Here is a 55,679-nt window from a genome sequence, read left to right on the forward strand (position 1 = left end):
AGAACGACCCACCCCCACCACCACCCCCACACAAAAAACGACCCGCCGCGAGCCATCCGCAGCGGGCCGTTCTTCAACCTCCCTCAGCCGCGATGCGACCGAACTCCCAACAGCACGTCCTCCCACGACGGCACGATGGGATGTGTCTTCTTCCCCCTCTTCGGCGGCTCTTTCCGCACCGGAGGGGCAACAGGCGTCTCCGCGACCGGAGCCTCGACCACCGGCTCTGGCTCGGCGACAGGCTGCTCCGGTACCACCGGCGCTGGAGCGGGCTCCTCCTTGGCGAGGATCTCCGTCTCCACCTCCTCCCGGACCGGCGTCTGGGCTTCCAGTGCCTGCCTGGCGAGTTGCGTCACCGGTCGTACGGTCCGCAGTGTCCGGTTCGGGTTGGGGTCCATCAGGTCCACCGCCGCCTCGTCCAGCGCGGTCACCGTGCCGCCGTGCGCGCCGGGGTGGAAGGCCCAGTGCGCGATGTTGTCCGAGCGGCCCGCGGTCCAGTGCATCTGCACGACCCACTTGCCGTCCTCGCCTCGCCACGAGTCCCAGCCGACGTCGGTGTAGTCCTGCCCGCGCAGCCCGAAGGAGTGCGCGACCACCTCGCCGAGCGTCTGCACGTCCGGGCCGTCCTCGCGGACGGGGTGGGCGCGCTGGGCCAGGTCGGCGGTGCGGGACCGCTCCAGGAGCACGGGGTAGGCGTACCGCTCGACGCGGTGCGACGGCAGACCGGACGCGGCCGCCACCTGCTCGACCGACTCACCGGCGCGGATGCGGGCCTGGATCTCCCGCGGCCGCATCTGGCTCTCGACCTCGATCTGGATCTGGCCGAGCCGGGTCAGGTCGCCGCGCGCGGCGGCTCGGAGGCGCTCGTCCGCCGGAAGCAGAAAGCGCTCGCCGCCGGACGGGTCCTCGCAGATGACGGACTTGCCGTCCTCGTCGAGCCCGATGACTCGCAGCGCTCGCATCCTGGCCTCCCCTATTTTCTTCCACCTCGCCAAGCAAAGACGTTAAACCGGCGAGCCTCCTTGACGACGGAGACTCGCCGTGCCCATAGGTCTACTTCACCCGATCTTGCCGTACATCGGTGCCGCGCGCACGTCTGTTACCGGAAGGTTCACCTCGAGCACGAGCCCTCCGGCGGTGTTGGGGCGTGCGCTGACGGACCCCTCGTGGGCTGCGGCGATGGACCGGACCAGGGAGAGGCCTAGACCTGTGCCCTCGCTGGCCAACCGTTCGGTGCGGTACCGCCGAAAGGGTTCGAACAGGCCGGGGACCACCTCGGCCGGGATCGGTTCACCGGTGTTGACCACCCGCAACGCGGGTTCGGAGCCGGTCTCGACGTGGACGGTCCCGCCGGGTTCGTTGTAGAGGACCGCGTTCCGGATCAGGTTCGAGACCAGGTGGGACAGCAGCACCGGGTCGCCGACGACGATCCGCCGCGACGTCGACACGTGGAACCGCACCTGGCGTGAATCGGCCAGGTCGGAGCACGAGGCGACGACGTCGGCGACCACCTCGTGCAGCCGGATCCGCTCCCGGCTGCTGAGGCCGCGGTCGCTGCGGGCGAGCAGCAGCAGGCCGTCGATGAGCTTCTCGCTGCGCGTGTTCGTGTCGAGGAGGTGGTTCCCCAGCCTCGTCAGGTCCGGCCCGGCGTCCGGCGCGCCCATCGCGACCTCGATCAGCGTCCGCTGGATGGCCAGCGGGGTGCGCAGCTCGTGCGAGGCGTTCGCGACGAACCGCTTCTGGCTGTCGAACGCCCCCGTGAGCCGGTCGAGCATCCCGTCGAACGTGTCGGCGAGGTCCTTCAGCTCGTCGTCGGGGCCCTCGTGGTTGATCCGCCTGCCGAGGTTGTCGGCGCCGAGCTGGTGGGCGGTGTTGGTGATCGAGTGCAGCGGCTGGAGCACCCGGCTCGCCATCAGCCAGCCCATCCAGACCGCGAGGACGACCGTGATCACCAAGGCCACCGCCGACTGGAGGAGCAGGGTGCTCAACGCCGACTCGCGGTAGTCCTCGACCGTGCTGAGCGCCGCGGTCGACACCGTCTCCGAGGGGAGCACCCCGACCGCGGGGTAGGCGGGGTAGGCGGAGACGGAGTCGGCCCGGCGCACGGCGAGGAAGTTGTCCGGGTCCGGCAGGGTCGCGGCGACCAGCACGTAGTTGGTGATCAGCAGCGCGGTGCCCGCCAGCGCGAACAGCCCGCCGTACCAGGCCGTGAGCCGGGTGCGGATCGACAGCCGCAGCTCTTTCACGACGTGAACCGGTAGCCGGCGCCGGGCACGGTCTCGATCACCTGGGGTGTGCCGAGCTTGCGGCGGAGCGTCATCATCGCCACCCGGACCGCGTTGGTGAACGGGTCCGCGTGCTCGTCCCACGCCTTCTCCAGCAGCGACTCGGGGCTCACCACCGCGCCCTCGGCCCGCATCAGCACCTCCAGCACGGCGAACTCCTTCGGCGACAGCGCCACGAACCGGCCGTCGCGCGACACCTGGTGGCGCGGCAGGTCCAGCACGACCCCGGCGCGCTTCAGCACCGGCGGCAGCGCGGGGCGGGCGCGGCGGGCCAGCGCCCGCACTCGTGCGACCAGTTCGGCGAACGCGAACGGCTTGGTCAGGTAGTCGTCGGCGCCGACGCCGAGGCCCGCGACCCGGTCGTCCACGTCGGCGGCCGCGGTGAGCATCAGCACCCGCGCCTCGCCGCCCGCGGCCAGCACCGCCTCGCACACCTGGTCGCCGTGCACCACCGGCAGGTCCCGGTCCAGCACGACCACGTCGTAGTCGTGCACCCCGACGCGTTCCAGCGCCTCCCCGCCGTCGTAGCAGACGTCGACCGCCATGGAGAGCCTGCGAAGGCCCTCCGCGATCGAGTCCGCGAGCAGACGTTCGTCCTCCACCACCAGCACGCGCATGCGCCCAGTTTCGCCGAACCGGGCATAAGCGCTGGATAAGGCACTTCGCTTAACGCCCCGAAATCCGCTGATCCGTAGAACTTCAACCGCGGCGGGGCCGAGCTCGGGGGAGCGGCCCCGCCGACCACACACAAGGAGGAGCGCATGAAGGTGAAGTTGGCCGCAGGCCTGCTCGTGCCCGTGCTGTTCGTGCTGGTCACCGGCTGCGGAGGAGGCGACGGAGGCAGCAAGGTGGCATCGGTCAGCTCCGGCTCCCCGTCGTCCGGGCAGGACAAGCCGAAGGGCGCGAACCTCGATCCCGCCGACGCGGACAAGCTCCGCGAGTTCGCCAAGTGCATGCGGGACAACGGCGTCGACATGCCTGACCCGCAGGGCGGGGTGATGAGGGGCATCCCGGCTGGCGAGGGCGCCGACCTGGACAAGATGAACAAGGCCAACGACGCGTGCAAGAAGTTCCTCCCGAACGGCGGCGAGTACAAGGAGCCGAGCCAGGAGGAGAAGGACAAGATGCGCGAGCAGGCCAAGTGCATGCGCGAGCACGGCATCGACATGCCGGACCCCGACTTCACCGGGAGCGGCAAGGGCCAGACCCTCGACCTCGGCGACGACACCAAGAAGTTCGAGGAGGCCGCGAAGGCGTGCGGCATGGGTGACGGCGGCATGGTGTCGATCCCGGGGGTTCCCGCGAATGGCTGACCAGACCGGACCGACCGCACCGCGGCGGCGCAGGAGAGGTCGTTGGCTGGTCGTGGTGCTCGTCGCCGTGGCCGTGCTGGGCACCGGGGGCGTGGTCGTGCTGACCAGGATCGCGGCGAACACCGCCAACGCCGCACCGCCGAAGGCCGAGGCGCCGGACACCGCCGAGGTCCGCAAGGGCTCCCTCGCCGACCAGCAGACCGTGACGGGCGCGCTCGCCTACGGCGCGGAACGCCCGCTCGCGGGCCGCAAGCCGGGCACCGTGACCTGGCTGCCGGACGCGGGGGCGGTGGTCGAGCGCGGCCAGACCGCGTACTCCGTCGACGCCAAGCCGGTGCCGCTGTTCTACGGCTCGCTGCCCCTCTACCGGGACCTCACCGACGGCATGAGCAGCGGGCCGGACGTGAAGATCGTCGAGGAGAACCTCAAGGAGCTGGGCTTCGCCGACTTCGGCGAGCCGGACGAGAAGTTCACGGTCTGGACCGCCGCCGCGATCAAGAAGTGGCAGAAGGCGCTCGGCCTCGAGCAGAACGGCGTGCTGGCGGTGGGCGACGTCGTCGTCCAGCCCGGCCCGGTCCGGGTCTCCTCGGTCACCGCGCAGCTCGGCGCGCCGGGCACCGGCGACCTGGTGAAGGTCACCGGAACGTCCCGCGTCGTCACCGTGCAGCTCGACTCGTCGAAGCTGCGGATCGCGAAGGTCGGCGAGAAGGTCGGACTGACGATCACCGGCGGCGGCACGACCACCGGCACCATCGCCTCGATCGGCAAACCGACCGAGGCCAACGACCAGAACCCCGGCGGCCAGGCCAAGTCCACCGTCACGATCACCCTGGACGACCCGGCCGCGGCGGGCGGGCTCGACGCGGTGTCCGTGAGCGTCGAGTTCACCACCGGCAGGAAGGAGGGCGTGCTGGTCGTGCCGGTCGGCGCGCTGCTGGCGCTGGCGGAGGGCGGCTACGCCGTCGAGACCGCGAGCGACCGCAAGCTCATCGCGGTGAAGACCGGGCTGTTCGCCAAGGGCGAGGTGGAGGTCAGCGGTGAGGGCCTCACCGAGGGCCTGAAGGTGGTGACGACCTCGTGACGCCCGTCCTGGACGTGCGCCGCGCGGGTCGCACGTACCCCGGTGGCGTGCAGGCGCTGCGCGAGGTGTCGCTGAGCGTTCGCGACGGCGAGATGCTGGCCATCGTCGGCCCGTCCGGGTCGGGCAAGTCGACGCTGCTCCAGTTGATGGGCACGCTGGACCGGCCCACCACCGGTCACGTCCTGGTGCGCGGCCACGACGCCGCGCTGCTGGCGGACCGCAAGCTGTCCGCGCTGCGGTCGAGGTGGATCGGGTTCGTGTTCCAGCAGTTCTTCCTCACCGAGGGGCTGCCCGCGGTCGACAACGTGGCGTCCGGGCTGCTGTACGCCGGGGTGCCGCACCGGAAGCGGCGGCCGATGGCGCTGGAAGCGCTGGACCGCGTCGGCCTGTCGCACCGGGCGTGGCACCTGCCGAGCGAGATGTCCGGCGGGGAGCGCCAGCGGGTCGCCATCGCGCGGGCCGTGGTGAACCGGCCGTCGATCGTGCTGGCCGACGAGCCGACCGGGAACCTGGACAGCCGCAACGGCGTCGGGGTGCTCGACCTGCTCGGCGAGCTGAACGCCGAGGGCACGACGATCGTGATCATCACGCACGACCGGGAGATCGCCGCGCACGCGCCGCGCCGCGTCGAGATGCTGGACGGCGCGCTCCAACTCGACACGGGGGTGCTGGTGTGACCACCACCCTGCCCCCGCCGACCAGGCTCGGCCCGCGGGACGTCGGCAGGCTCGGCGCGCACGGGATGCGCACCAAGCCGATGCGGGCCGTGCTGTCCGCGCTCGGCATCGCCATCGGCATCGCGGCGGTCGTCGCGGTGATCGGCATCCCGGCGTCGAGCGCGAAGGCGTTGAGCGACCAGCTCGCCGCGCTGGGCACGAACCTGCTGCGGGCCGAACCGGGCGAGACGTTCGGCGGGGACCCGGCGAAGCTGCCGAAGACGGCCGTCGGGATGGCGCAGCGGATCGAGCCGGTGCAGTCCGCGAGCGGCATCGGCAAGACGCAGAAGACCGTGCGGCGCAACGACCACGTGCCCGAGGACGAGACGTCCGGGCTGTCCGTGTTCGCCGCGAGGCCGGACCTGCTGGCCACCATCGGCGGCAAGGTCCGCCTCGGCCGGTTCGTGGACGACTCCGCGTTCCCGTCGGTCGTGCTCGGCTCGGTCGCGGCGACCAGGCTCGGCATCACCGGCCTCGGCGGCCAGGTGTTCGTCGACGGCCAGTGGTTCACCGTCGCGGGCATCCTCGACCCGATGCCGCTCGCGCCGGAGGTCGAGCGGTCCGTGCTGGTCGGCTGGGACGTCGCGATCGAGCGGCTGGGTTTCGACGGCCACCCCGGCACGGTGTACGTGCGGGCCGACGACAACGCCGTCGAGGACGTGCGCAACGTGCTCGGCGCGACGCTGAACCCCCAGCGGCCCAACGAGGTCAAGGTCGCCCGCCCGTCGGACGCCCTGGCCGCGAAGCAGCTCACCGAGACCGCGTACAGCGGCCTGTTCCTCGGGCTGGGCGGGGTCGCGCTGCTGGTCGGCGGGGTCGGGGTCGCCAACACGATGGTGATCTCGGTGCTGGAGCGGCGCCGGGAGATCGGCCTGCGCCGCGCGCTCGGGGCGACGCGGCGCCAGGTGCGCGGGCAGTTCCTCGCCGAATCGGTGCTGCTGTCCGGGCTCGGGGGCCTGGTCGGCGTGCTGATCGGGGTGGCCGTCACCGCGGGGTACTCGGTGAGCCAGGGGTGGCCCGCCGAGATCCCGCTCCCCGCTGTCCTCGGCGGGGTCGCGGTGTCGATGCTGGTCGGGGCCATCGCCGGGGCGTACCCCGCGATGCGCGCCGCCCGGCTGTCACCGACCGAGGCGCTCGCGTAGCCCGCCGGGTGGGGGCTTCGCAGGGGGAGCCCTCACCCGGCCGAGAGGTTTGGCCATGAGGAGGCAGGGCGTTCCCGGCCAGAGGTCGGCGGTCTCCTCCAGCGGCAGGAAGCCCACGGCCCGGTAGAACGCCCTGGTGCGCGCGTAGCCCTCGTCGGGGTGGGCCGCGCCCAGGGTCTTCACCTGGAGCAACCGGCAGCCGTCCGCGCGCAGGCGCGATTCGACGGCCGTGACCAGCGCCCTGCCGATGCCGTGCCGGTGCAGGTGCGGGGCGATGGCCATCAGGTGGACCTCGGCCGACTCGGGGAAGTGCCTGCGGTGCAGCAGGACGCCGACGGGTTCGGCGTCGACCTCGGCGACCAGGCCGGGGAGGTGGTGCGCCGACGCGGTGTAGTCGGCGTTGGACTCGGGGATGCCGAACCACGACGGCAGCAGGGCGAGCAGGTGCGCGGTGACGGCCGCGAGTTCCGCCGAGCCCTCCAGAGCTGAAATCCGGTGCTCCACGGGGTCAGCGTGGCAGGTGCGCGCGTTCCGGCCCAGCGGGTTTCGAGCGGTGAGGACCAGGGGTCGCCCCGTCGTGAAGGCCCCCCGAACTGAACGCTACCCAAGGGGTCCGACAGTTCTGGGGCACGTGGTTCGCGGCAGTGGCGGCGACCGGGCGGGATGAAAGGAGAAGAGGGGCCTCCGGCGCGGGAGGCCCCTCTTCTCGTCCGTGGGTCAGCCGAGCTGGGAGACGACCCAGTCGACGGCCTTCGTGAGCGTGGTGACGTCGTCGGGCTCGATGGCCGAGAACATCGCGACGCGGAGCTGGTTCTTGCCGAGCTTGCGGTACGGCTCGACGTCGACGATGCCGTTGGCGCGCAACACCTTCGCCACGACGGCGGCGTCGACCTCGTCGGTGAAGTTGATCGTGCCGACCACGTTCGAGCGGTGGTCGGGGTTCTCCACGTACGGCGTGGTGTACGAGGTCTTCTCGGCCCAGGAGTACAGGCGCTGCGCGGAGTCCGCGGTGCGCTCGGCCGCCCAGGACAGGCCGCCGTTGCCGTTGATCCAGTCGATCTGGTTGGCCAGCAGGAAGAGCGTCGTCAGCGACGGCGTGTTGTAGGTCTGCTCCTTGGTGGAGTTGTCCAGCGCCGTCGGCAGCGACAGGAACTCCGGCACCCAGCGGCCGGTCGCGGCGATCTCGCCGACCCGCTCCAGCGCCGCCGGGCTCATCAGCGCGATCCACAGGCCGCCGTCGGAGGCGAAGTTCTTCTGCGGCGCGAAGTAGTAGACGTCCGTTTCGGACACGTCGACGGCGAGGCCGCCCGCGGCGGAGGTCGCGTCGATGGCGATCAGCGCGCCGTCCGAGCCCTCGGGCCGCTTCACGGGCGTCACGACACCGGTCGAGGTCTCGTTCTGCGCCCAGCCGACGAGGTCGGTGCCCGCCTCGTAGAAGATCTCCGGCGCGGAACCCGGCTCGGCCTTGGTGATGTGCGACGGCGCGAGGAACGGGGCCTCGTTGGTGACCTTCGCGAACTTCGAGGAGAACTCGCCGTTCGTGAAGTGCTGCGCCTTCTCGCGGACCAGGCCGAACGCCGCCGCGTCCCAGAACGCCGTGGTGCCGCCGTTGCCGAGCACGACCTCGTAGCCCTCGGGCAGCGAGAACAGCTCGCGCAGGCCGGATCGGACCTGGCCGACCAGCGACTTCACCGGCTTCTGGCGGTGCGAGGTGCCGAGCAGCGCGGCGCCCTCGGTCACCAGGGCCTGGAGGGCCTCGGGGCGCACCTTGGACGGGCCGCAGCCGAACCGGCCGTCGGACGGCTTCAGGTCGGCGGGCACGATCAACGTGGTCGGATCGGCGGTCTGGGTCATTGTCGACGCCTCCGGGGGCGGGTTCAGGGGACTGCCTGACCGGCGCCGTTGCCGGGGGTGCAAGTGTTGCAGCCGGGTGGCCGGGACGTGACGTCCGGGTGTCCCTGGTCACTCATCCGAGGACACCGAGCTCCATGGCGGTGGTCACGGCTGCGGTCCGGTCGGACACCCCCAGTTTGCCGAACGCGCGCAGCAGGTGGGTCTTCACCGTGGCCTCGGTGATGAACAGCTCACGCCCGATCCCGCTGTTGGACAAACCTCGTCCCACCAGCCGCAACACCTCGATCTCGCGGGCCGACAGCGCTGGTCGCGCGGGGGTGCGGACCCGTCCGACGAGCTTGCCGACGACGGACGGCGCGAGCACCGTCTCACCCCGCGCGGCACCGCGGATCGCGGCGACCAGTTCCACCAAAGGGGAGTCCTTCAACAGGTACCCGGCGGCCCCCGCCTCGACCGCCCGGAGGATGTCGGTGTCCGTTTCGTACGTCGTCAGCACCACCACGCGGCTCCGGGAACCCGAAGCGACGATCTCGGCCGTGGCGGTCGCGCCGTCCATGCCGGGCATCCGCAGGTCCATCAGCACGACGTCCGGCGGGTCGTTCGCGACGAACTCGACCGCCTCCGCGCCGGACGCCGCCTCGCCGACGACGGTCAGGTCGGCCTCGGCGTCGAGCATCGCGTGCAGCCCCTGCCGCACCACCGGGTGGTCGTCGACCAGCAGCACGCGGATCACCGGGGCACCCGCAGCGTCAGCGCCGTCCCGCCCCGGCCGTCCCGGCCCGCCACGTCCAGCGTGCCGCCGACCTGCTCGGCCCGCGCCCGCATCCCGCGCAGCCCGAACCCCTCCTGGCTGTCGCCGAGCCCGAGCCCGTCGTCGCACACCGACAGCCGCACGGACTCCTCCTCGAACGCCAACTCGACCTCCACCGCGCTCGCCCGCGCGTGCTTGCGGACGTTGTGGAACGCCTCCTGCGCCGCCCGCAGCAGCACCACCTCGACCGACGTCGGCAACGCCGCGGGCTCGCCGTCCGTCCGGTGCCGCACCACGATGCCCGACTCCTCGCCCAGCCGCTCCGCCTGCCTGCCGATCGCCTCCACCAGCGTCGACCCGCTCAGCGCGGCGGGCGCCAGCGCGGCCACCAGCGTCCGCGCCTCCGCCAGGTTCTCCCGCGCCGTCAGCAGCGCCAGGTCCAGCAGCTTCGGCGCCCCGGCCGGGTTGCCGCGCGCCGCCTGCACCAGCGTGACGATGCTGGTGAAGCCCTGCGCCAGCGTGTCGTGGATCTCGCCGGACAGCCGTTCCCGCTCGGCAGCCGCGCCCGCCGCGCGCGACAGCTCGGCGTTCTCCTCCTGCGACCGCCGCAGCTCCGCGACGAGCAGCTCCTGCTGCCGGTTCTTCTCCTGGATGGTGGTGATCACCCACGCGAACACCTGCGACAGCACGATGATCAGCAGCACGATCGGCAGGAACGCCACCAGCCCGCCGTCCCGGCCGAACAGCCCCAGCCACGGCAGGAACGAGATCACGGCGACCGGGGCGAGCGCCCAGCGCAGCGGCAGCGCCAGGTAGATCTGCGGGATCACCGCGAACAGCAGGAACGCGGCCGACGGCGCGAGCCACAGCGCCACCAGGAACAGCGCCACCACGACCGACAGGTAGAGCACGGCCCGCGTCGGCCGGTGCTCGTGCCGCCACGTCGTGATGCCCGGCCCGAACCGGAACTCCCAGGCCGCGCAGACGACCACCAGACCGGCCGCGCCCAGCCGGTTCGGCGTCGGCGAGGCGCTGATCAGCACCATGACCGCGGCGACCGAGTAGGCCGCCGCGGCCATCCGCCGCCACGGGTCGATCACTCGTCGGTCCACCGGAACGTCACCAGGCACAGCCCCAAGCCGACCACGCACCACGCCCCGAGCACCAGTGCCGTCATCCCGTGCTCCCAGGTCCCGGCCATCTCCAGCACGGCGGCCTCGTCCGGCAGGAACACCGACCGCATGCCCTGCGCGATCCACTTGAGCGGGAAGAACGACGCCACGGCCACCATCGCCGACGGCAGCACCACGATCGGGTTGATGAACACGCCGGAGATGAACTGGAGCCCGATGTAGGGCAGGTTCATCACGGCCGGAGCGCTGCGCGCCGACTTCGCCGCCGCGCTCGCCGCGATCCCCAGCAACGCGCACGACACCACCCCGAGCCCGAACACCCAGGCGAACGTCAGCCACCGCGCCGGATCTGCCGGCAACTCCACGCCGTACAGCCCGATGCCGACCGCGAGCAGCAGCGCCACCTCGGCGACGCTGGCCACCGCGACGAGCGCCAACTTGCCGAGGAAGTAGGCCGCCACGGGCATCGGCGTGCCGCGCAGGCGCTTGAGCGTCCCGTCCTCGCGGTCGCCCGCCACGCCGACGCCGAGCGTGATGAACGACGTCGAGATGATGCCCGCCCCCACCATGCTGGCCGTGAAGAGCTGGCTCATCGACATGTCGCCGAGGACCGTGCCGCTGAACACGCTCCCCAGCAGCACCAGGAGGAACGCGGGCAGCGCGAACGTGAACACGACCGCGTCCTTGCGCCGGAAGAACTCCCGCAGCTCCAGGCGTCCCCGTGCCGCTCCGACCGCCATGGTGCTCACGCGCGTTCTCCGATCAGGTCCAGGTAGACGTCTTCGAGGGTGGGGCGGGAGACCGTCAGCTCGGCCAGCTCCTCGTGCCGGGCGAGTTCGACGATGAGCCGCTGCGGGTCCGGGGTCCGCCGCACCTGCGGCCCGTCGGCGCCGCGCCACCGCACCGTCGCCTCGGCCGTGGCCCGCCCGCCCAACGTCGACGGCGTGCCCTCGGCGACGATCCGGCCGCGGGCGATCACCGCGACCCGGTCGGCCAACGCCTCGGCCTCGTCCAGGTAGTGCGTGGTCAGCAGGATCGTCGTGCCCTCGTCCGCCAGCAGCCGGATCAGCCGCCAGAACTGCCGCCGCGCCTCCGGGTCGAAGCCCGTCGTCGGCTCGTCCAGGAACAGCAGCTCCGGCCGTCCGACGATCCCCAGCGCCACGTCGAGCCGCCGCCGCTGCCCACCGGAGAGCTTGCCCGCCCGCGCGCCCGCCTTCTCGGTCAACCCCACCAGGTCGATCACCGCGTCGGCGTCGCGCGGGTTCGGGTAGTAGCCCGCGAAGTGCGCCACCGCTTCCCGCACCGTCAGCTCGGCGGCGTCCGACGTCGCCTGGAGCACGACCCCGATCCGCGCCCGCCAGTCCCCGGACGGCTTGCCGGGATCCCGCCCCAGCACCCGGACCTCACCGGAGTCCCGCTTCCGGTGCCCCTCCAGCACCTCCACGGTCGTGCTCTTCCCCGCCCCGTTGGGCCCCAACAACGCGAACACCTCACCCGCCGCGACGTCCAGGTCCACCCCGTCCACCGCAGTCACCCCGCCGTAGGCCTTCCGCAGGCCGCTGACCTCGATAGCGCTCATGTGGGCAATCCTGGCGATCACCGCGCCGACCGGGGACGACCTGCCGACGGACCGCCGGTGTCCGCCGATCGGTGGACAGGGGATGGGGAATTAGCCCACCTGGGGCACCGGGTCCTGCGGGACGATCGGGGTTTCGAAAGGTCAGGGGGCTGGCCGTGCACAACGTCCTCTTCACCATCAGCGCACTGGCGGGAGCCGCGGGTCTCGCGCTCCTGCGGTGGAGCACGCGCCGCGAAGCACCCCACCCACCCGAGCCCGCCGCCGAACGACCATCCCCGCCCGCTGAACGACCATTCCCTTCCGCCGCCGACCGACCATCCCCGCCCGCCGCCGAACGACCACCGGCCGCCGCCGAACAACCGCCCGCGCCCGCCGAGCGCTCCGCGCTGCCGAAACCGCTGCGCGTCACCGTCGTCGTCGAACCGCTGGACCAGCCGGACCCGTCGGCGACCACGATCACCCTCCCCGAGGCCTACCCGGCGGCGCTCGGGGACGACCACCGGCGGACGACGTCCACGACCTACCTGGTCGAGGCCGTGGAGGTCGAGCTGAACGACTTCTTCGACACCTTCACGACGACCTCGCAGCGCGGGTCACCGGACCTCCACCACTGCGACGTGGTGGTGCGGGGCGGCGGCAACCACGTCGGCGCCCACGCCAGGCACGTGATCACCAGGGCGGCCATGCCGCTGGCCGTGCTGATGAAGGACGATCCGACCCTGGCGAAGACCTGCGCGCAGGCGCTGGTGGACCCGACCCGCCGCGGGGTGTTCGGGGAACGGGTCGCCGCGCGGGAAGGCGTCGTGCTGGAGTGGTTGGAACGCCACGAACTCGCGCTCACCCAGCCGGTGGCGGAGCAGGGCGAAGCACCGCCGGAACCACCGGACCAACGCAGGTGGCCGTTCGTGTTCGAGGAGCAGCAGGTCGAGGATGAGGCGAGGCGGTCCTGACGGGCCGGTCGACCGGCCCGTCAGGACTCCTAGGCGATCGTCTCCCAGCCCTCGACGGACTCCGGGCCGCGGGGGGCGGGGCCGATGTACTTCGCGGACGGCCTCACGAGGCGGCCGGTGCGCTTCTGCTCCAGGATGTGCGCCGCCCACCCGGCGGTCCTGGCGCAGGTGAACATCGCGGGCATCATGTGCGGTGGTACCTGGGCGAAGTCGAGGATGACCGCGGCCCAGAACTCGACGTTGGTCTCGATGGCCCGGTCGCTGCGGCGTTCCCGCAGTTCGGCCAGCGCGGCCTGTTCCAGTGCCGCCGCGACCTCGTACCGCTTCGCGCCGAGTTCCTGGCAGGTCCGGCGCAGCACGCGGGCGCGGGGGTCCTCGGCGCGGTACACGCGGTGGCCGAAGCCCATGAGGCGGTCGCCCCGGTCGAGGATGGCGGAGACCACGGCCTTCGGGTCGCCGGTCTTCTCGACCTCGTCGATCATCGGCAGCACGCGGGCCGGGGCGCCGCCGTGCAGCGGGCCGGACATCGCGCCGATGGCGCCGGACATGGCGGCCGCCACGTCGGCGCCGGTGGAGGCGATCACCCTGGCCGTGAAGGTGGACGCGTTCAGGCCGTGCTCGGCCGCGGACACCCAGTAGGCGTCCAGCGCCCGGACGTGGTCGGGGTCGGGGTCGCCGCGCCAGCGGGTGAGGAACCGCTCCGTGACGGTCTTGCACTCGTCGATCCGCGACTGCGGGACGGCGGGCCGCCCGATGCCGCGCGCGGACTGGGCGGCGTAGGACAGCGCCATCACGGAGGCGCGGGCCAGTTGCTCGCGGGCCACGTCCTCGGTGATGTCGAGCAGCGGCTGGTAGCCCCAGATGGGCGCGACCATGGCCAGCGCGGCCTGGACGTCGACGCGCACGTCACCCGTGTGCACGGGGATGGGGAACGACTCGGCGGGTGGCAGGCCGGGGCCGAAGCGCCCGTCGACCAGCAGCGCCCAGACGTTGCCGAAGCTCACCCGGCCGACCAGGTCCTCGATGTCGACCCCGCGGTAGCGCAGCGCGCCGCCGTCGCGGTCCGGTTCGGCGATCTCGGTTCGGAAGGCGACCACGCCTTCGAGTCCCGGACGGAACCCGTCCGGGTCTTCCTTGGCTTCCTGCACCACCTTGTGCACGCCTCCTCCACAGACAAACGCGGTGCGGCAACACTGCTCCCGGATCCGGGGTGTGGCAATCGCGCCGGGCGGTGTCCTGGGTCACGATCCAGTCAACGATTCAGACCAGGTCGCCCGTTCGGGTTGGTTAACGGCCTGTTTCGGGAGCCCACTCCGAACGGGTCAGGTGATAGACCATGACCCATGCACCTCACACCCCACGAGCGGGACAAGCTCCTCGTCCACGTGGCGGCCGACGTGGCACGCCGGCGGCTCGAACGCGGGGTGCTGCTGAACTACCCGGAGTCGGTCGCCCTGATCACCGACCACGTGCTCGAGGGCGCGCGGGACGGGCGGACGGTCAGCGAGCTGATGCACAGCGGGCGGACGGTGCTCGGCCGCGCCCAGGTGCAGACCGGCATCCCGGAGATGATCGAGTCCGTCCAGGTGGAGGCGACCTTCCCGGACGGCACCAAGCTCGTGACCGTGCACGACCCGATCAGCTAGGGGGCTGCGGTGCGTCCAGGAGAGATCATCCCCGGCGAGGAGCCGGTGGAGCTGAACCCCGGCAGGCCGCGGACGACGCTGGTCGTGGTGAACACGGCGGACCGGCCGGTGCAGGTCGGGTCGCACTACCACTTCGCGGCGGTCAACCCCGGTCTGGAGTTCGACCGGGAAGCCGCGTGGGGTCAGCGGCTCGACGTGCCCGCGGGCACGGCCGTGCGCTTCGAACCGGGCATCGAGCGCGAGGTCGTGCTGGTGCCCATCACCGGCCGCCGCGTCGTGCCGGGTCTGCGACCGGAGTGGGCGGGAGAGCTGTGACGAACATCGACCGCGCCCGGTACGCCGAGCTGTTCGGGCCGACGACCGGCGACCGGATCCGCTTGGCGGACACCGATCTGCTCATCGAGGTGACCGAGGACCGCAGCCGCGGCGCGGGCGCCGGTGACGAGGTGATCTTCGGCGGCGGCAAGGTGATCCGCGAGTCGATGGGCCAGGGCATGGCGACCCGCGCCGAGGGCGCGCCGGACCTGGTCATCACCGGCGCCGTCATCCTGGACCACTGGGGCGTCGTCAAGGCCGACGTCGGCGTGCGTGACGGCCGGATCGTCGGCATCGGCAAGGCCGGGAACCCCGACGTCATGGACGGCGTCGACCCCGCGCTGGTGATCGGCCCGTCGACGGAAGTGCTGGCGGGCAACGGGAAGATCCTCACGGCGGGCGGCATCGACTGCCACGTGCACTTCATCTGCCCGCAGATCGTGGACCAGGCGCTGGCGTCCGGCCTCACGACGCTGGTCGGGGGCGGCACCGGCCCGGCCGAGGGCACGAAGGCCACGACGGTCACGCCCGGCGCGTGGAACCTCGGCCGGATGCTGACCGCGATGGACGGCATGCCCGTCAACGTCCTGTTGCTGGGCAAGGGGAACACGGTCCGCGACGACGCGCTGCGCGAGCAGTTGGTCGGCGGCGCGGGCGGGTTCAAGCTGCACGAGGACTGGGGCACGACACCCGCCGCGATCGACGCCGCGCTGCGCATCGCCGACGAGTCCGGCGTGCAGGTCGCGATCCACACGGACACGTTGAACGAGGCGGGTTTCGTCGAGTCCACCCTGGACGCCATCGGCGGCAGGTCGATCAACGCCTACCACTCCGAGGGCGCGGGCGGCGGGCACGCGCCGGACATCATCCAGGTGGTGTCCGAGCCGAACGTCCTGCCGTCGTCGACGAACCCGACCCGGCCGCACACCGTCAACACGCTCGAGGAGCACCTCGACATGCTGATGGTGTGCCACCACCTCAACCCGTCGGTGCCGGAGGACCTGGCGTTCGCCGAGAGCCGCATCCGGCCGACCACGATCGCCGCCGAGGACGTCCTGCACGACCTCGGCGCCATCTCGATGATCAGCTCGGACTCGCAGGCCATGGGCCGCGTCGGCGAGGTCATCATCCGGACGTGGCAGACCGCGCACGTGATGCACGGCCGCCGCGGCGAGCTGGAGACGAACCTGCGCGCCCGCCGGTACGTCGCCAAGTACACGATCAACCCGGCCATCGCGCACGGGATCGACCAGGAGGTCGGCTCGGTGGAGGTCGGCAAGCTGGCCGACCTCGTGCTGTGGGAGCCGAAGTTCTTCGGCGTGCGGCCGTCGGTCGTGCTCAAGGGCGGCTTCATCGCGTGGGCCGCGATGGGTGACGCGAACGCGTCGATCCCGACGCCGCAACCGGTGCTGGCCCGGCCGATGTTCGGCTCGTACCCGAGCGCCGCCGCCGCGAGCAGCTTCCACTTCGTGTCGCAGGAGGCGATCGACTCGGACCTGGCCGGTCGGTTGAACCTGATGCGGAAGATGTTGCCCGTCAAGAACACCCGCCGCGTCGGCAAGGCCGACATGCTGCTCAACGACGCCATGCCGCGGGTCCGCGTCGACCCGGACAGCTTCGCCGTGCACATCGACGGCGACCTGGTCGAGCCGCAACCGGTGAGCGAACTGCCCATGGCGCAGCGCTACTTCCTGTTCTGATGGACGTTTCCGGTCTGCTGCTGGCGGATTCGCGGTTCCCCGGTGGCGGTCACGTGCACTCGGGGGGCTTGGAGGAGGCCGCGGCGCGCAAGCTCGTGACGGGCGAGGCCGACCTGGCCTCGTTCCTGGTCGGCAGGCTGCGCACGGCGGGGGAGTTGGCCGCTGTGTTCGCCGCCGCGGCCACGAGCGCCGTGCAGCGCGGGAAGACGCACTGGCTCGAACTCGACGCCGAACTCGACGCGCGCACCCCTTCCCCGGCGCAGCGGAAGGCGTCGCGGGCGCAGGGGAGGGGCACCGCGCGGGCCGGGCAGCGCGCTTGGCCGTCCCCGGTGCTCGACCGGCTGCTCGCTGACACCCCGCGCCCGCACCACCCGGTCATCCTCGGCGCGCTGACCGCGCTGGCCGGTGGTGAACCCCAGGACGCCGCACTGGCCGTCTGCTACCTCGCGGTCAGCGGTCCGGCGAGCGCGGCGATCCGCCTGCTGGGCCTGGATCCCTTCGGGGTCAACGCCGTCCTCGCGCGGCTGGCCCCGGAGTTGCGCGACGTCGCCGCCACGGCGGCGAAAACGGCCGACCACGACCCGCGGGACCTGCCCGCGCCCGGCGCGCCCGGCCTCGACCTGCTGGCCGAGGCGCACGACCGGCATCACCGAGAAGAGGTGCGTCTCTTTGTCAGCTGACCACGAGCACCCGGTCAACTTCGACCCCACCGACGCGGGGCACGACCCGCACCACCACCACGCGCCGATGGGGCGCGCGGTGCGGATCGGCATCGGCGGTCCGGTGGGCAGCGGCAAGACCGCCCTCACCGCCGCGCTCTGCCGGGCGCTGGGCGACACCGTGAACCTCGCGGTGGTGACGAACGACATCTACACCACGGAGGACGCGGACTTCCTGCGCAAGGCGGGGGTCCTGGCGGTCGACCGGATCGAGGCCGTGCAGACGGGCTGCTGCCCGCACACCGCGATCCGCGACGACATCACCGCGAACCTGGACGCCGTGGAACTGCTGGAGGAGCGGATCCCCGGCCTGGAGCTGGTGATCATCGAGAGCGGCGGCGACAACCTCACCGCCGTGTTCAGCCGCGGGCTGGTCGACCGGCAGATCTTCGTGGTCGACGTGGCGGGCGGCGACAAGGTGCCGCGCAAGGGCGGTCCCGGTGTCACCACGGCGGACCTGCTGGTGATCAACAAGATCGACCTCGCGCCGCTGGTGGGGGCCGACCTGGTCGTGATGGCGGCCGACGCGCACCGCATGCGCGGCGACCTGCCGGTGATCAGCCAGTCGCTCGTCGCGACGCCGAACGCGCCGGACGTGGCGGGCTGGGTCCGCACCCAGCTCCACGACTGCACGGTGGCGGCGGTCGGTTGACCGCCGTGGCCGCGGGGCTCGAACCGGTGCGGCGGGCGGACTCGGGTCGTACCGCGGACTTCCGGGTCGTGGTCGCCCGCCGAGGAGCCGACGGCCGACCCCGCGGCGGCTCCGCGGAGCGGCGGGCCGACTGCCGGGCAACCGGAGTGGCACCGTGAAGGCGCAGGCCCGGCTGGTCGTGGAGCGGGACCAGGACGGCCGCAACGTCGTCCGCGACCTGCGGTCGATGGCGCCCATCACGTTGGTGCCGCACCGGAGCCGCGTGCGGTCCGCGAACGAGCCCGCGCTGGTGCACCTCGTCAGCTCGGTGACGGCGCCGCTCGGCGGTGACGACCTCGAACTCGTCGTGGAGGTCGGGGAGGGCGCGCACCTCGTCCTGCGCGGTGTCGCGGCCACCCTGGCGCTGCCCGGCCACCTCCCAGGGGGCAGCCGCGCCCGCGTCCGGATCGAGGTCGCGTCGAACGCGGGCGTCCAGTACGTGCCGGAGCCGACGGTCGTCACAGCGCGTGCACACCACGAGGCGGAGTTGGTCGTCGAGTTGGCCGCCGGCGCGCTGCTGCGGACGCGCGAGGTGTTGGTGCTCGGAAGGGCGGGTGAACGGCCGGGGTCGCTGACGAGCGCGGTGCGGGTGCGCCGCGACGGCGGTCCGCTGCTGAACCAGTCGCTGCGGATCGGCGCGCCCGAACTCGACGGCAGCGCGGCGCACCTGGCGGGCAGGCGGGTGCTCGGGACTGAAGTCCTTTGCTGGGGCGAAGATCCGGTCGAACCGTTTTCACACGATTGGTGGTCACTCGTTCCGTTGGCGCGTGGCGGAAGCCTCGCCACCTCGCTCGCAGGCGACGCGGTGACCGCTCAGACGTGGCTCGACGCGGCACTCGATGTTCACCCTGGATGGCGTTCGCGTGTCGTCTGATCATCTGACTCGATCACGTTCGCGATTCAGAAGAAATGATCACACGGACAGTGACCATCCAGGTGGGACGGATCACCAGCCAGGCGGTTCCGCACAGGGCCGCGAACCCGTACGGTCGCCACCCACGGGGTGCCACGAGTGCCTGCTCTCCCAGGGAGGTTTCGCCGATGTCGGAGACGAATATCGCACTGCCGTCCATGCGCGTGTCGTACGAACAGGGCTCGCTGACGGAGGACGATCTCGCCGCCACGTGGCACGAGCAGTTGCAGTTGTGGCTGGACCAGGCGACCGGTGCCGGTCTGCCCGAGCCCAACGCGATGGTGCTCGCCACGGCCGACACGGAGGGGCGCCCGTCGTCCCGCACCGTGCTGGCCAAGGGGCTCGACGTCCGGGGACTGGTCTTCTTCACCAACTACACCTCCTCCAAGAGCCACGACCTGATGGCGACCCGCTACGCCTCCGCGACGTTCCCGTGGTTCGCCATGCAGCGGCAGGCGCACGTGCGCGGCACCGTCGAGAAGGTCGGCCCGGTCGAGACGGCCGAGTACTGGAACAGCCGTCCGCGCGGCTCGCAGATGGGCGCCTGGGCGTCGCCGCAGTCGCGCGTCGTGTCGGGTCGTTCCACTTTGGAGAGTGCCCTCCACAAGATCGAGCGCCAGTTCGCCGATTCCGACCGGGTACCGGTACCCCCGCACTGGGGCGGCTGGCGCATCCGGCCGGAGGAGGTCGAGTTCTGGCAGGGCAGGCGTGACCGCATGCACGACCGGCTCCGCTTCCGCCTCGGGCGCGACGGCTGGGAGTTGCAGCGCGTGGCCCCGTGACGTCCGCGACTCCAGCCGCTCACGACTCGTTAGTTGTCCTAAGCTAACGAGTCGTGAGCGGACTGCTGCGCAAGGTCGCCATCGACACCAGACCACTGAAGATCGTCGCCTACCGCAGGCTGTGGGTCTCGACGGTCATCACCGCCGTGGGCAGCCAGCTCACCGCCGTCGCGGTCCCGAAGCAGGTCTACGACCTCACCGGCTCGTCGAGCTGGGTGGGCATCGCCGCCGCCGTCGCGCTCGTCCCGCTGCTGGTCTTCGGCCTGTACGGCGGCGCGGTCGCCGACGCGGTCGACCGCCGCAAGCTGCTGGTCGTCACCAACGCGGGCATCGCCGTCACGTCGGTCCTGCTGTGGCTCCAGGCCGCGTTCCACGTCGAGTCCGTGTGGCTCATCATCGCCCTGCTCGGCCTCCAGCAGGTCTTCTTCGCCCTGAACGCCCCCGCGCGCAGCGCCGTTGTCGCCAGGCTCGTGCCCGGTGAGCTGATGGCCTCGGCCGTGGCGCTGAACAGCACCGTCATGACGTTCGGCGCCGTGCTCGGCCCGATGCTCGCGGGCGCGCTGATGCCCCTGATCGGCCTGCCGACGCTCTACCTGGTCGACGCCGTCTTCCTGACCGTGACGATCTACGCGGTCTGGAAGCTCCCCTCGATGCCGCCGCTCAGCGGCACCTCGCGCCGCGCGGGCGTCCGCGACGTCCTGGACGGCTTCCGCTACCTCGGCGCGCAGAAGCTGCTCCTGGCGTCGTTCCTGCTCGACATCATCGCCATGGTCTTCGGCATGCCGCGCGCCCTCTTCCCGGAGATGGCCGAGAACACGTTCGGCGACCCGCCGGGCGGCGGCCTGGCGCTGGGCTGGCTGTTCGCCGCCGTGCCGCTGGGCGCGATGGCGTGCGGGCTCCTGTCCGGCTGGCTGACGAGGCTGAACCGGCACGGCGCGGGCGTCACCATCGCCGTCGTCGCCTGGGGCGTGGCCATCATCGGCTTCGGCCTGTCCAGGTCGCTGTGGGTCGCCGTGCTGTTCCTGGCGCTGGCGGGCGCGGCGGACATGGTGAGCATGGTGTTCCGCGGCGCGATCCTCCAGAACGCCGCCACGGACGAGATGCGCGGCCGGATGCAGGGCGTCTTCATCGTCGTCGTGGCCGGCGGGCCCCGGCTCGCGGACCTGCTGCACGGCACCACCGGTGCCATCGCCGGACCGGGCGCGGCCGTCGCGGGCGGCGGTGTGCTGGTGGTGGTCTTCACCGTCCTCGCGGTGCTCGCCCTGCCCGCGGTGTGGCGCTACCGGTACACGCCGGACGCGCCGCTGCCCGAGGTCGTTCACAAGACCGGGTAGACGAGCCGGACGCCGAAGGCGTCGGACCGGACGGCCAGCGACCGGCCCCCCGGCAGCGGGATGGCGCAGGGTTCGCCGGACAGCAGCGCCCCGGCGAGCCGTCCTGCCGATTCGTCGTCGAGTTCCAGCACCAGGCGGCGGGGAGCGGGCGGGAACGGGGAAGACAAGCGGGGGACCGTCCTGGTTCTGAGCGTCGTGGACCGGTGAAGCCGTTCGCCGAAATTGCCCGACCGGATTTCCCGAAGGCGCAGAATCGCCTTTATTCTCCGCAATTGAGCCTATCCGTGGACCATTGGTCCGACCATTCCCCGATCAGGTGCCCGCCGGTCCTGCACCCCTGGCACGAGGCTGCGGGACCGTAGCGGCGAGGAGTCGGGACAGGGCCGCCGGAGGCCGCTGACCGGCCCCGCGACCGCGACCAACCTCAAGGCTTGCCCAATCCGCACCGCGTCGACTACCGACCGTTGATGTGATCGGGCACACTCCTCAAGCATGGCGGACGCGACGAGCGCACCGGCGCAACCGGAACTGAAACGGGCCATCGGGCCCAAACTGCTGCTGTTCTTCGTGATCGGGGACATCCTCGGCACAGGTATCTACGCCCTCACGGGAAACGTGGCGGGCAAGATCGGCGGCGCACTGTGGCTGCCCTTCCTCCTCGCGTTCGTCGTCGCCTTCCTGACGGCGTTCAGCTACCTCGAACTCGTCGGCAAGTACCCGAAGGCCGCGGGTGCGGCGCTCTACACGAACCGGGCCTTCAAGATCCAGTTCCTGACGTTCATGGTCGCGTTCGCGGTGATGAGCTCGGGCATCACGTCCGCGGCGTCGGCCGCGCTCGCGTTCGGCAAGACCTACCTCCAGGCGGTGCTGCGGGAGTTCTTCTCGGACTCCATCGCGGTGCCCGCGACGCTGGTCGCGATCCTGTTCATCCTCGGCCTCGCCGCGGTCAACTTCCGCGGCGTCTCGGAGTCGGTCAAGGCGAACGTCGTCCTGACCTGCATCGAGCTGTCCGGCCTGCTGATCATCATCGCGATCGGCATCTGGGCGGTCGTGCAGGGCGACGGTGACGCGAGCCGCCTGACGCAGGTCGACCCCGCTCCCGGCCAGAGCGCGTTCCTGGCGATCACGTCGGCGACGGCGCTCGCGTTCTTCGCCATGGTCGGGTTCGAGGACTCGGTCAACATGGCGGAGGAGTGCCGCGAACCGGTGCGGATCTTCCCCAGGGCGATGCTCATGGGGATGGGCGTGGCGGCGGTGATCTACGTGCTGGTCGCGATCACGTCGTCGCTGCTGATCCCGGCGGACGAGCTGGCGAAGGCGGGCAGCGGCGCGCTGCTGAAGGTCGTGACGGTGGGGGCGCCGGGGTTCCCGCTGTGGCTCTTCTCGCTCATCGGCCTGTTCGCGGTCATCAACTCGGCACTGATCAACATGCTGATGGCGAGCCGCCTGCTCTACGGCATGTCCAACGAGAAGATCATCCCGCAGTTCTTCGCCGTGGTGCACCCGTTCCGGCGGACGCCGTGGATCTCGATCATCTTCACCAGCGGCATCGCGGTCATCCTGGTGTCCTTCGTGGACATCGCGGCGCTCGGCGGCACGACGTCGCTGCTCCTGCTGATCGTGTTCGCCATCGTCAACGTCGCCGTACTGGTGCTGCGCAAGGAGAAGGCGGACCACGAGCACTTCAGGGCCCCGACGTGGGTGCCGTGGCTCGGCGTGATCACCTGCACCTTCCTGGCCAGCCCGCTGTCCGGTCGACCGCTGGCCGACTACAAGATCGCGCTGTACCTGCTCGGCGCCGGTGTCGTGCTCTGGGCCATCAACTACTTCGTCCACGGCAAGACCGAGGAGTTCGACCCGGAGAAGCTCGCGAAGTAGGTCCGGCCAACCGCTGATCCCCCTCGGGGACCGTTTCGCAGTCGTGGAACGGTTCCCGAGCGGCGTCCGCGGAACCGGGGCGCGGTCTAGAGCTTCTTGCCCATCTGCACCGAGCGGACCTCGAACCCGGTCGACCGGTAGAGCGCCTGCGCCGTCGTGTTGTCGCCGAACACGTTCAGGGTCAGCTCGACGGCGCCGTGCGCGCGGGCGTCCTGCTCGGCCAGCCGCATCACGGCCTTGCCGTACCCGCGTCCGCGCACGGCCTCCTCGACCTCCACCAGGTAGATCCACTCCAGGCCCTCGCGCCTGGTCGGCCCCGGCCCGAGCCACAACGCCCCGACCCGCACGTCACCGTCGACCACGGCGTGCACCCGGTGACCGGGGGCGGGGAACACCGCGAACTGGGCGTCCGCGATCTCCCGCGCCACCGACGCGGTCTCGCCTGCCGACACGCGGGCCGCCAGGTAGGCGTCGAACTGCTCGGCCGCGAACGCGGTGAACTCGGCCTCGGTCATGGGCCGGAGCGACACGGTCATGGGGTGACCACCGATCATCTCGTCGGGGTGAGGTGATCGGTGGCCACCTCGCGCACGCCGGGAGTCTAGGCAGGGCGTTGACCGTCCACCGGGAGGTCCCGTCCGACTAGGCTCCGACCATGCTGGAGATCTCCTACGGCGCGTCACGAGCCGTGATCACGCGCACCGGTGCCGGGCTTCGATCCTTCGAGGTGGGTGGGGCGCCGTACGCCGAGACCTACGACGAGCGCCCGCCGATGAGCAGCGGGGCGGTGCTGATCCCGTGGCCGAACCGGACCGCGGACGGCGTGTGGCGGCTCGACGGCGAGGTCCAGCACCTGGAGATCACCGAACCCGCGCGCCACAACGCGATCCACGGGCTGGTGAAGACCGTCGACTGGTCCGTGCTGGAGCACACGGGGTCGCTCGTGTCGTTGGAGACGACGATCGAGGCGCGGCCGGGCTGGCCGGTGCCGCTGCACGTGACGACGAGCTACGCGCTGGACGAGAACGGCCTCACCGTGGCGCACGCCGTGCGCAACGTGGGCGACCGGCCGACGCCGTTCGGGGTCGGGACGCACCCGTACCCGCGGGCGGGGCTGTCGGAGACCGACGACTGCACGATGAAGCTGGCCGCGACGACCGTCCTGCCGCTCGACCCGGACAAGATGGTGCCCACCGAGCTGCCGCGGCACGTGGCGGGCACGGAGTTCGACTTCCGGGTGGCGCGGTCGCTCAAGGGCGTGAACCTGGACACGCCGTTCGGCGGGTGCGAGCCGGGGCCGGACGGGCTGGTGCACCACGAGCTGCGCGGGCCGGAGCAGAGCGTCGAGCTGTGGGCGGACGCGGTCTTCAAGTGGGTGCAGGTGTACACCTCCGACGCGTACCCCGGCCGGGGTCGGGCGGTGGCGATCGAGCCGATGACGTGCCCGCCGGAGGCGCTGAACTCCGGGGTGGACCTGATCGTGCTGGCGCCCGGTGAGGCGTGGGCGGCGCGGTGGGGGATCCGTCCGTTGGCGTAGCGGGCCGAACACCGTTAGCGTCGCTAAGTATGAACGTCGCTATCACTGGTGGATATGTCGTGCCCGTCGACGGGGATCCCATCGAGGGCGGGACCGTGCTGGTCCAGGACGGGAAGATCGTCGCCGTCGGGGCCGACGTGGAGGTGCCCGACGGCGTCGAGGTGGTGGACGCCGCCGGGTCGTGGGTGCTGCCGGGCTTCGTCGAAGCCCACGGCCACATGGGCGTCCACGAGGAGGGCGAGGGCTGGGCCGGGCAGGACACCAACGAGATGACCGATCCCAACGGCGCCCGCATGCGCGCGTTGGACGCGATCAACCCGGACGACCTCGGCTTCCGGGACGCGCTGTCGGGCGGGGTGACCACCGCCGTCGTGAAGCCCGGTTCCGGCAACCCCATCGGCGGCCGGACGGTCGCGGTCAAGATGTGGGGCCGCACCGTCGACGAGATGCTGATCCGCGAGCCGGTCAGCGTGAAGAGCGCGCTCGGGGAGAACCCGAAGCGCGTCTACGGCGACCAGAAGAAGATCCCGTCGACCCGCCAGGGCGTGGCAGCGGTCATCCGCGACGCGTTCACCAAAGCGCAGGACTACCGGGCGAAGCGCGAGCACGCTGCGGCGGAGAACAAGCCGTTCGACCGCGACAACACTCTCGAAGTCCTGGTGCGGGTGCTGGACCGCGAGATCCCGTGGAGCCAGCACTGCCACCGCGCCGACGACATCGCCACGGCGCTGCGCTTGGCCGACGAGTTCGGCTACCGGCTCGTCGTCCACCACGGCACCGAGGGCCACAAGATCGCGGACCTGTTGGCGGAGAAGGGGATCCCGGTCGTCATCGGGCCGCTGTTCACCACCCGCTCCAAGGTCGAGCTGCGCGAGCGGTCGCTGCGCAACCCCGGCATCCTGGAGCGCGCGGGCGTCGAGCTGGCGATCACCACCGACCACCCGGTGATCCCGATCCACTTCCTGGTGCACCAGGTGACCCTGGCCGTGAAGGAGGGCCTGGAGCGGTCGACCGCGCTGCGCACGATCACCACGAACCCGGCGCGGATCTCGGGCCTCGACGACCGCGTCGGCTCGCTCAAGCCCGGCCTCGACGGCGACGTGGTGATCTGGTCCGGCGACCCGCTCGACGTGCTCAGCCGCGCGCTGCGGGTGTTCGTGCAGGGCCGCGAGGTGTACACGTTCAACCACGCCACCGGCGTCGGTGACGTGGTCGACCCGTTCTACCAGGACGTGGTCTAGAGCTTGCGGAGCGCGCGGCCGATCACCAGGCGCTGGATCTGGTTCGTGCCCTCGAAGATCTGGAGCACCTTGGCCTCGCGCATGTACCGCTCGGCCGGGAAGTCGCGGGTGTAGCCCGCGCCGCCCAGCACCTGCACGGCGTCGGTCGTCACCCTCATCGCCATGTCCGTGGCGACGAGCTTGGCGATCGACGCCTGCCGCTGGAACGGCAGCCCGCGGTCCCGCCGCCGCGCGGCCTCCAGGTACGTCGCCCGCGCGGACTCCACGCCCGCAGCCATGTCGGCCAGCAGGAACTCCAGGCCCTGGAACTCGATGATCGGCTTGCCGAACTGGGTGCGCTGCTTGGCGTACGCGACGGCCTCGTCCAGCGCGGCCTGGCCGAGCCCGACGGCGCACGCCGCGATGCCGAGCCTGCCGGAGTTCAACGCGTCCAGCGCGATCTTCAGCCCGGCGCCCTCGCCGCCGACCAGCCGGTCCGCCGGCACCCGCGCGTCCTCGAACCGCAACTGGGCCGTGACGGATCCGGTCAGCCCCATCTTCCGCTCGGGTGCCGCGGCCGTGATGCCGGAACCGTTGTCCACCAAGAAGCAGGAGATGTCCTTTTCGGACGTCCGCGCCATCAGCGTGTAGAAGTCGGCCGCGCCCGCGTGGGTGATCCACGCCTTGGTGCCGTTGACGACGTAGTCGTCGCCGTCGCGCACCGCGCGGGTCGACAGCGCCCCCGCGTCTGACCCGGCGTGCGTCTCGGACAGCGCGTAACCGCCGAGCAGGTCGCCCTCCAGCAGCGTCGGCAGCCACCGGTCGCGCTGCTCGGGCGTGCCGAACGTGGCCAGCGGGTACGCCGACATCACGTGCACGGACACGCCGACCGCGACGGACATCCACGCGGACGCGATCTCCTCCAGCGCCTGGAGGTACACCTCGTACGGCTGCTCGCCACCGCCGAACCGCTCCGGGTACGGCAGGCCCAGCAGGCCGGACTTGCCGAGCAGGCGGAACACGTCGCGCGGGAAGCGCTCCTGCTCCTCGGCCTCCGCCGCGCGGGGCTTCAGCTCGTCCCTGGCGATCTCGCGGACCAGCGAGATCAGGTCCTCGGCCTCGGTGGTGGGCAGCAGGCGTTCGGCGGGCATCGACGACCCCTCTGTTGGCGCGGGAAAGAGTACTGGAAACAGTACTGCAGGACGTACCAGAGTACTATTCCCAGCCATGTGGGACAGTTCGCCCATGACCTCGATGGTCCGCAGGCCGCTCACCGGGCGGCAGACCGAGCTGCTCGCGCGCCTTGAGGCGCTCGTGCTGGCGGAGGGGTTCGCGCACTTCACGCTGGACGACCTCGCCGCCCGCCTGCACTGCTCGAAGTCGACGCTGTACGCGCTCGCCGCGAGCAAGGAGCAGCTCGCCGTCCGCGTCGTCGGCCGGTACTTCAAGGGAGCCGCGCAGCGCATCGAGGAGCAGGTGGCCGCCGTCGAGGACGTGCGCGGCCGCATCGGCACCTACCTCGCGGGCGCCGCCGACGAGCTGCGCCGCGCGTCCGCCCAGTTCATCGCCGACGTGTCCGCGTTCGCGCCGACCCGCAGCACCTACGAGCGCAACGCCCGCGCCGCCGCCGAACGCCTCCGCACGTTCATCTCCGACGGCGTCCGCGAAGGCGTGTTCCGCGACGTCCATGCGACCCTGTTCGCCGAGATGGCCGGGCTGCTGATCGAGGGCATCCAGACGGGCGTGCTGACCAGGAGGGCGGGCGTCACGGACTCGGAGGCCTTCACGGCGCTCGGCGAGCTCCTCCTCGACGGCTTGCAGAACGAACGGAGACGCGCGTGATCGTGGTTGCTGGTGAGGCGTTGGTCGACCTGGTCCCGTCGCCCTCGGCGGTGGACGGGCAGTTGGCCGACCTGATGCCGCGCCTCGGCGGTGGGCCGTACAACGTGGCCATCGCGGCGGGCAGGCTCGGCGCCCCGGTGAGCTTCCTGTCGCGGGTGTCCACGGACCTCTACGGCGACGCGCTGGTCGAACGCCTGCACGGCTCGGCCGTGCGCACCGACCTGGTGCAGCGCGGTGCCGAGCCGACGACGCTGGCCGTCGTCGGCATCGGCCCGGACGGGTCGGCCCGGTACTCGTTCTACGTCGAGGGCACGGCGGACCGGCTGGTGACCGACCCCGGCGCGCTGGGCGCCGACGTGACCGCGGTGTCGTTCGGCACGCTGTCGCTCGTGCTGGAGCCGGGGGCGACCGAGTACGAGAACGTCCTGCGCTGCGAGTCCGCGCGCGGAGCGCTGACCGTGCTGGACCCGAACATCCGCGCCGCCCTGATCCCGGACGCGAACGCCTACCGGGCGCGGTTCGCCTCCTGGCTGCCCCACGTCGGGTTGCTCAAGGTGTCCGTCGAGGACGCCCGCTGGCTCGCGGACCTGCCCGAGGACGCCTCGGAGGACGCCGTGCTGGAGGTGGCCCGCACGTGGCAGGCGCTCGGGCCCGCCGCGGTCGTGCTGACCAGGGGCGGTGACGGGCTCGCCGTGCTGACCGGCGCGGGCGAGGTGCTGCGGGTGCCGCCGCGGAAGGTGTCCGTCGTGGACACGATCGGGGCCGGGGACACGGTGCAGGGCGCGCTGATCGCGTGGCTGCACCAGAACGACGCGCTGAAGGCCGCCGCCGTCGCGGCGCTGACCCCGGAGCGGTGGCGGGAGGCGCTGACCTACGCGGGTGACGCCGCGGCCTTCACCTGCACCCGTGCCGGGGCGGAACCGCCGTACACCGAAGAGCTCGAAGCCTTCACGGGGTAGCGGACCGGGCTCCTCGCGAGGAGAACCATCGGCGCCCCGGCATTTGTGAGCCGGGGCACCTCGGCTCTTCGCGACCCCCACGGGTGAGTGGTGGCCCGAGTCCTGAACCTATCGCCACCCAATGCACTTTGTCGTCGCCGAGACGTGTGACGTGGCTTCACTCACAGTGCTCTTGATCACCGTTCGGTGACCGGGCGACCACGAGAATGGCCTAGCTCTCACCCCTGACGAGGTGGCGAAAGGGGTCGGACGGGCTACCGTGGAGCGTAACGCTCTCACGGGTCGGCCGACCGCGGTCCGGCCGTGGAACGTGCACGCTGGCCACCGTGCGGAGTTCGCGACAGTCGCGTGTGATGCCGGTCCCACCTCACGGAATCGGTTCACATCGGTGCTGCGGGGCGGTGATACCGCCGACTAGCGTGGGAGAACTGACAGGACCCCAACGGGGTGGTGCTGCGGTTGCGGAGACCCAGATCCGCTTGCCGGCGAGTGAGACCTGCACGACCGGTCGAGCCGAGCGTCGCCACCCCGCCCTAGCGTGAGAGGGACTCTGAATGCCCGACGCGACGACTGCGCCGAACGACACCCGTACCGTCGCGCTGCGCCATGAGGGCGGAGAGCTCGAGATGAATCTGGTGCAGGCCACCGAAGGTGCGCCTGGCATCGAACTCGGGAAACTGCTGGCGAAAACCGGACTCGTAACACTCGATTCCGGCTTCGTGAACACAGCCTCCTGCTCCTCTGAGATCACCTACATCGACGGTGACGCGGGAATCCTGCGTTATCGCGGGTACCCGATCGAGCAGCTCGCCGAGAAGTCGAACTTCAACGAGGTCAGCTACCTGCTGATCTACGGGGAGCTCCCGACGCAGGCGCAACTGGACGACTTCACGTCCAAGATCAGCAGGCACACCCTGCTGCACGAAGACCTCAAGAGGTTCTTCGACGGCTTCCCGCGCGACGCCCACCCCATGCCGGTGCTGTCGTCTGCGGTCTCCGCGCTGTCCACGTTCTACCAGGACAGCCTCAGCCCGTTCGACGCGACGCAGGTGGAGATCTCCACGATCCGCCTCCTCGCGAAGGTGCCGACCATAGCGGCGTACGCGTACAAGAAGTCCGTGGGCCAGCCGTTCCTCTACCCGGACAACTCGCTCGGTCTCGTGGAGAACTTCCTCCGCATGACCTTCGGTTTCCCGGCCGAGCCGTACGACGTCGACCCCGACCTGGTGAAGGCGCTCGACCTGCTCTTCATCCTGCACGCCGACCACGAGCAGAACTGCTCCACGTCGACCGTGCGCCTGGTCGGCTCGTCCGAGGCCAACCTGTTCGCGTCCATCTCCGCGGGCATCAACGCCCTGTTCGGCCCGCTGCACGGCGGCGCCAACAGCGCGGTCCTGGAGATGCTGGAGAAGATCCGCAACGACGGGGGTGACGTCGCCGCCTTCGTGAACAAGGTCAAGAACAAGGAGGAGGGCGTTCGCCTGATGGGCTTCGGCCACCGGGTCTACAAGAACTACGACCCGCGCGCCGCGATCATCAAGAAGACGGCGGACGAGATCCTCGCGAAGCTCGGCGGCGACGACGAGCTGCTGGAGATCGCCAAGAAGCTCGAAGAGGTCGCGCTCGCGGACGAGTACTTCGTGTCCCGCAAGCTCTACCCGAACGTGGACTTCTACACCGGCCTGATCTACCGGGCGATGGGCTTCCCGACGAAGTTCTTCACCGTCCTGTTCGCACTGGGCCGCCTCCCCGGCTGGATCGCGCACTGGCGCGAGATGATCCAGGACCCGGCGACCAAGATCGGCCGCCCGCGGCAGATCTACGTCGGTCCCGCGGAGCGCGACTTCCTCACGATGGACAAGAGGTAGTTCGAACGCGCACAAGGCCCGTGCCTCGGTGAGGTGCGGGCCTTCGTCGTTCGTCCGTGTCCCCGTCGTGCGGTGCCCCGGCGGGCGACTTAGCGTGGTGCGGTGCCCTCACCGACCGTGATCTGGTTCCGCCGCGACCTGCGCACCGCCGACCACCCCGCCCTGCTCAGCGCGGCCGAACGCGCCGAGTCCGCGCTCGCGCTGTTCGTGCTGGACGACAAGCTGCTGCGTAACGCCGGACCGGCCAGGACGGACCACCTGCACCGCTGCCTGCGCGCGCTCGACGCGCAACTGGACGGTCGCCTGCACGTGGTGCGCGGCAACCCGGTCGCCGTGGTGCCCGAGATCGCGCGGGCCGTCGGCGCGGGCAGCGTCCACGTCTCCGCGGACTACGGCCCGTACGGCCGCAAGCGGGACGCGGCGGTCGAGGAAGCGCTGGGGGACGTCGAGTTCGTGCGGTCCGGGTCGCCGTACGCGGTGGCGCCGGGGCGGGTCCGCAAGGGTGACGGCACGCCGTTCAAGGTGTTCACGCCGTTCCGCCGGGCCTGGACCGAGCACGGGTGGCGCAAGCCCGCGGCCACTGACGCGTCCACTGTGGACTGGGTCGCGCGGCGCGGCGGCGAGCGGCTCCCGGACGTGGAGCCGGTCGCGGATCCCTTGCCGCTGTGGGAGAAGTTCCGCGACGAACGGCTGCCGGACTACAAGACCGCCCGCGACCGGCCGGACCTGGACGCCACCAGCAGGCTGTCCCCTTACCTGCGCTGGGGTCTGCTGCACCCGCGCACGCTGCTGGCGGAACTGGGGGACGGCGAGGGCGACGCGACGTTCCGCTCGGAGCTGGCGTGGCGCGAGTTCTACGCGGACGTGCTGTGGCACCGCCCGGAGACGGCGTCGAAGAACTACGACCCCAAGTTCGACCGCATGGAGCACGACTCCGACGACGGCCGGTTCCGGGCGTGGCAGGAGGGCAAGACCGGCTACCCCATCGTCGACGCGGGGATGCGCCAGCTCCTCGCCGAGGGCTGGATGCACAACCGGGTGCGGATGATCGTCGCCAGCTTCCTGGTGAAGGACCTGCACCTGCCGTGGTGGATGGGCGCGAAGCACTTCATGGACCACCTGGTCGACGGCGACCTGGCGTCCAACCAGCACGGCTGGCAGTGGGTCGCGGGGTCCGGCACCGACGCGTCGCCGTTCTTCCGCGTCTTCAACCCCGTCACCCAGGGCGAGAAGTTCGACCCCAGCGGCGACTACGTCCGGCGGTACGTGCCGGAGCTGCGCGACGTGCGCGGCAAGCAGGTGCACCAGCCGCACGACCCGATCGTCGACCACGCCCACGAGCGCCAGGTGGCCCTCGCCCGGTACGGCGCGATCAAGTCCTAGCGCAGCGCGTCGCGCAGCTTCACCCTCGACCCCGTGCGCAGCACCGCGTTCGAGTAGATCCTGCCGCCGAGCCAGGTGATCGCCGCCACCGCGCCGATGGCCAGGACGACGGCGAGCAGCACCTGCCAGAGCGGTGCCACGCCGATCGCCATCCGGCCCGGCATGAGGATCGGGGCGAAGGGCGGGAGCATCGACAGCACCGTGACCGTCGTGCCAGAGGGGTCCTGGATCAGCAGGTTGATGCCCACGACGAAGGCGATGATGATCACCGTGCTGATCGGGGTGACCACCGACTGGAGTTCTTCCTGCCGCGACACCAGTGACGCCGCCGCGGCGAAGATGGTGGCGTAGAGGAAGAAGCCCAGCAGGTACCAGAGGACACCCGTCGCCAGCGCGCCGCTCGCCACACCGGTCAGGTCGATGACGCCGGTCGTCGACGAGAGGACCAGGCCGATGCCGCCGATCAGCACGAGCTGGAGCAGGCCCACCGCTCCCAGGCCCATCACCTTGCCCAGCAGGAGCTGCCACGGGCGCAGGGTGGCCAGGAGGATCTCCACGACGCGGCTGGACTTCTCCTCGACCACGCCCTGGGCGACCATGGTGCCGTAGACCAGCAGCGAGTAGTAGAGCAGCGCCGCGATCACCAGGCCGATGGCCAGGCGTTGGCCCTGCTGGGAGTCCTCCGGTTCCAGCGCCACCACGGTGACCTTGGCCGCCGCCATCTTGGCCGCCACGACGTTCGGGTCCAGGTCGGCCTCCGCCAACTGGGCGTTGAGGACCTGCTGCCTCACGATCGTGTCCAGGGCGTTCTGCAACGCGCTGTTCAGGTTCTCCTTCACGACCACGCGCAGGGCGTCCGGGGCGCCGGTGATCAGGACGTCCAAGTCGCCCTTGCGGACCTGCTCCTCGGCCGCCGCCGGGTCGGTGACGTCGGTCGTGGCGACCTCGCGGCCGAACTGCCTCGCGGTTTCGCGCAGCGGCTCGGCCAGCACGGTCGACTGGCCGCTGAGCCCGACGGTGCTGCGGTTCGACTGGTCGAACAGGACGGCCTGGAGCAGCACGTACCCGGCCAGCACCGCGACGATCACCACGGTGCCGATCAGGAACGAGCGGGTGCGGACCTTGCCGAGGAACTCCCTGCGGGCGACCAGGAGCACCGCCCGGCTCGGGCTGAGCCTCCTCATGCCGTCTCCTCCTCGGTGACCACGTTGCGGAACAGTTCGGTCAGCGACGGGCGCTGCCTGCTGAACTCCCGGACCGGGCCGGTGGCCAGCGCCGCGTGCAGCACGGCCTGGTCGTCGGCGTCCGCCGTCAGCTCCAGCGTCGTCCTGGTGCCGCGCGTCTCGACCACCCGGACACCGGGCACGTCCGCCGCCCAGCCGTTCGCCGCTCCCGGCGCGTCCACGACCAGGCGGGTCTCGCCGCCCGCGCGGAGCTCGTCCACGGTCCCGCAGGCCACCATCGCTCCACTTCGGACGATGCCGATGCGGTCGCACAGCCGTTCCACCAGGTCGAGCTGGTGGCTGGAGAACACGACGGGCACGCCTGCGGAAGCCTTCTCCCGCAACACCTGGCTCATCACGTCGACCGCCACTGGGTCGAGGCCGGAGAACGGTTCGTCCAGCACCAGCACGTCCGGCTCGTGCACCAGCGCCGCGGCCAACTGCACGCGCTGCTGGTTGCCGAGGCTCAGCTTCTGCACCTCGTCGTTGCGGCGGTCGCGCACGCCGAGGCGGGCGATCCAGTTCTCCGCCGACCGGTGCGCGTCGTTCGTCGTCAGGCCGTGCAGCTCGGCCAGGTAGACGAGCTGCTCCAGGACCTTCATCTTCGGGTAGAGCCCGCGCTCCTCCGGCATGTAGCCGATCCGGCGGCGGGTCTCGAACGTGATGGGCGCGCCATTCCACCTCACCTCGCCCGAATCCGCGGCCAGCACGCCCAGCGCGATCCGCATCGCGGTCGTCTTGCCCGCGCCGTTGCTGCCGACGAACCCGAACAGCTCACCCGCTCGAACCTCGAAGGTCATGTCCCGCAGGGCCACGACCTCGCCGTAGCGCTTGGAGATCCGGTCGATCTCCAGCACCCCCTGAGCCACGGTGCTCTCCTCCTGGTTGGTCACGCCTCGTGCGATCCGCCGGACGGGTGGCATCGAGTGCGGCCGAACGGCTGTATCCCACCACATGTTCCCTGATCCAGAGGATTCCGATGACACGATACGGGTCCGCGGAACCGAAACGGGTCGCCCGCGGTCCAACGTGTCGTGGGCGGTAGCCCCGCTGTCTTCAAGGGGTGATCATGGAGCCTGACCAGTGGCTCGCTCAGTACGGGCAGAAGATCGACCAGGCCAAGCAGAACGCGGCGCAGGCCGAGACGCAGCTCGGGGGTGTCGGCGGCAGCGCCACCTCGCCGGACGGGCTGATCACGGTGACGGTCAACGCCGCGGGCGCCCTGGAGAACCTCGTCCTCCGGCCCGGAGTGCGCGAGATGGACCCCGAGCGGATCGCCAGTGCGGTGCTCGCGGCGTCCACCCAGGCGCAGCGCTCCGCGGCCGGTCGGGTGGTCGAGATCATGAACGAGTTCATCGGCGAGAGCCCGGCGCTCGACTTCGTGAAGGCGCAGATGCCGCACGGCTATTCGGGTGACGGCACGGACGAGGCGGAACCGGCGCCCCCGGAGAAGCGTCGGGACACCAGGCCGGACGACGACTACTTCACCAATCCGCCGGAAGTCATGGGCTGAGCAGGGGGTACCTGACGATGTTCGACTCCTTCAACGTGAGTCCGGCCGAGGTTCGGACGCACGCCACCACCGTCGACCAGTTGAGCCAGCGGATGCACGCGGCCACCACCACGGCCGACCCATCGCTGTCGACCGAGGCCTTCGGGGTCTTCGGCAGCTTCCTCGCCGAGTTCATCCTGAAGGTCGCGGGCGGGTCCCAGGACATCCTGGGCAAGGCCACGACCTCGGTGAACGACATGGCCATCGGGCTCAGGGAGGTCGCCGAGCTGTACGAGGCGATCGACCGGGACAACGCCTTCGGGTTCACTGGAAAGGTTGCGGAATGAACGCCCAGGCGGCACCGGCGGGGACCGCGCAGGGGCGCGACCCGGCCAACCTGTTCAAGGACGTGCAGGGGACCGTGTCCGCGGTCGAGCGCGGCGACTGGGTCACCGCGGGGCTGGGCATCGCCAACAGCGCGATGGACATCGTCGGGCTGGCGAGCAACCCGCTGAGCGGCTTCCTGTCGGCCGGGTTCAGTTGGGCCATGCAGCACGTGGACTTCCTGCGGGAGCCGTTCGACGCGCTGCTCGGGGACCCGCAGGCCATCGCGAAGATGGCGGAGAGCTGGAAGTCCGCCGGGACGCAGGTGTCCTCCGTCGCGGGCGACTACCGGCGGACCGCCGTCGAGCAGACGAAGACGTGGCAGGGGAAGACGGCCGACGCCTACCGCGGCGCGGCGGCGAACCACTCCACCGGCCTGGAGACGCTGTCCAAGGCGTGCGCCGGGATCTCCGGCGCGGTGGCCGGGGCCGGGCAGCTCGTGGGCACCGTGCGCAAGATGATCATGGACCTGATCTCCGACGCCGTGGCGAAGATGGTCATGAAGATCATCCAGTGGTTGACCGCGTCGGTCTTCACGTTCGGAGCGGCCATCGGCGCCGCCATCGCGGACATCGTGACGATGGCGTGCAACTACGCGAAGAAGCTGTCGGACTTCCTGTCGAAGCTGTCCGCGTCGTTGACGAAGCTGATGAACCTGGTGAAGCAGGTCGCCTCCATCGCGCAGACCGCCAAGCAGATCGTGGACGCGATCACGGCGATGAGCCACAAGGGTGCCGCCGGTGGCGCGGGCGGTGCCGGTCCCTCCAGCACCCGGCCGTCCGCGGGCGGGTTGGGCATGGACCAGGGCCAGGTCGACCGGCTCCGGCAGCAGGCCGACGCCCGGTACACGAATCCGGGCTCCTCGGGCGGTGGCACCGGCGGGACGACCGGGACCAGCGGCTCCTCGGGCGGGCAGGTGGCCGCACCTCCGACGCTCCCCGGCCAGGGGACCGGTGGGCACTGGGAGCCCGGCCGGTGGGTGCCGGACGCGCCCGCGGCCTCCGGTGGCGGCCAGGTGTCGCCGCCGCCGTCGTTCGGTGGCGGCGGTGGGGGTGGCGGTTATCCGGGCACGGTGCCCAATCCCATCCCGGCGCCCGTTCGACCGGGGTACACGCCTCCTCCCGGAGTGCCCGGCTACACGCCGCCTCCGATGCCCACGCCCCTCTCGGGGTCGACCGGTGACGTGCACGCGACCGCCACGCGCGCGGGCGGGTTCTCCGGCGCGCTCCCCGGCGGTGGGGCCGGTGGCGGTGCCGGGGGTGGCTTCTCCGGTGGCGGCGGGTTCTCCGGCGGTGGCGCCGGAGGGGTCTCGGGTGCCAGTTCCGCCAGTGGCGGTGGAGGTGGTGGGCCCATGCAGCACGGTGGCGCCACGGGAATCCTGCCGTCCGGTACGCCTGGGCACACCTCCCTCGGTGGTGGCGGTGCCGTCGGTGGTGGCGGTGGTGGTGCCGGCGGTGGTGCTGCCGGCGGCGGCATGATGGGTGGCGCGCCGATGGGTGGCGGCGGACAGGGTGGCGGTGGCAAGGACCACCAGCGCAAGGTCCGGCTCGAGGGTGAAGAGTTGATGGAAGCGCCTAAGGCGGCGAAGCCCGTCATCGGGGAGTGACGTCGGTCGGGCTGTCGTAGGGGGGCGGCGTCTGTAGGCCCATCTTCGGGTGAGGCCGCTGTGGCTGCCCCGTCGCTCAAGTGTCTCGATGACCGTTCGCGCTTGTCAAGGCGGGAAAGATGCCTTGACAAGCGCGAACGGTCATGAGGGCGCTGGGGATCGGGGCGGTGGGGGGAGTGTGGTCAGTCCCGCTCCGCTAGTAGTGCGGTGATCGTTGGTTCGGCTGCTTGGCGTTCTGCTGGTACCAGGCCGATTCTGGTTCGTCTGTCGAGGATGTCTGCTGCTGTTGTGGCGCCCTCGTGTTGTTTGGCCCAGAGGATTTCTGCTGCGGTGATGTCGCCGGAGATCTGTTCTGGTCTGTTCATGGCGGTGATTGCCGCTGCTTCTGTGCCGTACTTGGCTTTCAGTCTTTGTGGTGCTGTGGTTGTCGGGCCGGTGGCGCCCACCAAGGGGAGGTTGTTGGTGCGGCAGGGGGCTGCGGTGAGGTTGTGCCGTTGTACCGCTGCTGTGACGGCGTCCGCTGCCATCTTGCGGTAGGTCGTGAGTTTGCCGCCCACCACTGTGGTGACGCCGTCTGGTGAAGTGAGTACGGCGTGTTTGCGGGAGAGGTCCGCGCCCCTCTCGCCGGTGCCGGCTAGGAGTGGCCTTAGGCCTGCGAAGCTGCCGAGCACGTCCGTTGGGCCCAGTTTTCTTTCCAGCACTGAGGAAGCGACGTTCAGCAGGAAGTCCACATCGGACTGTGGTGCTTCCGGGACGTCCGGGACGGGGCCGTCCACCAGTTCGTCGGTCAGGCCGACGTAGACGCGGCCGTCCTGTTGCGGGAGCACCAAGGCGTACCTGTTGCGCTCGCCGGGGACGGGAACGGTCAGGGCCGTGTGGTGGATGCCCGTCGCGCTCGCGTCCAGGACCAGGTGGGAGCCGCGGGACGGGCGCAGGTGGATGCGGTCCACCAGGGTTCCGGCCCAGACGCCGGTGGCGTTGACGACGGCGCGGGCGTGGACCTCGAAGGTGGTGCCGGTTTCGGTGTCCCGAGCTTCCGCGCCCTCGCCGGTGAGGGTGGTGACCTTGGCCCTGGTCAGGATCCGGGCCCCCAGGCCCGCCGCGGTGCGGGCCAGTGCCACGACCAGGCGGGCGTCGTCCGTGAGTTGGCCGTCGTAGCTCAGCAGGCCGCCGGTGAGGCCCGCTCGGCGCAGGCCGGGGGCGAGCGCGAGCGCTTCCGCCGCCGGGACGCGGCGCGGGGCGGGCAGCAGGTGGGACGGGGTGCGGGCGGTCCTGCGCAGGACGTCGCCCGCGCGCAGGCCCGCCATGACGACCGCGCCCCGGTCCCCGTCGTGCAGCGGGACCAACTGGGGCAGGGCCCGCACGAGGTGGGGGGCGGTGCGGGTCATCAGGATGCCGCGTTCCACGGCGCTCTCGCGCGCCAGGCCGACGTCGCCGTGGGCGAGGTAGCGGAGACCGCCGTGCACCAGCTTGCTCGACCACCGCGAGGTGCCGAAGGCCAGGTCGTGGGCTTCCAGCAGGCACACGGAGAGGCCGCGGGCCGCCGCGTCCAGCGCCACGCCCGTGCCGGTGACACCGCCGCCGACGACCAGGAGGTCGACGACCTCGCCGCCCGCGACGGCGGCCAGGTCCGCCGCTCTGCGGGCGGCGTTGAGCGAGGTGTTCACGTCAGCGCCGCGTCGAGGAAGCGGGCCAACTCGTCGACCAGGTCGTCGAAGTCGAGGCCCGTGGTGGCGGGGCGGACGGACAGGACCATGGCCTGCGTGGTCAGCAGGACGAGCCTGGCCTGCGCCCTCGGGTCGCCCACGCGCACGGAGCCGTCCCGGTGGCCCGCTTCGAGCTGGTCGACGAGGAACCGCTCCACCAGGAGCTGCGTGCTGCCCAGGCGCTCCACGAGGTACGGGAGCATCAGCTCCGCGTCCAGGTCGAGCACGCGGCGCATGAGCGCGTTCCCCGCCAGCAGGCGGATGGCCGCGGTGGAGTGGTGGACCAGGCGCTCGCGGGCGCTGCCGGTCGCCGGGTCGTGCTCCACGCCGTGCAGCAGCGCGGTGAACTCCCTGGTCATCAAGGTTCTGACCAGCGCGCTGACGTCGGGGAAGCGGCGGTAGAGGGTCATGCGGCTGACGCCCGCGCGCTTGGCCACGTCGGTCAGGGTCGTGCGTCGTACGCCGACCTCCACCACGCAGTCGCGGGCGGCGTCCAGCAGGTCGTCATCTGTGTGACGTTGGGACGTCATGTGTAACACTGTACCCATGGCAGAGCGCATCGACCAGAACCTGCGTGGCAAGTGGAGCCCGGACGAGGGCGCGCTGCCGCTCCACGCGCTGAAGTGGCTCGGCGGCCGGATCGGGCTGCGGCCCCAGCGCACGCCCGCGGCTCCCGGCTCGACGTTGGAGGTGCCCGCGTCCGCCCTGTCGGAAGCCGCGGCCGAAGCGCTCGGCGCGATCGTGGGCGTCGGGCACGTGCGGCTGGACCGGGCCTCGCGGCTCGGGCACGCGGGCGGTCTGTCCTACGTGGACCTCGTCCGCCACCGGGCCGGTGGCGAGCTGACCGCGCCGGACGCGGTGGTGCTGCCCGCTTCCCCCGACCAGGTGGTGTCGGTGCTCGCGCTGTGCGCCGAGCACGACGTGGCCGTGGTGCCGTTCGGCGGGGGCACGTCGGTGGTGGGCGGGGTGGCCGCGCTGCGCGGGGACAAGGCCGCCGTGGTGGCGCTGGACCTCGGGCGGCTGGACCGGCTGGTGTCGGTGGACCCCGTCTCGCGGGTCGCGGTGCTCCAGGCGGGCGTGACGGCGCCGGAGGCCGAGCGGCTGCTGGAACCGCACGGGCTGACGGTGGGCCACGTGCCGCAGTCGTACGAGCGGGCCACCATCGGCGGGTTCGCCGCCACCCGGTCCGCCGGCCAGGCGTCGTCCGGGTACGGGCGGTTCGAGGACATGGTCGAGGGCGTCCGGGTCGCCACCCCCGCCGGTGAGTGGGTGCTGGGGGCCGCGCCCGCGTCCGCCGCCGGGCCGGACCTGAAGCAGCTCGTGGTGGGCAGCGAAGGCGCGTTCGGGGTGATCACCGAGGTGTCGCTGCGGGTGCGGCCGAGGCCCGCGGTCGAGCGGTACGAGGGGTTCGTGGTCGACGGCTGGGAAACCGGCCAGGCCGTGGTGCGGGCGCTGGCGCAGGCGCGCGTGCTGGCCGACGTGACCCGGCTGTCCGACGAGGACGAGACCGAGGTGTCGCTCGCGCTGGCCGGCGGCGTGAAGTCGGCGGCCGTGCGCGCGTACCTGAAGGCGCGCGGGGTGCGGCGGCCGTGCCTGCTGGTGCTGGGCTGGCACGGCGGGTCCTCGCGGGAGGTGCTGGCGCGGCGGGCCGCGTCGCTGCGGCTCGTGCGCGGGGCCGTGCGCCTCGGGACGGCCATGGGCGAGGCGTGGCGGCACGGGCGGTTCAACGGGCCGCGGCAGCGCGACGTGCTGCTGGACGTCGGCGTGTGCGTGGAGACGCTGGAGACCGCCACCCACTGGGCGCGGCTGTCCGAGCTGCGCACCGCCGTGCGGGGCGCGCTGGGCGACGCGCTCGGGAAGGCCGTGGTGATGTGCCACGTGTCCCACGCGTACGAGACCGGGGCGTCGCTGTACTTCACCGTGCTGACGCCGCGCGACGCCCACGACCCCGTGGGGCAGTGGAAGGTCGCGAAGGCCGCCGCCAGCGAGGCCATCGCCGGGCTGGGGACCATCAGCCACCACCACGCGGTGGGCGTGGACCACGCCCCGTACCTGGAGGCCGAGATCGGTGGGCTCGGCGTGGAGGTGCTGGCCGCCGTCAAGCGCGCGCTCGACCCCACCGGCGTGCTGAACCCCGGCAAGCTCATCCCGTCGGAGCGGTTCCGGGGATAACCTCTGCCGATGACCGGTGACCTGCTCATCCGCTCGGTGCGGCCGTGGCCCAGCGGGCGCGACGCGCCGGAGGTCGACGTCCTGTGCCTGGCCGGGGTCGTGTCGTCGTTCGGCGTGGGGCTCGCCGCGCCGGACGGGGTCCCCGAGGTCGACGGGGAGGGCGGGGTGCTGCTGCCGTCGTTCACCGACGCGCACGCGCACCTGGACTCGACGCGGCTCGGCCTGCCCTTCCGCGCCCACAGCGCGGGTGCCGGACTGGCCGAGCTGGTCGACAACGACCGGCGCAACTGGCGGTCCGCCGAGCAGGACGTGGCCACCCGCGCCACGTTCACCCTCGGCCGGACGATCGCGGGCGGGGCGACGTCCGTCCGCAGCCACGCGCAGGTGGACGTGGACTCCGGGCTGGAACGGCTGGAGGGCGTGCTGGCGGCTCGGGAAGCCCACGCCGGGCGGGCGTCCGTGCAGGTGGTGGCGTTCCCGCAGTGCGGGATCCTGCGGGACAAGGGCACGGCGGAGTTGCTGGAGGCCGCGCTGCTGGCCGGGGCCGACCTGGTCGGCGGGCTCGACCCCGCGGGGTACGACCGGGACCCGGTGCGGCACCTGGACGTCGTGTTCGGGCTGGCCGACAAGCACCGGCGCGGGGTCGACGTGCACCTGCACGACACGGGGTCGCTCGGGGCGTTCCAGGTCGAGCTGATCTGCGAGCGGACCGCGGCGCTGGGCATGCGCGGCGAGGTGACGATCAGCCACTGCTTCGCCCTGTCCACAGTGGACGAAGACCGGCGGCGCCAGCTCGTGGACCTGCTGGCGGAGAACGACATCGCGGTCACCACCGTCGCGCCAGGAGTGCGGGAGCCGCTGCCGCTGCGGGAGTTGCGCCGCGAGGGCGTGCGCCTCGGCCTCGGGCAGGACGGGATGCGCGACTACTGGTCGCCCTACGGCAACGGCGACATGCTCGACCGCACGTGGCAACTGGCCTACCGCAACGGGTTCCGCGACGACACGATGATCGAGATGTGCGTGGACGTCGCCACCCGCGGCGGGGCGTCCGTGCTGGGCGAGACCGGGCGCGGCATCACCGAGGGCTCGCGGGCCGACCTGGTCGTCGTGCCCGGCGACTCCGTGACGGCCGCCGTGATGGACCGCGCCCCGCGCACCCTCGTGGTGCACGAGGGGCGCGTGGTCGCGGCCGACGGGGAACTGCTCTAGCCGAGCTTGACCAGCATCTTGCCGGTGTTCTCGCCGCGCAGCATGCCGACGAACGCGGACGGGGCCTTGGCGACGCCACCCTCGACGACGGTCTCGGTGTAGCGCAGTTCGCCCGCGGCGATCCAGCCGCCGACCTCGCGCACGAACTCGTCGCGCAGGTCGCCGTGGTCGTTCGCGAGCATCCCGCGCAGCGTCAGGCGCTTGCCGATGGCGGCGGCGAGGTTCTTCGGCCCGGTGGCGGACTTGTCGTTGTACTGGGAGATCGCGCCGCACAGGACGACGTGGCCGAACGGGCGGAGCAGCGTGATGGCGGCTTCGAGGTGCTCGCCGCCGACGTTGTCGAAGTACAGGTCGATGCCCTCGGGGGCGAGTTCGGCCAGGTGCTTGATCACCGGGCCCTCGTCCTTGTAGTTGAACGCGGCGTCGAAGCCCAGGTCCTCCACGAGGTGCTTGACCTTCTCGGCCGAGCCCGCGCTGCCGATGACCTTGGACGCGCCGCGCAGCCTCGCGACCTGGCCGACGATGGCGCCCACCGCACCGGCCGCGCCGGACACGAAGACGACGTCGCCCTCCTTGAACTCGCCGACCCGCAGCAGGCCCGCGTACGCGGTGATGCCGGGCATGCCGAGCACGCCGAGGTAGGCGCTGATCGGCGCGACGTCCGGGTCGACCTGCACGACGTGGTCCGCGGCGACGGTGGCGTACTCGCGCCAGCCCTGGCCGTGCAGGACGGTGTCGCCGACCTGGAACTCGGGGGAGCCGGTGGCCACGACCTCGCCGACCGCGCCGCCGTCGAGCACCTGGCCGATCTGGAAGGGCGGCACGTAAGACTTGACGTCGTTCATCCGGCCGCGCATGTACGGGTCGACGCTCATGTAGAGGTTGCGCACCAGGACCTCGCCGTCGGCGGGCGGGCGGACGTTGGCCTCGGCCACCGTGAAGTTCTCCTCGGTCGGGTACCCGTCGGGGCGGGACGCGAGGCGGATCTCCAGCGCGGTGTTCGGCACGGTCATGGCGGCGACCTCTCTCTATTTACGGAACTGCATCGTCTCGTAGTTGACTCAAGGGTCAACGCCCCCAGCGTGCGCCGGTGTTCCCGACTCCGCAGAACCACGAGTGTGATGCCGTGCACCGCGCCCTGGACACCCCTAGTCACCCCCGTTCCGCGGCCACCACCTCCGAGGGCCGCAGGATCGTCACGTCCCGGTAGGCGAAGCCGAGACCCCGGTACGCGGCGATGGCCGCCGCGTTCCCGCCGTCGACCATCAGCGCGCACGCCGGGTGCCGCTCCAGCAGGTCGTGCACGACGAACGAGCACAGCGCCCTGGACAGGCCGCGCCTGCGGAAGTCCGGGTGCGTCGCGACCCCGCCCAGGAAGCCGACGTCCGGCGCGCTCCACGCGTCCGCGCCCACCGCCGCCAGCTCGCCGTCCACGAACGACCCCGCCCAGCGCCGCGCGCCCGGCTCGCCCGGCAGCACGTACGCGTTCGGGTTCACCTTGCGCAGCAGCGCTTCCGCCGTGCCCAGCTCGTCGTCGCGCAGCCAGCGCGCACCGGGCGCCGCGGCCAGCCCCCCGGTGCGCTCCATCCAGCCGAAGCTCGCCCACACCGCGAGGTCGGGCAGCAGGGCCCGCACGGGACCGGCCAGGTCGGTGGTCACGAGGGGCCGCAGCACCGGGTCGTCCACCCGCTCGCTCAAGATCGCCGCGACGCCCTCGGCCGGACCGGCGAGCACCAGGCGGTCGTTGCGGTTCAGGCCCGGCGCGTGCACGCCGACCGCGCCGCCGTGCTCCCACGCGCCGCCACCCGGCGTCGGGTGGGTGGGCAGCAGCGCCTGCGCGGCCCAGCGGACGAGCTGGTCGGGACTGGCGTCGGCGACGTCGGCGGGGGAGCGGAGAGCGCGCATCCCCGCATCAGATCAGGACAGCAGGCCCGAACGCCAAGCCCAGGAGGCGATCTCGACGCGGTTGCGGGCCCCCAGCTTGCCCTGGACGGACGCGAGGTGCGTCTTGACCGTGGACAGCGACAGGAACAGCGCCGCGCCGATCTCGGCGTTCGTGGAGCCCTTCGCGACCTCGCGCACGACGTCCAGCTCGCGCTCGGTCAACTGCTCGGTCGCCCGGTCGGCGGTCGGACCGGGCTGGGTGAAGTGCGACAGCATCCGCACGGTGATCTGCGGTGAGATGAGCGCGTCACCGCGCACCGCCGCCCGCACGGCCTCGACCAGCAGCGCCGGGCCCGCGTCCTTCAGCAGGAACCCGCTCGCGCCGGTGCTGAGCGCCGAGTGCACGTACTCGTCCAGGTCGAACGTGGTCACCACGACCACCTTGATCGGGTCCGGCACACCCGGCCCGGTGAGCTGGCGGGTGACCTCCAGGCCGTCGATGCCGGGCATCCGGATGTCCACCAGGCACACGTCCGGCCGCAGCTCGCGCGCCTTCGCGACGGCCGAGATGCCGTCCGGCACGTCCGCGACCACCTCGATGTCCGGCTGGTGCTCCAGGATCATCCGGAACCCGATCCGCACCATCTCCTGGTCGTCCGCGATCAGGACCCGGACCGTCATCGTTCGCCCCCCTCGACCGGCAGCTCCGCCAGCACCTGCCAGCCGCGGACCCCCGTCGGCCCCGCCGAGAACAGGCCGCCGAGCAGCTCCACCCGTTCCCGCATGCCGATCAGACCGTAGCCGCCCGACCCGCCGACCGGTTCGACGGGATGGCCAGCACCGTTGTCGTGCACCCTGAGCCGGACGTGGGTGTCCGTTGTGGACAGTTCCACCTCGACCTCGGTCGCGTCGCGGGCGTGCTTCTGCACGTTGGTCAGCGACTCCTGCACCAGCCGCAGGATCGAGCGCGCCACCTCCGGCGGGACGGGTCGCGGCAGGTCGATCGCCAGCTCCACGGGCGTGCCGACGTCGCGGACCTGCTCCACCACCGCCCGCACGTCCGCCTCCAGGTCCGTCGTCGCCACGTCGGCCGACCCGACCCGCGAGCCCTCGTCGCGCAACGTGCCCACCAGCCTGCGCATCGCGGTCAGCGCCTCGCCGCCGCTGCGGGCGATGCCGGGCAGCAGCCGGTGCGCGGCCAGCGGGTCCGCGTCCGCCACGGTCAACGCCGCCTGCGCCTGCACCACGATCCCCGTCACGTGGTGCGCGACCACGTCGTGCAGCTCGCGGGCCAGCGCGATCCGCTCCTCCTGCTGCGCGGCCGACACGGCGACGTGGATCGACCGCTCGCGGTCCTCGTCGCGCGCCCGGAAGTACAGGCCCGTGCCGATCGCCAGCACCAGCAGCATCGCCGTGGGGAACACGTCCGCGGGCGTGGTGAGGCTGTAGCCCGGCATCGTGTTGCGGGTGGCCGCGGCGTAGACGCCCGCGGCGACCATCACGGCCACCGCCACCGCGGACTGCTCACCGGGGCGCTGCCGCACCACCACGGCGGTGATCGTCATGCAGGCCAGCGTCTCGGCCGGGGACAGCGGGCTGAAGTACGCCAGGGTGAACGCGCCGAGCAGGTTCGCCCACCACGTGGTCAGCAGCAGCGCCCCGGCCGCCCCGATCGCCGCCGCCACCGGCTTGCGCAGCGACAGCACGGCGAACAGGCACGTCAGCGCGGTCGGCAGCCACCCGGCCAGCGCGCGGTACCCCTGGTAGCGGACCAACGCGTACTCGAACGCCAGCACGACCACGAACAAGCCCGCGACAGGCCACAGGCCGTGCGTCCACGCCCGCACGCGGGCCAGTACTCCGTCCACGCCGGACACGCTACGACCCGCGTGCGCCCGCCGCCGTCGGCCGATCGGTCATCGGCCGTCCCGGCCGTCTCGGTCATCCGGCCGATGCCGGCCACCCGCTCGGCCGAAGTGCCGGAGACCCCCGTGCCGCCACCCTGGTCGGGAGGCGCGACGAGCAGGAGGCAGACGGTGACCCAGTTCGACAACCACCCGGTCCTGGCGGGCAGAGGCCTGGTCAAGCGGTACAGGGAGGTCAACGCGCTCGACGGGGTCGACATGACGGTGTGGGCCGGTGAGGTGGTCGCGATCGTGGGGCCGTCCGGTTCCGGCAAGTCCAGCCTGCTGCACGTGCTGTCCGGTGTGCTGCCCGCCGACGGCGGCGAGGTGTTCCTGGGCGGCAAGCCGATCACCACGCTCGGCGAGGCCGACCGCAGCCTGCTGCGCCGCAGCGCGTTCGGGTTCGTGTTCCAGGCCGGGCTGCTGGTGGCCGAGCTGACCGCGGAGGAGAACGCCGCGTTACCCCTGCTGCTGAGCGGTGTCCCGCGCGGCGACGCGCTGGCCGCGGCGGGCGAGTGGCTGGCCAGGCTCGGCCTGGACGGCCTCGAGCGGCGGCGGCCCGGCGAGCTGTCCGGGGGCCAGGCCCAGCGGGTCGCCATCGCCCGCGCGATGGTCCACCGGCCGCGGGTGGTGTTCGCCGACGAGCCGACCGGCGCGCTGGACTCCCGCACCGGCCAGGAGGTGGTGACCTCCCTGCTGCACGCCACCCGGCAGACCGGCGCCGCCCTGATCGTGGTGACCCACGACCGGGCCGTCGCCTCCCGAGCTCAGCGGGTCGTGGAGATGCGCGACGGCCGCGTCAGCTCGGCGGCCGCGGCGTGAACCCCGTCAGCCTCGCGTTCACCGTGCTGCGGGCGGACACCCGCAGCCGGGTGTCCGCGCTGCTCGTCGCGGTCGGGGTCGCGCTGGGCGTCGTGCTGGTGCTGTGGCTGCTCGCCGCGCCCGACGCACTCCAGAGCCGCGCCGAACGGGAGAGCTGGCGCGGTGACACCGCCGCCGTCAGCGCCGACGACCCCCGCGCCGCGGTCGTGGTCGCGCGCAACCGCGACGACCTCGACGGCAGGATGGTGGAGCGGTTCGACGTGGCCGCGCTCCGCTCCGGGGTCGCCGTCGCCGCGGGCATCCCGTTCGTGCCGGGCCCCGGCGAGGTGCTGCTGTCGCCCGCGCTGGCGAAGCTCGACACCGGGAACCGCTTCTCCGACCGGGTGATCGGCTCGATCGGCGTGGAAGCGCTGAGGCACCCGGACGAGCTGGTCGCGATCATCGGCCACGAACCCGGCGCGCTGCGCGGGGCCACCCGCCCGGACCTGCGCGGCCCGGCCGTGGTCGACTCCAGCGGCGGGCTGCTCCACCTGCTCACCAGCATCGGCCTGGTCGTGCTCGTCGTGCCGTGCCTGGTGCTCGTGGCGTCCGCCGCCCGCCTCACCGCCACCCGCCGGGAACGCAGGCTCGCCGCGCTGCGGCTGGCGGGCGCGACACCCGCCCAGGTGATCGCGATGACCGCCGCCGAGACGGCGTTCGCCGCGGTCGTGGGCAGCGTGCTCGGCGCGGTGGCCTCGATCCCGCTGCGCCACCTCACCACGAGCATCCCGTGGGACGGCGGCACGTGGCTGCTCGACGACTTCACCGCGAGCCCGCTCGTCGTGCTGCTGGTGGTCCTGCTCGCCCCCGTCCTCGTCGTCGCGGCGGCCGTGCTCGGCCTCCGCCGCGTCGTCACCCGGCCGCTGGGCGCCGTGCAGCAGCACAGCCCCAGCGGTCCCAGCCCGTTGCGGCTCGTCCTGCTCGCGGGCGCGGGCGTCGTGTTCTTCGTCGGCGTGGGCCTCGGCGTCGGCGGTACGACGACCGTCCTCATCGGACTCGCGGCGGTCGCCGCCGCGCTGGTGCTCGCCGGTCCGCTGGTGATGGCCGCGGTCGGGAAGGTCTTCGTCGGGTCCTGGCGCAGGCCCTCCACCCTGCTGGCGGGCCGACGGCTCAGCGACGACCCGAAGGCCGCGTTCCGCAGCGCGGCCGGGGTGGTGCTCGCCGTGTTCACCGCGTCGATGGCGCTGGTCGTGTTCCCCTCGCTGAGCAAGCAGATCCAGTTCAGCGACGGCTCCTGGCGCGACGACGTGCTCGTGGCGGAGTCCATCGGTGGCGGCCAGGCCCAGGTCGACGCCCTGCGCGCCGACCTCGACCGGCTCGGCGTCACCGGCGCCGTCGTCCCCATGGTCGCGGGCTACGCCGCGCTCGGGGCCGAACAGCCCGAGGTGATCATCGCCCCCTGTGAGGACGGCGCGAAGGTCCTGTCCGCCATCGCCGACGTCGCCTGCGCGGGCACCCCGGCGATCTACGCCCCGGAGTGGCAGGTCGACCGCCTCAAGCGCGGAGCCGACCTCGTCCTCACCTCGGGCGACAAGACCACCGCCCTGCCCGCGAACCTGCCGGTGCGCACCTACGAGGCCACCCCCGGCCGCGACTACCTCTTCATCGACCCCGCCCTGATCCCCGGCCTGACCGCAGCCCCCAGCCGCGTCGCCGTCACCACCGACGTCGGCAACCGCGCGGCGGTGCAGAACGCGCTGCTGCGCGCGTTCCCCGGCGCGGGCGTCGTGAGCAACAGCAAGGTCGACCTGCAAGCCGACCTCCAGGGCGAGGACCTGCTGCGCGCCACCGCCATCGGCCTGACCATCGCGGCGGTGCTCGGCGCGGTCAGCGCCGTCGTGGCCGCCGCGGGCTCGGTCGTCGACCGCCGCCGCACGTTCGCCGCCCTCGTCGCCGCGGGCACCCCGGTACGGGTCCTCACCAGGGCGCTGCGCGCCGAGGTCGTGCTGCCGGTGCTGCTGGCGACGACGGGAGCCGGGATCGCCGGCGCGGCGGTCGGCGCGGGACTGACGACCATCACCAGGGGGAGGGACCTCGTGTTCACGCCCTGGCTGGCCGCCCCGGTGGTGCTCGGGCTCGTGGTGGCGCTCGCGGCCGCGGCGTCGTGCGGCCCGGTGCTGAAGAAGGTGACCGCGGTGTCCTATTCGGACGGATGAGGCCTTCGCACGCCATCGCGGCGGTGCCGGTCACGACCGGCGCCGCCGCGGTCGGCGGTCACGACCGGGCCGTCACTCCTTCGCCTTGCGCCGCAGCAGGGTGCGCTTCTGCAACGAGTCCTCTAACGCCTGGAACGCCACGTCCATCGCGGTGTTGTACTCGCGCTGGTCGCGCGGCGGCACGCGCTCGTCCGGCTTCGGCATCGGCCGCATCGCCATCCACCGCTCGTCCCACAGCGCCTCGACGGCCTGCTCCCAGTGCAGGGCGACACCGAGCCTGACGACCTTCTCGCGCTCGATGGCGTCCGCCATCCGGTCCTGCGACTCGGCGAGCTTGGCCACCAGGTGGGCGACGCGCGCCTCGTCCTGCGCGCGCATCGCCGCGACCGCCTCACCGGCCGAACCGATGATCTCCTTGTACCGCTCGGCCGCCGAGCGGGTGTCCTGCGCGGGCTGGTGCACGGCACCGGTGCGCTGCTGGGGAACGACCGAGAAGTCGCACGTTCCGTTGGACTGCGTGTTCATGCTTTGTCCTCCCCCGTGTCGAACGGAATGACCACCTGCGGACGTGAGTGCTCGAACCGGTCGAAGTACAGGCCGCGCCGGGGTCGCGGGGACCACGCCATGACCTGCTCCGGGCCGATCGAGATCAGTTCCTTGCCCTGGACGTCGAAGGCGACCCACGCGCCGATGTCGTCGTACACGCCCGGAGGGAGGCTGCTCTTGAGCCGCTGCACGCCACGCCACCAGCCGAGCACGTGGGTGCGGTTCTCCGGGCCGTGCTTCAGGACCGTGCGCAGGCTGTCCACTCCGGACGCCCGCGTCGTCGGGTCTTTCTGCTCCAACCTGCTGTGCGCCGCGTCCACGGCGTACAGCACGAGGTAGTGCGGTTCCGGCGCGGTGGCCGCCGAGCCGGTGATGGTCTCGGTGAGCCGCTGCGCCGTGCGGTCGAGCAGTTCGCGGACGCCGTCGATGCGCACCACGTCCACCGCGTGACCCTCGGTGGAGAGCTGCTTCGCCAGCTTCTGCGCCGCGGTCTCGGCCTCGTCCACCAGGCAGCACAGCGTGAACCTGGCCTCGTGCGGCAGGCTCTGCCTGCCCAGTGAGATCGCCGCCGCGCCGAGGACGGCCGCCGCGTCCTGGAGCAGCGAGCCGATGACGGCGATGTTGCGGCCCGGTGTGCGGGCCAGCCGCACCTTGGCCGCGCTGCCCGCCACGTCGATCACCTGGCCCAGCAGCACGGTCGGCGTGACGTCGCCGGGGCGCAGCGCCTGGAAGTCCTCCGCGGCGTGCAGCGCGGGGACCCGGCTGCCGTCGAACAGGATCGGCTCCTCCAGGTCGGGGCGCCTGCGGCGGTGCAGCTCCCGTTGCAGGAAGTCGAACGTGCCCTTGCCGGTGGAGTCCGGGACGCGGGCGATCTCGTTGCCGTGCCGCACACCGGACTCGTGGTTCACGACGGCGTGCCAGCGCGGCAGCTCGACGGCCGCGTCGTTCTGCGGCTCGGCCAGCACCCGGCGGGCCTTGGGCAGCGCGATCCGGACGGTGAACTGCTCGAAGATGGCGGACTTGCCCCAGAAACCCTCGATCCCCGCCACGTCCTGGCTGCACAGCACCAGGTGGATGCCCTGCGAACGGCCGCGCCGGGCCACGTCCTCCAGTAGCTGCGTCGCCTGCTGGGTGACCTGGTCGCGCTCGCCGAACAGGTACTGGAACTCGTCGATCACCGCGACGATCCGCGGCCACCGGCCGTGCGGGTCCTCGGCGCGCAACTGCTCCAGCTTGGTGACCTCGTGCTGCTTCGCCGCGTCCGCGCGCCTGCGCATCTCGTCCGACAGGAACTTCAGCAGCGCCACGCCGAACTCGCGGTCGGTGTTCACGTTCACGCCGACCAGGCGCGCGTGCGGCAGCCAGCTCGGGTCCTTGCGGCCCGGCGCGAACTGCGCGAACGACACGCCCTCCTTGAAGTCCAGCACGTACAGCTCCAGCTCGTCCGGCGAGTACCGGGCGGCGAGGCTGCCGAGCATGGCGTACAGGAAGTTCGTCTTGCCGGAACCGCTCGGCCCGCCGATGAGGGCGTGCGGCGACGTGTCGCCCAGACCCAGCACCACGGGTTCGCCGTCCTGGTACCCGACGGGGGCGACGACACCCGCCGAGGAGCTCTCCATCCACAGGTGCTCCGGCAGCAGGTCGCCGAACGAGCCGAAGCGCGACCGGCGTTCCTCGCGCTTCTCCGCGATGGTCGCGCACGCCCTCGGCACGAGCGTGCGCGGGAAGGGCGGGTCCAGCGCCACGGACACGTGCTTGCCGGTCATGGTGCAGGTCGCGGTCTGGTCCTTGGCGAGCGTCACGGTCTCGATCGGCGAGTTCACCGTCACCGGGATGTCCACGATCACCAGCACGATGCCGCAGGCCAACCCGTTGCGCGCCACGCGCTGGAGCTGTTGCTGCTGCTCCTCCTTCAACGCCTGCCGGTTGCCGAACAGCACGGCGATCCGCCACGGCTCGGTGCGCCGCCCCGACCCGCTGACCGCGCGCACCGACAGGTGCCCGTCGACGAGGACGCTGGTGTGCACGCGGCGGATGTGGTCGGACAGCTCGTCCAGCAGCTCGTGCAGCCGGGACGGGTCGTGCACGGTCAGCAAACCCGCGCGGGTCAACGGGTACAGCCCCGGCAGCGAGCCGGTCAACTGGTTGACGTCCCACACGTGCACGTGGACGAGACCGGGCTGGAAGTGGCTGAGCACCCGCAGCAGCAGGTTCTCCACGAGACCGTCGGCCTGGTGCCTGCTGTCCGGAGTGGACGCGATGTGCAGGTGCGCCTGGTCCAGCAGGGGAACCGCGACGGGGAACTGCTGCTGCTCCGGCGCGCTGCGCACCGTGCCCGTGCCGATCCGCCACAGCTCCGGCACGGTCGCGCCGTCGGCGGTGCCCGCGTCGCCGAGCCACGACTCGTGCGGCCACGACGCCGAGCCGGGGGACACGCCCTGCACCAGCGAGGACAACTGGTCCGGGCCGCGTTCGGACCACGTGCGGAACGCGTCCACGCGGTCCATCAACGCCCGTGCGAGCCTGCTGGAGAACGCCGGGTTGGCGAGCGCCTTCTCCAGCAGCGGGTCTTCGAGCGCGCGGTCTACCCCTCCACCGCGCAGCATCACCTCGAACATGTCGCGAGCGCGCTCGTCCGCCAGTTCGCGGTGCTCACGTGACGCGTTGCCCAGCGCGGCGGCCACGGAGAGGCGGAACTCCTCGAAGGAGTCCTCCACCTTCCTGCGGCGTTCGTCGCGTCTGCTCACGTCACAGCTCCACCGCTAGCCGCTGCACCAGTTCGAGGCTGTTCACCATCAGCGACAACTGGTCGGGGAACCTGTCCTTGGCCGCCGCGAAACCCGCGGGCACCAAGGGTTCCGGGTGGTTCGCCCCCGCGTCGGACAGCAGTTCGACGGCCTCGTCCAGTGCCTTCTGCGCCTCGCGCACGCTGCGGTAGGCATCCCTCAGGTGGTCGCAGCTCAGTTCGAGCGCGACCTTGACCTCCGCGACCGACGTCACGTCACAGCCTGGAGTTGATGCCCTCGGCCTGGGAGATCCCAGCGCCCAGGTGCTTCTGGAGGTCGCTCACGCCGTTGATGACCTCGGCGAACTGGGCGTTGGCCTGCTCGGCGTCCGACTGGGCGCTGCCCTGCACGGCCGTGCTCAGCAGGGCTTGCGCGTCCTCGGCCAGATCGGCTGCCTGCTGGAGGGCTGCGGCGCTCTGGCCTGCCTTCTCGATCGCCTGGGCGATCGCGGCACGGACCTCTTCGATGCTGGCCATGTCGGCTCCGACCCTCTCCGAGTGCACGGGTGGCCGTAGACCGACCACCCTATTAGTACCGAATGTTTCAAGCTTCACAAGAAAGATGGGCCGGGCGAGTGAGCTTCATGATTCACTCGCCCGGACCTTGCTGTTGATCTTATCCGGGTTCGGTCCACTCCGTTGTGGACGCCACGGAAGCGGTCATCTCCAGCGCGACGATCCCGGATTCCGGGGTGGGGGTCGCTGACCAGCGAATAGTCGCCGAGTCACCGGTTTCCTCCATCTCGGACCAGTCCGACAGGCCTAGCTGGGACACGGCCGTGTGTAGCGCGGTAGTGGGCGAGTTGACACTCGACCCGAGGTCCAGGTGAACGCTGAGTAGAGGGTCATGTGCCACCACACGGGTGATGCTGCCCCCGTTGGACACCCGACTCGCTACAGCCCGCGCTTGCCATTCCGCCCCGGCCCGCCGCTCGGCCGCCACGTCCACCCGCAGGGTCAACCGCACCCACGTCTGGCTGGGGCTTTCCACCTCGGCAGGCTCATCGGGGACCTCTTCGGACGGTCGCCGATCGGGGTCGCCGCCCACCCAGGACTCCACGAGCATCCGCTCGGCACCCGGAACGAGCACCTCCAGCGCGTCCGGGTCGTCCAGCACGGTCCACGCCGTCGGCGGCTCGCACGCCACCCGCGGCATCGGAACGCCGTCGCCGAGCAACCGCACGAACGCCCGCACCGACCGCGCCAGCGCGCCCGCCACGTTCTCCGACACCCGCTCGGCGCTCGGCGCGCAGATCGTCACCGACCAGCACCCCGGCTCCTCGTCGGAGCAGTCGCCCGCCTGCACGACCCGCCCGCCGATCCGGTCGACGAGGCCCGCGCAAGCGACGCGCGCCTGCTGCTCGTCATCGGCCCCGACCACCACGGTGATCACGAGCTCCAGGTCTTCCTCAGCCATCAGGGCGAATTCTCCACGAACGTGTCACGGCGGTGCACAGCAGTGGCCCCAGCGGTCCCTCAGCGCCTCGACGCCGCCTTGAACGCGGCCTTGCGCGCCGCCTTGGCGGTCTTCTTCTCCGGGTGCCGGTCGCCGATCAGGGTGAGCACGGCGGCGGCGTCGGGGTGGGGGAGGCGCCAGACGTGGTCGAACAGGGCGGTCTCGTCGCCGTCGGCCGCCGTGGCCAGTTCCTCGGCGATGGCGGCCCGGTCGTCCGGGTCCGTGGTGACGGCCAGGGTGTCCACCAGCAGCCACGCGCGGTCGGCGGGCTCGTGGGGGCGGGTGAGGGCGCGCTGGGCGTAGGGGCGTAGCCCAGGGGTGTCCAGGGCGGACTCCCAGGCGGTCGCGGCGTCGACCGGGATGTCCGCGATGGTGGTCGCGGCGAACACCCGGCCCGTGGCGTCCACGGCGGCGGCCAGCAGCTCGGCCGCGGCGTCGGCGGGCGAGCGCAGTGCCAGCCAGGCGGCGGTGTCGGCGCGCAGCTCGTCGGGGGTGAGCGCGGCGGTCGCGGCGACCAGGTCGGCGGCGGTCATGTCGGCCACGGCGGGCATCGGCGGGATGGTGAAACCGCCGTCGCACATCTGGTCGCGCATGGTCGCCGCGCCGAGGCCGGTCATGCGGGCGTACGGCGCGTCGGACTCCGAGGCGTCGAACTCCACGGCGCCGAGCGCCTCCAGCCGGTTCAGCAGCACGTGCGAGGGGTCGCCGTTGGCGGTGACGTAGGCGTCCCAGCGCTCGGGCGGGTTCTGCTCCAGCGCCGCCGCGCGGGCCATGGCGCTGAACTCCGCGAGCGCGAGCCCGGCGCTCCTGGCCATGAACAGGGCGGTCATGGTGGCGCCGCCGACGCCCTCGAGGTCGAGGTCGTCGCCGGAGTCGATCGTCATCGACTCGATGACCAGGTGCGTGTACGCCTCGTCCCACAGCTCCAGGACGGCCTCGTCGCCACCGGTGCGCCACGGCTCGGCGCTCGGGCCGAGCGACGCCAGGTTGGAGTCCTCGTCGACCTCGACGAACCCGACGGCGTGCGCCAGGTACCAGACCTGGTCCAGCGAGTCGGACAGGTCGCCGTCGAAGTCGTCGAAGTCGGAGTCCTCGTACACCCTGCGGCCGTCGGCCCACGTGGACAGCGCGAGCGCCTGCCCGAGCAGCGCGCTGGAGCGCGCCGCCGCCACGAGGTCGGTGGTCGCGGGCGTCCGCAGCGGCGGGAGGGTGGCCGGCAGGCCGAGAGCGCTTGGGAGGTCGAATTCCGCCATGCGCGGGACCTTAGAGCTTCAGCGCTCCCCGCACGAAGGCGACCACGTCGGCCAGCACCTCGTCGCGGTTGGTCTCGTTGAACACCTCGTGCCGCGCGCCGGGGTAGACGCGCTCGGTGAACGCGCTGCCGCGGATCCGGTCCGTGCCCGCCCTGGTGTCGGCGATCGGCACGAGCCGGTCGTCGTCGCCGTGCAGCCACAGCGTCGGCAGGTCGCCCAGCGGCTCGCCGGAGCCCACCGCGTCCAGCGCGCGTTCCAGCGACTCCAGCGTCCGGCGGTCCAGCCCGCCGTGCCACACCAGCGGGTCGGCGGCGTACGCGGTGCCGACGTCCGGATCGCGCGACAGCACGGCCGGGTCGATCGGGGTGTCCGGGATCTCTTTAGCGGACAACAGGTCCAGGCCCTGCCACGCGCCGAGCACCGGCGCCGACAGCACGAGCGCGGCCAGCTCGTGGCCGTGCGCCTGCGCGTAGCGCGCGGCGACGAGACCGCCGACCGAGTGTCCGATGAGGACGGTCGGCAGGGGCGTGGCGATCGAGCGGGTCACCGCGCGCACGTCCGCGACCAGCGCGTCGACGTCGGTGATCAGCGCCCGTTCGCCCTCCGAACCGCCGTGCCCGACCAGGTCGCCGCCCACGACGAGCGCGCCGGCGTCACCGAGCGCCGCCGCCACGTGCTCGTAGCGGCCGAGGTGCTCGGCGTAGCCGTGCACCAGCACGGCGAGCCATCGGGCCTCCAGGTTCGGCCAGGTGTGGACCGCGAGTTCGCCCGCGTGGCCGGTGACGTTGGATTCGATCACCTAGGCAGGGTAGAACGCGCTCATCTGGATCTGTCCGGCACCGCACACCGGACCGAAGGTCCAGGGGAACTCGATCTGCTCCGTGTCGTCGGGCGCGATGGCCGCGGCGGCGTTCGCCTCGGGCTCGCACGGGCCGGTCACGCTCTCGCCACCGGTCGGGACGACGGTCCAGCGCAGGTTGGCCTTGGCGGAGGCGTTCGGCGCGACAGTCACGGCGGTGGGGCCGGGGTCGAGGTCGCGCTTGGTCGACGTGGGCACGGCCGTGCCACTGGCCAGCAACTGGAACCCGCTGTACCCGGTCAGCGTGCACGGGGCCGTGCCGATGTTGGTGAAGACCAGCTTGGCGTAGCGCTGGCCCGCGCCCGCGTCCTCCTCCTCGACCTTCGCGGCCAGCGAGTCGGCGACGCACTTCGTCGACTGCGGTGCCTGGGCGGCGTCCTGGGGAGCCGTCGACTGCGGCACCGACCGCGTCGGGGACGGGGGCGCCGTGGACGAGGTCGAGGACGGAGCGGTGGTGGGGATCGAGGGCATCCCGCCGCTCGTGGTCCGCTCGTCGCCGCACGCGGACACCACCAGCGCCAGTCCGAGGAAACCGCAGGCGATCGGTCGTCGGCTCATGTCAGTCCTCCCTGATCCGCCGTCCGCGGGGAAC

General features: G+C 71.9%; 56 protein-coding genes. 27 read left to right on the plus strand and 29 right to left on the minus strand.

Annotation, left to right across the window (positions count from 1 at the left end):
• Nucleotides 1-83: 83 nt before the first annotated feature.
• The 3 genes from sepH to NZH93_RS19005 all read right to left on the minus strand — a co-directional run bounded on the left by sepH (nucleotide 84) and on the right by NZH93_RS19005 (nucleotide 2,902).
• A complete protein-coding gene (sepH, locus tag NZH93_RS18995; protein ID WP_259624445.1) occupies nucleotides 84-962 on the minus strand; it encodes a septation protein SepH in 879 nt (292 codons plus the stop codon).
• A gap of 96 nt (nucleotides 963-1,058) precedes the next feature.
• Entirely contained in the window at nucleotides 1,059-2,246 is a 1,188-nt protein-coding gene (locus tag NZH93_RS19000) for a sensor histidine kinase (protein WP_259624446.1), read from the minus strand.
• Nucleotides 2,243-2,902, minus strand: coding sequence for a response regulator transcription factor (locus NZH93_RS19005; protein ID WP_259624447.1), 660 nt, complete (start codon nucleotides 2,900-2,902; stop codon nucleotides 2,243-2,245). The genes NZH93_RS19000 and NZH93_RS19005 overlap by 4 nt, the downstream gene beginning before the upstream one ends.
• 144 nt (nucleotides 2,903-3,046) lie before the next feature.
• Between NZH93_RS19005 and NZH93_RS19010 the strand changes: the two genes are divergently transcribed.
• The 4 genes from NZH93_RS19010 to NZH93_RS19025 all read left to right on the plus strand — a co-directional run bounded on the left by NZH93_RS19010 (nucleotide 3,047) and on the right by NZH93_RS19025 (nucleotide 6,537).
• Nucleotides 3,047-3,598 (plus strand): hypothetical protein, encoded by a 552-nt coding sequence (locus NZH93_RS19010; RefSeq protein ID WP_259624448.1) that lies wholly within the window; start codon nucleotides 3,047-3,049, stop codon nucleotides 3,596-3,598.
• On the plus strand, nucleotides 3,591-4,679 hold the full coding sequence (locus NZH93_RS19015; protein WP_259624449.1) for a peptidoglycan-binding domain-containing protein: 1,089 nt from the start codon (nucleotides 3,591-3,593) through the stop codon (nucleotides 4,677-4,679). The genes NZH93_RS19010 and NZH93_RS19015 overlap by 8 nt, the downstream gene beginning before the upstream one ends.
• Nucleotides 4,676-5,356 (plus strand): ABC transporter ATP-binding protein, encoded by a 681-nt coding sequence (locus NZH93_RS19020; RefSeq protein WP_259624450.1) that lies wholly within the window; start codon nucleotides 4,676-4,678, stop codon nucleotides 5,354-5,356. Before NZH93_RS19015 ends, NZH93_RS19020 begins: the two co-directional genes overlap by 4 nt.
• 65 nt (nucleotides 5,357-5,421) lie before the next feature.
• Entirely contained in the window at nucleotides 5,422-6,537 is a 1,116-nt protein-coding gene (locus NZH93_RS19025) for an ABC transporter permease (protein ID WP_259624609.1), read from the plus strand.
• Here NZH93_RS19025 and NZH93_RS19030 read toward each other — a convergent pair.
• From NZH93_RS19030 to NZH93_RS19055, 6 genes are all read right to left on the minus strand, one after another.
• Entirely contained in the window at nucleotides 6,514-7,041 is a 528-nt protein-coding gene (locus NZH93_RS19030; RefSeq protein ID WP_259624451.1) for a GNAT family N-acetyltransferase, read from the minus strand. The two genes, NZH93_RS19025 and NZH93_RS19030, sit on opposite strands and share 24 nt — an antisense overlap.
• A gap of 213 nt (nucleotides 7,042-7,254) precedes the next feature.
• On the minus strand, nucleotides 7,255-8,391 hold the full coding sequence (gene serC / locus NZH93_RS19035) for a phosphoserine transaminase (protein WP_259624452.1): 1,137 nt from the start codon (nucleotides 8,389-8,391) through the stop codon (nucleotides 7,255-7,257).
• A 112-nt stretch (nucleotides 8,392-8,503) separates the two neighbouring features.
• Nucleotides 8,504-9,124, minus strand: coding sequence for a response regulator (locus NZH93_RS19040; protein ID WP_259624453.1), 621 nt, complete (start codon nucleotides 9,122-9,124; stop codon nucleotides 8,504-8,506).
• Nucleotides 9,121-10,254, minus strand: a complete 1,134-nt coding sequence (locus tag NZH93_RS19045) for a sensor histidine kinase (RefSeq protein WP_259624454.1) — start codon at nucleotides 10,252-10,254, stop codon at nucleotides 9,121-9,123. Before NZH93_RS19045 ends, NZH93_RS19040 begins: the two co-directional genes overlap by 4 nt.
• Nucleotides 10,239-11,015, minus strand: coding sequence for an ABC transporter permease (locus NZH93_RS19050; RefSeq protein WP_259624610.1), 777 nt, complete (start codon nucleotides 11,013-11,015; stop codon nucleotides 10,239-10,241). The genes NZH93_RS19045 and NZH93_RS19050 overlap by 16 nt, the downstream gene beginning before the upstream one ends.
• Nucleotides 11,016-11,020: 5 nt before the next feature.
• Nucleotides 11,021-11,854 (minus strand): ABC transporter ATP-binding protein, encoded by an 834-nt coding sequence (locus NZH93_RS19055; protein WP_259624455.1) that lies wholly within the window; start codon nucleotides 11,852-11,854, stop codon nucleotides 11,021-11,023.
• 155 nt (nucleotides 11,855-12,009) lie between these two features.
• Between NZH93_RS19055 and NZH93_RS19060 the strand changes: the two genes are divergently transcribed.
• On the plus strand, nucleotides 12,010-12,804 hold the full coding sequence (locus NZH93_RS19060; protein ID WP_259624456.1) for a hypothetical protein: 795 nt from the start codon (nucleotides 12,010-12,012) through the stop codon (nucleotides 12,802-12,804).
• A gap of 29 nt (nucleotides 12,805-12,833) precedes the next feature.
• Here the strand turns inward: NZH93_RS19060 and NZH93_RS19065 are convergent, their stop codons facing one another.
• Nucleotides 12,834-13,964 carry a citrate synthase 2 gene (locus NZH93_RS19065; RefSeq protein WP_372506696.1) on the minus strand — a complete coding sequence of 377 codons (1,131 nt, stop codon included), beginning with the start codon at nucleotides 13,962-13,964 and terminating at the stop codon, nucleotides 12,834-12,836.
• Between the two features lie 183 nt (nucleotides 13,965-14,147).
• On the opposite strand from NZH93_RS19065, the gene NZH93_RS19070 reads away from it, so the two are divergent.
• The 8 genes from NZH93_RS19070 (at nucleotide 14,148) to NZH93_RS19105 (ending at nucleotide 20,904) form a co-directional block, all read left to right on the plus strand.
• Nucleotides 14,148-14,450: an urease subunit gamma gene (locus NZH93_RS19070; RefSeq protein ID WP_259624457.1), complete on the plus strand. Its 303-nt coding sequence runs from the start codon at nucleotides 14,148-14,150 to the stop codon at nucleotides 14,448-14,450.
• 9 nt (nucleotides 14,451-14,459) lie between these two features.
• Entirely contained in the window at nucleotides 14,460-14,765 is a 306-nt protein-coding gene (locus tag NZH93_RS19075) for an urease subunit beta (protein ID WP_259624458.1), read from the plus strand.
• Entirely contained in the window at nucleotides 14,762-16,465 is a 1,704-nt protein-coding gene (locus tag NZH93_RS19080) for an urease subunit alpha (protein ID WP_259624459.1), read from the plus strand. The genes NZH93_RS19075 and NZH93_RS19080 overlap by 4 nt, the downstream gene beginning before the upstream one ends.
• Nucleotides 16,465-17,145, plus strand: a complete 681-nt coding sequence (locus tag NZH93_RS19085) for an urease accessory protein UreF (protein ID WP_259624460.1) — start codon at nucleotides 16,465-16,467, stop codon at nucleotides 17,143-17,145. Before NZH93_RS19080 ends, NZH93_RS19085 begins: the two co-directional genes overlap by 1 nt.
• Complete coding sequence (ureG, locus tag NZH93_RS19090) at nucleotides 17,135-17,836, plus strand: urease accessory protein UreG (protein ID WP_259624461.1); 702 nt, start codon at nucleotides 17,135-17,137, stop codon at nucleotides 17,834-17,836. The genes NZH93_RS19085 and ureG overlap by 11 nt, the downstream gene beginning before the upstream one ends.
• A 154-nt stretch (nucleotides 17,837-17,990) precedes the next feature.
• Nucleotides 17,991-18,749: an urease accessory protein UreD gene (locus NZH93_RS19095; protein ID WP_259624462.1), complete on the plus strand. Its 759-nt coding sequence runs from the start codon at nucleotides 17,991-17,993 to the stop codon at nucleotides 18,747-18,749.
• Nucleotides 18,750-18,916: 167 nt separating this feature from the next.
• Nucleotides 18,917-19,570, plus strand: a complete 654-nt coding sequence (pdxH, locus tag NZH93_RS19100; RefSeq protein ID WP_259624463.1) for a pyridoxamine 5'-phosphate oxidase — start codon at nucleotides 18,917-18,919, stop codon at nucleotides 19,568-19,570.
• Nucleotides 19,571-19,623: 53 nt separating this feature from the next.
• Nucleotides 19,624-20,904, plus strand: coding sequence for an MFS transporter (locus tag NZH93_RS19105; RefSeq protein ID WP_259624464.1), 1,281 nt, complete (start codon nucleotides 19,624-19,626; stop codon nucleotides 20,902-20,904).
• On the opposite strand, the gene NZH93_RS19110 is transcribed toward NZH93_RS19105, so the two are convergent.
• A complete protein-coding gene (locus NZH93_RS19110) occupies nucleotides 20,889-21,071 on the minus strand; it encodes a hypothetical protein (RefSeq protein ID WP_259624465.1) in 183 nt (60 codons plus the stop codon). The genes NZH93_RS19105 and NZH93_RS19110 overlap by 16 nt on opposite strands.
• Before the next feature lie 325 nt (nucleotides 21,072-21,396).
• On the opposite strand from NZH93_RS19110, the gene NZH93_RS19115 reads away from it, so the two are divergent.
• Nucleotides 21,397-22,782: an APC family permease gene (locus tag NZH93_RS19115; protein WP_259624466.1), complete on the plus strand. Its 1,386-nt coding sequence runs from the start codon at nucleotides 21,397-21,399 to the stop codon at nucleotides 22,780-22,782.
• An 86-nt stretch (nucleotides 22,783-22,868) separates the two neighbouring features.
• Here the strand turns inward: NZH93_RS19115 and NZH93_RS19120 are convergent, their stop codons facing one another.
• Nucleotides 22,869-23,318, minus strand: coding sequence for a GNAT family N-acetyltransferase (locus NZH93_RS19120; RefSeq protein ID WP_259624467.1), 450 nt, complete (start codon nucleotides 23,316-23,318; stop codon nucleotides 22,869-22,871).
• Nucleotides 23,319-23,437: 119 nt separating this feature from the next.
• Here NZH93_RS19120 and NZH93_RS19125 point away from each other — a divergent pair, with 119 nt between their 5' ends.
• Entirely contained in the window at nucleotides 23,438-24,319 is an 882-nt protein-coding gene (locus tag NZH93_RS19125; RefSeq protein ID WP_259624468.1) for an aldose 1-epimerase family protein, read from the plus strand.
• Nucleotides 24,320-24,348: 29 nt separating this feature from the next.
• Entirely contained in the window at nucleotides 24,349-25,560 is a 1,212-nt protein-coding gene (locus NZH93_RS19130; RefSeq protein ID WP_259624469.1) for an amidohydrolase, read from the plus strand.
• On the opposite strand, the gene NZH93_RS19135 is transcribed toward NZH93_RS19130, so the two are convergent.
• Complete coding sequence (locus tag NZH93_RS19135) at nucleotides 25,557-26,690, minus strand: acyl-CoA dehydrogenase family protein (protein ID WP_259624470.1); 1,134 nt, start codon at nucleotides 26,688-26,690, stop codon at nucleotides 25,557-25,559. The two genes, NZH93_RS19130 and NZH93_RS19135, sit on opposite strands and share 4 nt — an antisense overlap.
• A 94-nt stretch (nucleotides 26,691-26,784) precedes the next feature.
• Here NZH93_RS19135 and NZH93_RS19140 point away from each other — a divergent pair, with 94 nt between their 5' ends.
• From NZH93_RS19140 to NZH93_RS19155, 4 genes are all read left to right on the plus strand, one after another.
• Complete coding sequence (locus tag NZH93_RS19140; protein ID WP_259624471.1) at nucleotides 26,785-27,381, plus strand: TetR/AcrR family transcriptional regulator; 597 nt, start codon at nucleotides 26,785-26,787, stop codon at nucleotides 27,379-27,381.
• Nucleotides 27,378-28,340, plus strand: a complete 963-nt coding sequence (locus NZH93_RS19145) for a carbohydrate kinase family protein (RefSeq protein ID WP_259624472.1) — start codon at nucleotides 27,378-27,380, stop codon at nucleotides 28,338-28,340. Before NZH93_RS19140 ends, NZH93_RS19145 begins: the two co-directional genes overlap by 4 nt.
• A gap of 554 nt (nucleotides 28,341-28,894) precedes the next feature.
• Nucleotides 28,895-30,208, plus strand: coding sequence for a citrate synthase (locus NZH93_RS19150; RefSeq protein WP_259624473.1), 1,314 nt, complete (start codon nucleotides 28,895-28,897; stop codon nucleotides 30,206-30,208).
• A 102-nt stretch (nucleotides 30,209-30,310) separates the two neighbouring features.
• Complete coding sequence (locus NZH93_RS19155; RefSeq protein ID WP_259624474.1) at nucleotides 30,311-31,591, plus strand: cryptochrome/photolyase family protein; 1,281 nt, start codon at nucleotides 30,311-30,313, stop codon at nucleotides 31,589-31,591.
• On the opposite strand, the gene NZH93_RS19160 is transcribed toward NZH93_RS19155, so the two are convergent.
• On the minus strand, nucleotides 31,588-32,775 hold the full coding sequence (locus tag NZH93_RS19160; RefSeq protein ID WP_259624475.1) for an ABC transporter permease: 1,188 nt from the start codon (nucleotides 32,773-32,775) through the stop codon (nucleotides 31,588-31,590). The two genes, NZH93_RS19155 and NZH93_RS19160, sit on opposite strands and share 4 nt — an antisense overlap.
• Entirely contained in the window at nucleotides 32,772-33,683 is a 912-nt protein-coding gene (locus NZH93_RS19165; RefSeq protein ID WP_259624476.1) for an ABC transporter ATP-binding protein, read from the minus strand. Before NZH93_RS19165 ends, NZH93_RS19160 begins: the two co-directional genes overlap by 4 nt.
• Nucleotides 33,684-33,883: 200 nt before the next feature.
• Here NZH93_RS19165 and NZH93_RS19170 point away from each other — a divergent pair, with 200 nt between their 5' ends.
• Genes NZH93_RS19170 through NZH93_RS19180 form a run of 3 tightly spaced genes read left to right on the plus strand, consistent with a single transcriptional unit; the run spans nucleotide 33,884 to nucleotide 36,296 of the window.
• On the plus strand, nucleotides 33,884-34,327 hold the full coding sequence (locus tag NZH93_RS19170; RefSeq protein WP_259624477.1) for a YbaB/EbfC family nucleoid-associated protein: 444 nt from the start codon (nucleotides 33,884-33,886) through the stop codon (nucleotides 34,325-34,327).
• A gap of 17 nt (nucleotides 34,328-34,344) precedes the next feature.
• Entirely contained in the window at nucleotides 34,345-34,653 is a 309-nt protein-coding gene (locus tag NZH93_RS19175) for a type VII secretion target (protein WP_259624478.1), read from the plus strand.
• Nucleotides 34,650-36,296, plus strand: coding sequence for a WXG100-like domain-containing protein (locus NZH93_RS19180; protein ID WP_259624479.1), 1,647 nt, complete (start codon nucleotides 34,650-34,652; stop codon nucleotides 36,294-36,296). The genes NZH93_RS19175 and NZH93_RS19180 overlap by 4 nt, the downstream gene beginning before the upstream one ends.
• Nucleotides 36,297-36,478: 182 nt before the next feature.
• Here the strand turns inward: NZH93_RS19180 and NZH93_RS19185 are convergent, their stop codons facing one another.
• Nucleotides 36,479-37,963: a glycerol-3-phosphate dehydrogenase/oxidase gene (locus NZH93_RS19185; RefSeq protein WP_259624480.1), complete on the minus strand. Its 1,485-nt coding sequence runs from the start codon at nucleotides 37,961-37,963 to the stop codon at nucleotides 36,479-36,481.
• The gene (locus NZH93_RS19190) at nucleotides 37,960-38,532 is read right to left on the minus strand and encodes a TetR/AcrR family transcriptional regulator (RefSeq protein WP_259624481.1); all 573 of its coding nucleotides are present in this window, start codon (nucleotides 38,530-38,532) and stop codon (nucleotides 37,960-37,962) included. Before NZH93_RS19190 ends, NZH93_RS19185 begins: the two co-directional genes overlap by 4 nt.
• 16 nt (nucleotides 38,533-38,548) lie before the next feature.
• On the opposite strand from NZH93_RS19190, the gene NZH93_RS19195 reads away from it, so the two are divergent.
• Together NZH93_RS19195 and NZH93_RS19200 are read left to right on the plus strand one after the other, a co-directional pair.
• Nucleotides 38,549-40,174 carry an FAD-binding oxidoreductase gene (locus NZH93_RS19195; RefSeq protein ID WP_259624482.1) on the plus strand — a complete coding sequence of 542 codons (1,626 nt, stop codon included), beginning with the start codon at nucleotides 38,549-38,551 and terminating at the stop codon, nucleotides 40,172-40,174.
• Between the two features lie 9 nt (nucleotides 40,175-40,183).
• Entirely contained in the window at nucleotides 40,184-41,383 is a 1,200-nt protein-coding gene (locus NZH93_RS19200; RefSeq protein WP_259624483.1) for an amidohydrolase, read from the plus strand.
• Here the strand turns inward: NZH93_RS19200 and NZH93_RS19205 are convergent.
• The 4 genes from NZH93_RS19205 to NZH93_RS50715 form a co-directional block, all read right to left on the minus strand.
• Nucleotides 41,380-42,396: an NADP-dependent oxidoreductase gene (locus NZH93_RS19205; RefSeq protein WP_259624484.1), complete on the minus strand. Its 1,017-nt coding sequence runs from the start codon at nucleotides 42,394-42,396 to the stop codon at nucleotides 41,380-41,382. The two genes, NZH93_RS19200 and NZH93_RS19205, sit on opposite strands and share 4 nt — an antisense overlap.
• Nucleotides 42,397-42,535: 139 nt before the next feature.
• On the minus strand, nucleotides 42,536-43,288 hold the full coding sequence (locus NZH93_RS19210; protein ID WP_259624485.1) for a GNAT family N-acetyltransferase: 753 nt from the start codon (nucleotides 43,286-43,288) through the stop codon (nucleotides 42,536-42,538).
• Between the two features lie 12 nt (nucleotides 43,289-43,300).
• Nucleotides 43,301-43,948, minus strand: coding sequence for a response regulator (locus tag NZH93_RS19215; RefSeq protein ID WP_259624486.1), 648 nt, complete (start codon nucleotides 43,946-43,948; stop codon nucleotides 43,301-43,303).
• Nucleotides 43,945-45,135 carry a sensor histidine kinase gene (locus tag NZH93_RS50715; RefSeq protein WP_259624487.1) on the minus strand — a complete coding sequence of 397 codons (1,191 nt, stop codon included), beginning with the start codon at nucleotides 45,133-45,135 and terminating at the stop codon, nucleotides 43,945-43,947. Before NZH93_RS50715 ends, NZH93_RS19215 begins: the two co-directional genes overlap by 4 nt.
• 168 nt (nucleotides 45,136-45,303) lie before the next feature.
• On the opposite strand from NZH93_RS50715, the gene NZH93_RS19225 reads away from it, so the two are divergent.
• Both NZH93_RS19225 and NZH93_RS19230 read left to right on the plus strand, forming a co-directional pair.
• The gene (locus NZH93_RS19225; protein WP_259624488.1) at nucleotides 45,304-45,993 is read left to right on the plus strand and encodes an ABC transporter ATP-binding protein; all 690 of its coding nucleotides are present in this window, start codon (nucleotides 45,304-45,306) and stop codon (nucleotides 45,991-45,993) included.
• Complete coding sequence (locus NZH93_RS19230) at nucleotides 45,990-48,188, plus strand: FtsX-like permease family protein (RefSeq protein WP_259624489.1); 2,199 nt, start codon at nucleotides 45,990-45,992, stop codon at nucleotides 48,186-48,188. The genes NZH93_RS19225 and NZH93_RS19230 overlap by 4 nt, the downstream gene beginning before the upstream one ends.
• Before the next feature lie 72 nt (nucleotides 48,189-48,260).
• On the opposite strand, the gene NZH93_RS19235 is transcribed toward NZH93_RS19230, so the two are convergent.
• The 8 genes from NZH93_RS19235 to NZH93_RS19270 form a co-directional block, all read right to left on the minus strand.
• Nucleotides 48,261-48,713, minus strand: coding sequence for a hypothetical protein (locus NZH93_RS19235; protein WP_259624490.1), 453 nt, complete (start codon nucleotides 48,711-48,713; stop codon nucleotides 48,261-48,263).
• Nucleotides 48,710-51,481, minus strand: a complete 2,772-nt coding sequence (locus tag NZH93_RS50720) for an FtsK/SpoIIIE domain-containing protein (protein ID WP_259624491.1) — start codon at nucleotides 51,479-51,481, stop codon at nucleotides 48,710-48,712. Before NZH93_RS50720 ends, NZH93_RS19235 begins: the two co-directional genes overlap by 4 nt.
• A gap of 1 nt (nucleotide 51,482) precedes the next feature.
• The gene (locus NZH93_RS19245; RefSeq protein ID WP_259624492.1) at nucleotides 51,483-51,734 is read right to left on the minus strand and encodes a hypothetical protein; all 252 of its coding nucleotides are present in this window, start codon (nucleotides 51,732-51,734) and stop codon (nucleotides 51,483-51,485) included.
• A 1-nt stretch (nucleotide 51,735) separates the two neighbouring features.
• Complete coding sequence (locus NZH93_RS19250; RefSeq protein ID WP_259624493.1) at nucleotides 51,736-51,996, minus strand: hypothetical protein; 261 nt, start codon at nucleotides 51,994-51,996, stop codon at nucleotides 51,736-51,738.
• Between the two features lie 139 nt (nucleotides 51,997-52,135).
• Nucleotides 52,136-52,936 carry a hypothetical protein gene (locus NZH93_RS19255; protein WP_259624494.1) on the minus strand — a complete coding sequence of 267 codons (801 nt, stop codon included), beginning with the start codon at nucleotides 52,934-52,936 and terminating at the stop codon, nucleotides 52,136-52,138.
• Between the two features lie 59 nt (nucleotides 52,937-52,995).
• Nucleotides 52,996-54,228 (minus strand): hypothetical protein, encoded by a 1,233-nt coding sequence (locus NZH93_RS19260; protein WP_259624495.1) that lies wholly within the window; start codon nucleotides 54,226-54,228, stop codon nucleotides 52,996-52,998.
• A gap of 10 nt (nucleotides 54,229-54,238) precedes the next feature.
• Nucleotides 54,239-55,027, minus strand: a complete 789-nt coding sequence (locus tag NZH93_RS19265) for an alpha/beta fold hydrolase (RefSeq protein ID WP_259624496.1) — start codon at nucleotides 55,025-55,027, stop codon at nucleotides 54,239-54,241.
• Nucleotides 55,028-55,645: a DUF4232 domain-containing protein gene (locus NZH93_RS19270; RefSeq protein ID WP_259624497.1), complete on the minus strand. Its 618-nt coding sequence runs from the start codon at nucleotides 55,643-55,645 to the stop codon at nucleotides 55,028-55,030. It lies immediately after the preceding gene.
• Between the last annotated feature and the right edge of the window lie 34 nt (nucleotides 55,646-55,679).

Origin of the sequence: Umezawaea endophytica, from assembly GCF_025061645.1 — a bacterium.
Taxonomy (GTDB): Bacteria; Actinomycetota; Actinomycetes; order Mycobacteriales; family Pseudonocardiaceae; genus Umezawaea; species Umezawaea endophytica.

Coding starts and splice junctions, on each gene's coding strand:
- NZH93_RS19150 (WP_259624473.1), top strand. CDS start 28,895: ATGCCCGACGCGACGACTGCGCCGAACGACACCCGTACCGTCGCGCTG.
- NZH93_RS19195 (WP_259624482.1), top strand. CDS start 38,549: ATGGCAGAGCGCATCGACCAGAACCTGCGTGGCAAGTGGAGCCCGGAC.
- NZH93_RS19180 (WP_259624479.1), top strand. CDS start 34,650: ATGAACGCCCAGGCGGCACCGGCGGGGACCGCGCAGGGGCGCGACCCG.
- NZH93_RS19125 (WP_259624468.1), top strand. CDS start 23,438: ATGCTGGAGATCTCCTACGGCGCGTCACGAGCCGTGATCACGCGCACC.
- NZH93_RS19250 (WP_259624493.1), bottom strand. CDS start 51,996: ATGGCCAGCATCGAAGAGGTCCGTGCCGCGATCGCCCAGGCGATCGAG.
- NZH93_RS19025 (WP_259624609.1), top strand. CDS start 5,422: ATGCGCACCAAGCCGATGCGGGCCGTGCTGTCCGCGCTCGGCATCGCC.
- NZH93_RS19055 (WP_259624455.1), bottom strand. CDS start 11,854: ATGAGCGCTATCGAGGTCAGCGGCCTGCGGAAGGCCTACGGCGGGGTG.
- NZH93_RS19050 (WP_259624610.1), bottom strand. CDS start 11,015: ATGGCGGTCGGAGCGGCACGGGGACGCCTGGAGCTGCGGGAGTTCTTC.
- NZH93_RS19160 (WP_259624475.1), bottom strand. CDS start 32,775: ATGAGGAGGCTCAGCCCGAGCCGGGCGGTGCTCCTGGTCGCCCGCAGG.
- serC (WP_259624452.1), bottom strand. CDS start 8,391: ATGACCCAGACCGCCGATCCGACCACGTTGATCGTGCCCGCCGACCTG.
- NZH93_RS19210 (WP_259624485.1), bottom strand. CDS start 43,288: ATGCGCGCTCTCCGCTCCCCCGCCGACGTCGCCGACGCCAGTCCCGAC.
- NZH93_RS19170 (WP_259624477.1), top strand. CDS start 33,884: ATGGAGCCTGACCAGTGGCTCGCTCAGTACGGGCAGAAGATCGACCAG.
- NZH93_RS19255 (WP_259624494.1), bottom strand. CDS start 52,936: ATGGCTGAGGAAGACCTGGAGCTCGTGATCACCGTGGTGGTCGGGGCC.
- NZH93_RS19140 (WP_259624471.1), top strand. CDS start 26,785: ATGACCTCGATGGTCCGCAGGCCGCTCACCGGGCGGCAGACCGAGCTG.
- NZH93_RS19235 (WP_259624490.1), bottom strand. CDS start 48,713: ATGAACACGCAGTCCAACGGAACGTGCGACTTCTCGGTCGTTCCCCAG.
- NZH93_RS19115 (WP_259624466.1), top strand. CDS start 21,397: ATGGCGGACGCGACGAGCGCACCGGCGCAACCGGAACTGAAACGGGCC.
- NZH93_RS19205 (WP_259624484.1), bottom strand. CDS start 42,396: ATGACCGTGCCGAACACCGCGCTGGAGATCCGCCTCGCGTCCCGCCCC.
- NZH93_RS19215 (WP_259624486.1), bottom strand. CDS start 43,948: ATGACGGTCCGGGTCCTGATCGCGGACGACCAGGAGATGGTGCGGATC.
- NZH93_RS19270 (WP_259624497.1), bottom strand. CDS start 55,645: ATGAGCCGACGACCGATCGCCTGCGGTTTCCTCGGACTGGCGCTGGTG.
- NZH93_RS19120 (WP_259624467.1), bottom strand. CDS start 23,318: ATGACCGTGTCGCTCCGGCCCATGACCGAGGCCGAGTTCACCGCGTTC.
- NZH93_RS19190 (WP_259624481.1), bottom strand. CDS start 38,532: ATGACGTCCCAACGTCACACAGATGACGACCTGCTGGACGCCGCCCGC.
- NZH93_RS19130 (WP_259624469.1), top strand. CDS start 24,349: ATGAACGTCGCTATCACTGGTGGATATGTCGTGCCCGTCGACGGGGAT.
- pdxH (WP_259624463.1), top strand. CDS start 18,917: ATGTCGGAGACGAATATCGCACTGCCGTCCATGCGCGTGTCGTACGAA.
- NZH93_RS19070 (WP_259624457.1), top strand. CDS start 14,148: ATGCACCTCACACCCCACGAGCGGGACAAGCTCCTCGTCCACGTGGCG.
- NZH93_RS19260 (WP_259624495.1), bottom strand. CDS start 54,228: ATGGCGGAATTCGACCTCCCAAGCGCTCTCGGCCTGCCGGCCACCCTC.
- NZH93_RS19085 (WP_259624460.1), top strand. CDS start 16,465: ATGGACGTTTCCGGTCTGCTGCTGGCGGATTCGCGGTTCCCCGGTGGC.
- NZH93_RS19005 (WP_259624447.1), bottom strand. CDS start 2,902: ATGCGCGTGCTGGTGGTGGAGGACGAACGTCTGCTCGCGGACTCGATC.
- NZH93_RS19175 (WP_259624478.1), top strand. CDS start 34,345: ATGTTCGACTCCTTCAACGTGAGTCCGGCCGAGGTTCGGACGCACGCC.
- NZH93_RS19015 (WP_259624449.1), top strand. CDS start 3,591: ATGGCTGACCAGACCGGACCGACCGCACCGCGGCGGCGCAGGAGAGGT.
- NZH93_RS19135 (WP_259624470.1), bottom strand. CDS start 26,690: ATGCCCGCCGAACGCCTGCTGCCCACCACCGAGGCCGAGGACCTGATC.
- NZH93_RS19200 (WP_259624483.1), top strand. CDS start 40,184: ATGACCGGTGACCTGCTCATCCGCTCGGTGCGGCCGTGGCCCAGCGGG.
- NZH93_RS19010 (WP_259624448.1), top strand. CDS start 3,047: ATGAAGGTGAAGTTGGCCGCAGGCCTGCTCGTGCCCGTGCTGTTCGTG.
- sepH (WP_259624445.1), bottom strand. CDS start 962: ATGCGAGCGCTGCGAGTCATCGGGCTCGACGAGGACGGCAAGTCCGTC.